This is a genomic window from Janthinobacterium sp. P210006 (assembly GCF_036231885.1).
Taxonomy (GTDB): Bacteria; Pseudomonadota; Gammaproteobacteria; order Burkholderiales; family Burkholderiaceae_D; genus Janthinobacterium; species Janthinobacterium violaceinigrum.
The window spans coordinates 896,853-953,362 of sequence record NZ_JAZARD010000002.1; the positions used below are offsets into that span (position 1 = coordinate 896,853).

At 65.3% G+C, this 56,510-nt stretch carries 51 protein-coding genes, 1 pseudogene and 1 riboswitch (2 of these 53 cut by a window edge); of the genes and pseudogenes, 19 read left to right on the forward strand and 33 right to left on the reverse strand.

Annotated elements, in window-relative coordinates; genetic code table 11:
- Window positions 1–353, forward strand: partial view of an SMI1/KNR4 family protein gene (locus VPH41_RS12455; protein WP_328570253.1) — the final stretch only. Its footprint begins 688 nt before the window's first position; only the last 353 of its 1,041 coding nucleotides appear in the window; its start codon lies beyond the left edge, outside the window; the stop codon is at window positions 351–353.
- A gap of 15 nt (window positions 354–368) precedes the next feature.
- Here VPH41_RS12455 and VPH41_RS12460 read toward each other — a convergent pair whose 3' ends face one another.
- The 4 genes from VPH41_RS12460 to VPH41_RS12475 form a co-directional block, all read right to left on the reverse strand.
- Window positions 369–2,636: an outer membrane beta-barrel family protein gene (locus tag VPH41_RS12460; protein WP_328570254.1), complete on the reverse strand. Its 2,268-nt coding sequence runs from the start codon at window positions 2,634–2,636 to the stop codon at window positions 369–371.
- A 185-nt stretch (window positions 2,637–2,821) separates the two neighbouring features.
- Window positions 2,822–4,165 carry a VWA domain-containing protein gene (locus VPH41_RS12465; RefSeq protein ID WP_328570255.1) on the reverse strand — a complete coding sequence of 448 codons (1,344 nt, stop codon included), beginning with the start codon at window positions 4,163–4,165 and terminating at the stop codon, window positions 2,822–2,824.
- 26 nt (window positions 4,166–4,191) lie between these two features.
- Window positions 4,192–5,445 (reverse strand): TerD family protein, encoded by a 1,254-nt coding sequence (locus VPH41_RS12470; protein ID WP_328570256.1) that lies wholly within the window; start codon window positions 5,443–5,445, stop codon window positions 4,192–4,194.
- 244 nt (window positions 5,446–5,689) lie between these two features.
- Window positions 5,690–6,265: a TerD family protein gene (locus tag VPH41_RS12475; RefSeq protein ID WP_076571516.1), complete on the reverse strand. Its 576-nt coding sequence runs from the start codon at window positions 6,263–6,265 to the stop codon at window positions 5,690–5,692.
- A gap of 176 nt (window positions 6,266–6,441) precedes the next feature.
- Here VPH41_RS12475 and VPH41_RS12480 point away from each other — a divergent pair, with 176 nt between their 5' ends.
- From VPH41_RS12480 to VPH41_RS12495, 4 genes are all read left to right on the forward strand, one after another.
- Window positions 6,442–7,266, forward strand: a complete 825-nt coding sequence (locus tag VPH41_RS12480) for an alpha/beta fold hydrolase (protein ID WP_328570257.1) — start codon at window positions 6,442–6,444, stop codon at window positions 7,264–7,266.
- The gene (locus VPH41_RS12485) at window positions 7,263–7,748 is read left to right on the forward strand and encodes a dihydrofolate reductase (RefSeq protein WP_328570258.1); all 486 of its coding nucleotides are present in this window, start codon (window positions 7,263–7,265) and stop codon (window positions 7,746–7,748) included. The genes VPH41_RS12480 and VPH41_RS12485 overlap by 4 nt, the downstream gene beginning before the upstream one ends.
- A 238-nt stretch (window positions 7,749–7,986) precedes the next feature.
- Window positions 7,987–10,251: an arginine/lysine/ornithine decarboxylase gene (locus VPH41_RS12490; protein ID WP_328570259.1), complete on the forward strand. Its 2,265-nt coding sequence runs from the start codon at window positions 7,987–7,989 to the stop codon at window positions 10,249–10,251.
- 257 nt (window positions 10,252–10,508) lie between these two features.
- Window positions 10,509–11,900, forward strand: a complete 1,392-nt coding sequence (locus tag VPH41_RS12495; RefSeq protein ID WP_328570260.1) for a sigma-54-dependent transcriptional regulator — start codon at window positions 10,509–10,511, stop codon at window positions 11,898–11,900.
- A 6-nt stretch (window positions 11,901–11,906) separates the two neighbouring features.
- Here VPH41_RS12495 and VPH41_RS12500 read toward each other — a convergent pair whose 3' ends face one another.
- The 8 genes from VPH41_RS12500 to VPH41_RS12535 all read right to left on the reverse strand — a co-directional run bounded on the left by VPH41_RS12500 (window position 11,907) and on the right by VPH41_RS12535 (window position 20,168).
- On the reverse strand, window positions 11,907–12,641 hold the full coding sequence (locus tag VPH41_RS12500; protein WP_328570261.1) for an amidohydrolase family protein: 735 nt from the start codon (window positions 12,639–12,641) through the stop codon (window positions 11,907–11,909).
- Between the two features lie 18 nt (window positions 12,642–12,659).
- Window positions 12,660–13,310: a hypothetical protein gene (locus VPH41_RS12505; RefSeq protein WP_328570262.1), complete on the reverse strand. Its 651-nt coding sequence runs from the start codon at window positions 13,308–13,310 to the stop codon at window positions 12,660–12,662.
- Window positions 13,311–13,356: 46 nt separating this feature from the next.
- Window positions 13,357–14,229 carry a hypothetical protein gene (locus VPH41_RS12510; protein ID WP_328570263.1) on the reverse strand — a complete coding sequence of 291 codons (873 nt, stop codon included), beginning with the start codon at window positions 14,227–14,229 and terminating at the stop codon, window positions 13,357–13,359.
- The gene (locus VPH41_RS12515; RefSeq protein ID WP_328570264.1) at window positions 14,213–15,259 is read right to left on the reverse strand and encodes a hypothetical protein; all 1,047 of its coding nucleotides are present in this window, start codon (window positions 15,257–15,259) and stop codon (window positions 14,213–14,215) included. The genes VPH41_RS12510 and VPH41_RS12515 overlap by 17 nt, the downstream gene beginning before the upstream one ends.
- Before the next feature lie 20 nt (window positions 15,260–15,279).
- Window positions 15,280–17,442 carry a hypothetical protein gene (locus tag VPH41_RS12520; RefSeq protein WP_328570265.1) on the reverse strand — a complete coding sequence of 721 codons (2,163 nt, stop codon included), beginning with the start codon at window positions 17,440–17,442 and terminating at the stop codon, window positions 15,280–15,282.
- 10 nt (window positions 17,443–17,452) lie between these two features.
- Window positions 17,453–18,805 carry a hypothetical protein gene (locus tag VPH41_RS12525; RefSeq protein WP_328570266.1) on the reverse strand — a complete coding sequence of 451 codons (1,353 nt, stop codon included), beginning with the start codon at window positions 18,803–18,805 and terminating at the stop codon, window positions 17,453–17,455.
- A gap of 4 nt (window positions 18,806–18,809) precedes the next feature.
- Window positions 18,810–19,538 carry a hypothetical protein gene (locus VPH41_RS12530; RefSeq protein ID WP_328570267.1) on the reverse strand — a complete coding sequence of 243 codons (729 nt, stop codon included), beginning with the start codon at window positions 19,536–19,538 and terminating at the stop codon, window positions 18,810–18,812.
- 63 nt (window positions 19,539–19,601) lie between these two features.
- Complete coding sequence (locus tag VPH41_RS12535) at window positions 19,602–20,168, reverse strand: hypothetical protein (protein WP_328570268.1); 567 nt, start codon at window positions 20,166–20,168, stop codon at window positions 19,602–19,604.
- On the opposite strand from VPH41_RS12535, the gene VPH41_RS12540 reads away from it, so the two are divergent.
- From VPH41_RS12540 to VPH41_RS12550, 3 genes are all read left to right on the forward strand, one after another.
- A complete protein-coding gene (locus VPH41_RS12540) occupies window positions 20,167–20,514 on the forward strand; it encodes a hypothetical protein (protein ID WP_328570269.1) in 348 nt (115 codons plus the stop codon). The genes VPH41_RS12535 and VPH41_RS12540 overlap by 2 nt on opposite strands.
- Window positions 20,515–20,589: 75 nt before the next feature.
- A complete protein-coding gene (locus VPH41_RS12545) occupies window positions 20,590–22,380 on the forward strand; it encodes a DUF1800 domain-containing protein (RefSeq protein WP_152284583.1) in 1,791 nt (596 codons plus the stop codon).
- A gap of 9 nt (window positions 22,381–22,389) precedes the next feature.
- The gene (locus VPH41_RS12550; RefSeq protein WP_328570270.1) at window positions 22,390–23,838 is read left to right on the forward strand and encodes a DUF1501 domain-containing protein; all 1,449 of its coding nucleotides are present in this window, start codon (window positions 22,390–22,392) and stop codon (window positions 23,836–23,838) included.
- Here the strand turns inward: VPH41_RS12550 and VPH41_RS12555 are convergent.
- From VPH41_RS12555 to VPH41_RS12570, 4 genes are read right to left on the reverse strand one after another with little or no spacing between them, the layout of a single operon-like run.
- Complete coding sequence (locus VPH41_RS12555) at window positions 23,835–24,701, reverse strand: dioxygenase family protein (RefSeq protein ID WP_328570271.1); 867 nt, start codon at window positions 24,699–24,701, stop codon at window positions 23,835–23,837. The two genes, VPH41_RS12550 and VPH41_RS12555, sit on opposite strands and share 4 nt — an antisense overlap.
- On the reverse strand, window positions 24,659–24,823 hold the full coding sequence (locus tag VPH41_RS12560) for a hypothetical protein (RefSeq protein WP_193317625.1): 165 nt from the start codon (window positions 24,821–24,823) through the stop codon (window positions 24,659–24,661). The genes VPH41_RS12555 and VPH41_RS12560 overlap by 43 nt, the downstream gene beginning before the upstream one ends.
- Before the next feature lie 3 nt (window positions 24,824–24,826).
- Complete coding sequence (locus tag VPH41_RS12565) at window positions 24,827–25,480, reverse strand: hypothetical protein (RefSeq protein WP_328570272.1); 654 nt, start codon at window positions 25,478–25,480, stop codon at window positions 24,827–24,829.
- A gap of 18 nt (window positions 25,481–25,498) precedes the next feature.
- Window positions 25,499–25,993, reverse strand: a complete 495-nt coding sequence (locus tag VPH41_RS12570) for a Spy/CpxP family protein refolding chaperone (protein ID WP_152284579.1) — start codon at window positions 25,991–25,993, stop codon at window positions 25,499–25,501.
- Window positions 25,994–26,186: 193 nt separating this feature from the next.
- On the opposite strand from VPH41_RS12570, the gene VPH41_RS12575 reads away from it, so the two are divergent.
- On the forward strand, window positions 26,187–26,876 hold the full coding sequence (locus tag VPH41_RS12575; RefSeq protein WP_287772314.1) for a response regulator transcription factor: 690 nt from the start codon (window positions 26,187–26,189) through the stop codon (window positions 26,874–26,876).
- A gap of 2 nt (window positions 26,877–26,878) precedes the next feature.
- On the forward strand, window positions 26,879–28,366 hold the full coding sequence (locus VPH41_RS12580; RefSeq protein WP_152284577.1) for a sensor histidine kinase: 1,488 nt from the start codon (window positions 26,879–26,881) through the stop codon (window positions 28,364–28,366).
- A 39-nt stretch (window positions 28,367–28,405) separates the two neighbouring features.
- Here the strand turns inward: VPH41_RS12580 and VPH41_RS12585 are convergent, their stop codons facing one another.
- The gene (locus tag VPH41_RS12585) at window positions 28,406–28,756 is read right to left on the reverse strand and encodes a FlxA-like family protein (protein WP_328570273.1); all 351 of its coding nucleotides are present in this window, start codon (window positions 28,754–28,756) and stop codon (window positions 28,406–28,408) included.
- Between the two features lie 167 nt (window positions 28,757–28,923).
- On the opposite strand from VPH41_RS12585, the gene VPH41_RS12590 reads away from it, so the two are divergent.
- Window positions 28,924–30,147 carry a PrpF domain-containing protein gene (locus VPH41_RS12590; protein ID WP_328570274.1) on the forward strand — a complete coding sequence of 408 codons (1,224 nt, stop codon included), beginning with the start codon at window positions 28,924–28,926 and terminating at the stop codon, window positions 30,145–30,147.
- 44 nt (window positions 30,148–30,191) lie between these two features.
- Here the strand turns inward: VPH41_RS12590 and dcd are convergent, their stop codons facing one another.
- The 4 genes from dcd to VPH41_RS12610 all read right to left on the reverse strand — a co-directional run bounded on the left by dcd (window position 30,192) and on the right by VPH41_RS12610 (window position 33,232).
- On the reverse strand, window positions 30,192–30,761 hold the full coding sequence (gene dcd, locus VPH41_RS12595) for a dCTP deaminase (RefSeq protein ID WP_034755486.1): 570 nt from the start codon (window positions 30,759–30,761) through the stop codon (window positions 30,192–30,194).
- 133 nt (window positions 30,762–30,894) lie between these two features.
- Window positions 30,895–31,695, reverse strand: a complete 801-nt coding sequence (locus VPH41_RS12600) for an alpha/beta fold hydrolase (RefSeq protein WP_328570275.1) — start codon at window positions 31,693–31,695, stop codon at window positions 30,895–30,897.
- Between the two features lie 58 nt (window positions 31,696–31,753).
- Entirely contained in the window at window positions 31,754–32,449 is a 696-nt protein-coding gene (locus VPH41_RS12605) for an HAD family hydrolase (RefSeq protein ID WP_328570276.1), read from the reverse strand.
- A gap of 21 nt (window positions 32,450–32,470) precedes the next feature.
- Entirely contained in the window at window positions 32,471–33,232 is a 762-nt protein-coding gene (locus VPH41_RS12610; protein ID WP_152258443.1) for a sulfite exporter TauE/SafE family protein, read from the reverse strand.
- Window positions 33,233–33,382: 150 nt separating this feature from the next.
- Between VPH41_RS12610 and VPH41_RS12615 the strand changes: the two genes are divergently transcribed.
- Window positions 33,383–34,306, forward strand: coding sequence for a LysR family transcriptional regulator (locus VPH41_RS12615; protein WP_328570277.1), 924 nt, complete (start codon window positions 33,383–33,385; stop codon window positions 34,304–34,306).
- 3 nt (window positions 34,307–34,309) lie between these two features.
- Here VPH41_RS12615 and VPH41_RS12620 read toward each other — a convergent pair whose 3' ends face one another.
- The 4 genes from VPH41_RS12620 to VPH41_RS12635 all read right to left on the reverse strand — a co-directional run bounded on the left by VPH41_RS12620 (window position 34,310) and on the right by VPH41_RS12635 (window position 38,932).
- Window positions 34,310–34,627, reverse strand: coding sequence for a hypothetical protein (locus tag VPH41_RS12620; protein ID WP_328570278.1), 318 nt, complete (start codon window positions 34,625–34,627; stop codon window positions 34,310–34,312).
- Window positions 34,628–34,875: 248 nt separating this feature from the next.
- The gene (locus VPH41_RS12625; RefSeq protein WP_328570522.1) at window positions 34,876–37,323 is read right to left on the reverse strand and encodes a DNA internalization-related competence protein ComEC/Rec2; all 2,448 of its coding nucleotides are present in this window, start codon (window positions 37,321–37,323) and stop codon (window positions 34,876–34,878) included.
- 446 nt (window positions 37,324–37,769) lie between these two features.
- The gene (locus VPH41_RS12630) at window positions 37,770–38,222 is read right to left on the reverse strand and encodes a GNAT family N-acetyltransferase (RefSeq protein ID WP_328570279.1); all 453 of its coding nucleotides are present in this window, start codon (window positions 38,220–38,222) and stop codon (window positions 37,770–37,772) included.
- Window positions 38,223–38,533: 311 nt separating this feature from the next.
- On the reverse strand, window positions 38,534–38,932 hold the full coding sequence (locus tag VPH41_RS12635) for a barstar family protein (RefSeq protein WP_328570280.1): 399 nt from the start codon (window positions 38,930–38,932) through the stop codon (window positions 38,534–38,536).
- A 111-nt stretch (window positions 38,933–39,043) separates the two neighbouring features.
- Here VPH41_RS12635 and VPH41_RS12640 point away from each other — a divergent pair, with 111 nt between their 5' ends.
- The gene (locus tag VPH41_RS12640) at window positions 39,044–39,877 is read left to right on the forward strand and encodes a class I SAM-dependent methyltransferase (RefSeq protein ID WP_328570281.1); all 834 of its coding nucleotides are present in this window, start codon (window positions 39,044–39,046) and stop codon (window positions 39,875–39,877) included.
- A 573-nt stretch (window positions 39,878–40,450) separates the two neighbouring features.
- Here VPH41_RS12640 and VPH41_RS12645 read toward each other — a convergent pair.
- Window positions 40,451–40,840 carry a hypothetical protein gene (locus VPH41_RS12645; protein ID WP_328570282.1) on the reverse strand — a complete coding sequence of 130 codons (390 nt, stop codon included), beginning with the start codon at window positions 40,838–40,840 and terminating at the stop codon, window positions 40,451–40,453.
- 184 nt (window positions 40,841–41,024) lie between these two features.
- Between VPH41_RS12645 and VPH41_RS12650 the strand changes: the two genes are divergently transcribed.
- Entirely contained in the window at window positions 41,025–43,010 is a 1,986-nt protein-coding gene (locus VPH41_RS12650) for a helicase-related protein (protein WP_328570283.1), read from the forward strand.
- 19 nt (window positions 43,011–43,029) lie between these two features.
- Here VPH41_RS12650 and VPH41_RS12655 read toward each other — a convergent pair whose 3' ends face one another.
- The 7 genes from VPH41_RS12655 to VPH41_RS12685 form a co-directional block, all read right to left on the reverse strand.
- The gene (locus tag VPH41_RS12655) at window positions 43,030–43,503 is read right to left on the reverse strand and encodes a T6SS effector amidase Tae4 family protein (RefSeq protein WP_328570284.1); all 474 of its coding nucleotides are present in this window, start codon (window positions 43,501–43,503) and stop codon (window positions 43,030–43,032) included.
- Between the two features lies 1 nt (window position 43,504).
- Window positions 43,505–43,894, reverse strand: a complete 390-nt coding sequence (locus tag VPH41_RS12660; protein WP_328570285.1) for a Rap1a/Tai family immunity protein — start codon at window positions 43,892–43,894, stop codon at window positions 43,505–43,507.
- 203 nt (window positions 43,895–44,097) lie between these two features.
- Complete coding sequence (locus VPH41_RS12665; RefSeq protein WP_328570286.1) at window positions 44,098–45,339, reverse strand: PQQ-dependent sugar dehydrogenase; 1,242 nt, start codon at window positions 45,337–45,339, stop codon at window positions 44,098–44,100.
- A complete protein-coding gene (locus VPH41_RS12670) occupies window positions 45,336–46,145 on the reverse strand; it encodes a TatD family hydrolase (RefSeq protein ID WP_328570287.1) in 810 nt (269 codons plus the stop codon). The genes VPH41_RS12665 and VPH41_RS12670 overlap by 4 nt, the downstream gene beginning before the upstream one ends.
- A gap of 9 nt (window positions 46,146–46,154) precedes the next feature.
- Window positions 46,155–46,880 carry a lipoprotein-releasing ABC transporter ATP-binding protein LolD gene (gene lolD / locus VPH41_RS12675; RefSeq protein WP_328570288.1) on the reverse strand — a complete coding sequence of 242 codons (726 nt, stop codon included), beginning with the start codon at window positions 46,878–46,880 and terminating at the stop codon, window positions 46,155–46,157.
- A 16-nt stretch (window positions 46,881–46,896) separates the two neighbouring features.
- Window positions 46,897–48,162: a lipoprotein-releasing ABC transporter permease subunit gene (locus tag VPH41_RS12680; RefSeq protein WP_152258453.1), complete on the reverse strand. Its 1,266-nt coding sequence runs from the start codon at window positions 48,160–48,162 to the stop codon at window positions 46,897–46,899.
- Window positions 48,163–48,292: 130 nt separating this feature from the next.
- Window positions 48,293–49,570, reverse strand: coding sequence for a lipoprotein-releasing ABC transporter permease subunit (locus VPH41_RS12685; protein ID WP_328570289.1), 1,278 nt, complete (start codon window positions 49,568–49,570; stop codon window positions 48,293–48,295).
- A 184-nt stretch (window positions 49,571–49,754) separates the two neighbouring features.
- On the opposite strand from VPH41_RS12685, the gene VPH41_RS12690 reads away from it, so the two are divergent.
- The 5 genes and pseudogenes from VPH41_RS12690 to VPH41_RS12710 form a co-directional block, all read left to right on the forward strand.
- Window positions 49,755–50,807 (forward strand): hypothetical protein, encoded by a 1,053-nt coding sequence (locus VPH41_RS12690; RefSeq protein WP_328570290.1) that lies wholly within the window; start codon window positions 49,755–49,757, stop codon window positions 50,805–50,807.
- A complete protein-coding gene (recJ, locus tag VPH41_RS12695; RefSeq protein WP_328570291.1) occupies window positions 50,804–52,504 on the forward strand; it encodes a single-stranded-DNA-specific exonuclease RecJ in 1,701 nt (566 codons plus the stop codon). The genes VPH41_RS12690 and recJ overlap by 4 nt, the downstream gene beginning before the upstream one ends.
- A 220-nt stretch (window positions 52,505–52,724) precedes the next feature.
- A pseudogene (gene fos / locus VPH41_RS12700) lies at window positions 52,725–53,135 on the forward strand (fosfomycin resistance glutathione transferase).
- Between the two features lie 275 nt (window positions 53,136–53,410).
- Window positions 53,411–53,497, forward strand: a riboswitch (cyclic di-GMP riboswitch).
- Window positions 53,498–53,578: 81 nt separating this feature from the next.
- Entirely contained in the window at window positions 53,579–56,200 is a 2,622-nt protein-coding gene (locus tag VPH41_RS12705; protein ID WP_328570292.1) for a S53 family peptidase, read from the forward strand.
- Window positions 56,201–56,342: 142 nt separating this feature from the next.
- A protein-coding gene (locus VPH41_RS12710; protein WP_328570293.1) for an MbcA/ParS/Xre antitoxin family protein crosses the window boundary here: on the forward strand, window positions 56,343–56,510 show its start. 270 nt of this gene lie beyond the right edge of the window; 168 of the gene's 438 nt are visible here — the first part of the coding sequence; the start codon lies at window positions 56,343–56,345; its stop codon lies off the right edge, out of view.

The following is a 56,510-nucleotide window of genomic DNA, read 5'->3' on the forward strand; positions in this document are numbered from 1 at the left end:
GGACTTTGCCGGAACAATACCGGCACTTCCTGGCCCGCTATTCGCCGCTGCGCGTGTATATCGACAGCAAGCGCTACTTCCAGGGTCTGCATCTGTACGGCGCGGCAGAGCTGATCAAGGGGCAGCACGGGTACGCTTGCAATCCTGTCAACCAGGAAGTCCTTGCCGGCTGGCCCGTCCACTACGTGGTGATTGCCGATGCGGGCGCCGATCCGTATTGCCTGGATTTGTCAGCCATCGCTGACGGCGACGCGCCCATCTACACGGCCGAGCACGGCGCAGGCGCATGGCGTTTTGAACGCCATGCGGACAGCTTTGTCGACTTCCTCAAGGAAATCGCCGCCGCTGCCTAGGCTGCCTGGCCGGGCTTAGCCCGGTCCCTCGCCGCCGGGGCCGGGACCGCCTGGTCCCCGTCCGCCCGGCGGACCGAAGCGAGGTTCGCGCTCGCCTTCTTTCGCCGCCGTCGTGGCGCCGCCCAGGCGGTACGACAAGCCCACATAAATCATGCGCCCGTCGAAGCGGCGCGTGCTCGTCTCGCGCAAAGACGCGCTGTTGATGACGGTTTCCATCTTGTTGGTGCTGAACACATCGGTCACGTTCATGACCAGGCTCAGCTGCGGCGTCACCGTGTGGCGCCAGCTCATATTCAAGGTATTGTTCGGCGAGCGGTAACCCTGTCCCGACAGCATCTTGCCTTGCATTTGCAGGGCCAGTTGCAGCTGGTTATCCGCATTGACCTGGTAATTGAGGCGCGCGCGGCCGCTCAGGGCATTTGCTGTGCGCGTGCTGAGGTTGCCCAGATCGTCGGAACTGGTCTGCTGGCTGCGCGCCAGGTTGCCGCTCGTGTTCAGGGTCAGAGACGGCGTCAGCTTGCCGCTGACGCTGAACTCCAGGCCGCTCGAATGGCTGCCTTCGCCATTTTGGCGCGTGGTCAGCAGCACGTTGTCGCTGATGAAGTAGCGGTAATCGACGATGGCGTCCGTATCGCGGCGGTGGTAGGCGCGCAAGCTGCTTTCCAGGCCCGCGATCTTCGTTTCATAGCCGATCTCGAACGAATCCGTCTGCGTGGGCTTGAGCTTGGGATTGCCGGCCGACACATTAAATTCGTCGCGGTACACCACGTAGGGGTTCAGGTCGCCCGCGTTCGGGCGGCGGATGCGGTGCGCATAGCTGAAGCGCAGATTGCTCTCGTCATTGACCTTGTAGGTGGCGAACAGGCTGGGGATGTAGTTGATGTAATTATTGCCGGCCTCGACGCCGCCCGTGATCTGGCGCACGTTCAAGTCCGTGTATTCGGCGCGCAAACCGGCCAGCGCGCCCCAGCGTTCATTCAGGCGCATCTGGTAGGAACCGTACAGGGCGATGGTGCGCTCGTCCATCTCGAAACGGTTGCTGCGCATGGGATTGACGGTTTCCGCCAGGCTGGCCGGATTGATGTCCGTGTACAGGGTGTCGAAGCTGCTCTTGTTGTCGGCCACCTTGTAGCCCAGCTTGGCCGTGCCGCCCGCCAGCGGACGTTCGTAGTCGCCGCTGAAGTCGACGATGCGGTTGCCCGTTTCGCTGTGCTGGCGCGCGCGGCTGTCGAAGGCGTTGACGGGCGCGATCGCATAGGCATTGGCGTAATCGCTGTCGCTCTCGTTGGTCGACGACGATACGCGCAAGTCGATTTTCAGGGTTTCGCCCGGCAATTCGCCCTTGTGATCGTAACGCCCGCCCCAGCTGTAATTGCGGCTGTCGCCGTTGCGCACGGTGCTGCGCACATAGTCGCCGATGGTGCTGCCCGTGCTGTCGCCATTGATGTAGCGGTCGAGCGAGCGCTGGTCGTTGCTGCGCCCGTTGTACGACACGCTGGCGGCCAGGGTGTCATTCGTGTTCAGGTTGTAATTGACGGTGCCGTGCAAGCCCAGCGAGTCGTTCAAGCCATTGCTGGTGGAGCTCTGGCTGCTGGGGGCAAAGGCACCCGTGCCGCGGTCCAGGCGCTCGCGGCTGACTTCGCCCACGGAATTGCGGCCGTCATGGCGCACATTGATGCCGCCCTGGTAGCCCCACGGCCCTTCGTTGTAGGTGCCGGACACGGAACTGTTGTAGCGTCCCGCGATGCCCGCATTCGCATTCACGGTGGCAAAGCCGCCCGGCTTGCGGTTGCGCCGCATCACCAGGTTCAAAATCGGACCGCCGCCGGCTTCGTTGCCGAACTGGGCGCCGGGATTGTTGATCACTTCCACCGACTCGATGTCGTCGGCCGCCATGGCGTTCAGGGTGGCGCCCCGCGAATCGCCCTGCAGCATGGCCGACGGCTTGCCATCGATCAATATCTGCACATTGCTACTGCCCCGCAAGGACACGCTGCCGTCAGGATCGACGGCCACGGACGGCACATTGTTCAAGGCGTCGGCCGCCGTGCCATTGGTGCTGCCCACGTCGGACTTGACGTCGTAGACTTGCCGGTCGATGCGGCCCGTGGGACGTTCGGCCGTCACGCTGACGGTCGCGGGAGCATCGACGGCGGGCGCCTTGGCCGGTGCCGGTGCGGCGGGCTTGACGGCGGCGTCGCCGCTGACGGTTTGCGCCTGGACGGCGGCGCCGGAGACCAGCAGGCTGCCGCCTGCCAGACAGTGGAAAAGAAGTTTATGCATTTGGCTAAAAAATAATGGAGACGCTACGGATGAGGCGCTACGCCGCAGCGTGAGAGCACGTTCAAAGCATGCCATGAGTCGCGGCAGCAAAGCAAATGCGAACCATTGTTATTTACTTCAATTTACAAATCTCTTCCACTTGTGGTCGTACAGCCTCATCCGATGTACTGTGCGCCACCTTTGCGCTAGCGCAGCAAGCCATGGCCGCGCGCCAGTTTCAGCCAGCCCGGATATTCCGTCATCAGCAAGTCATACAGTTCCGCATCGCTGTGCTCGTCAGGCGAGCCGACGGAAAAGTAGTTGGCGTTGTCGACCAGACGCCCCTGCAATTCGTCGAGCTTTTCCAGGAAGGGGAAGTCGGAATCGGCAAACGCGGCGAGGAACTTGCTTTTCGATTTGCGCCCCTTGCCGATGCCCATGAATTGCCAGAAGATGGGTTCATTGCTGGCCCAGCGCAATTGCTTCTCCGTCGTCGCCTGGTCGCTGGTGCCGCCGTCCGTGACGAACATCACGTACACGGGCAGCTCGGCCGCGACGGGCCGCGTGCGTTCGCCGCCGGCTACGTCGGGGAAATAGAACGCGCGGATCGCTTGCATGGCGGCGCCATAGCGCGTGTCGCCTTCCAGCGGGTGGCGCTGTATAGCCTGGCCCACGTAGGTATTGCAGTTGCTCAAGGCCATGGGCGCCGGATGATGAACGTTCTTGCCGAACAGGAAAACGTCGATCTCGCCATCGTCGTCGAACTTGCAGCCCAGGGCCAGGATGCGTTCGGCAAAGCGCTGCACCAGGCCCTCCTTGTACAGCCGTCCCATGGAACCGGAGATATCGAGGCACAGGCAGACCTTGGCACGGTGCTCCGACAGGCCCACTTTTTGCAAGGACACGCCAGCCTGCTTGACGAGGCTGACCAGTTGCGGCGCCTCGCGTTCCACCCGTTTTTCCAGGTTGAGCTTGGCTTGCACGACGGCAGACGCGGCTGCCGGGGCCGCAGCTGCTGCTGGCGCGGCCTGGTCGACTTCGCCGCCGAAGTGGCGCACCAGCGCGTCCAGCCCGCCATTGAAACCCTGGCCCACGGCCATGCAGCGCCAGCCGCCATCCTTGCGGTAGAGTTCAAGCAGCATCACGGCTTTTTCTTGCGCGAAATCATTGCCCGCAAAGGCGAAGCGGGCCAGTTCGCGCCCGCCTGCCTGCAGGCGCACGTGGCCGGATTGCAGCTGCGACATCACGCCCCCGCCATCGATGGAGGCCGTCACGACGAGGCGGTCTATGCCGGCCGGCAAGCGCGCCAGCTGCAAGGCAAACTCGGCCATGTCGCCGCCGCTGCCGGCGCGCGCTTCCACGCCGCCGCACGGCGTGCGCGGCTGGTTGAAAAAGGTCATGTAGCGCTCGTCGGACAGCTTGCCGCCGGCATCGAGGCCGAAGCAGGCCACGTCCAGCGCCAGCCCCTGTGCGGCGACGCCGATCTGCAGCACGCCATCGGGAACAAGATTGGCCAGCGGCAAGCGCTGGCCCTTGGCCAAGGTTTCCATCAATGTCTCCAGTTAGTATTCAGGTACTAGGCAATGTAGCGGCGCGGATTGTCCGCATTGAAATCGTCTTCATCATCCTTGTCCTCGCCCTTGAAGACGACGGGACCGTTGAAGGCCAGCTGCAGGTTCTCGCCCTGCCAGCTCAGCCACGGCGTCGCCTCGCTGCCTGGCTCCGACGTCTTGCCGGACGGCTCGAGGATGATGCTGTCCCCCGTGATGCGCGCCATGCCGATCACATAGGTGTAGACGGTGTCGTCCTCGGCCGCCTTGGACAGGCGGAAGTCGAACGCGCACTCGACGGTCTGCTCGCCGTATTGCATGACCATTTTCGGCCGCATGGACGCCACGGACACGGCGCCGTTGGCCAGCGCCGAATACACGCTGAAGACCAGGCCCACGGTGCCGCCGTAATGGTGCGCCAGCGCGGGATTGACTTCCACCGTTTCCGTGGCCGGCTCCTTGCCGGAGGCGCCAGCCACGTCGCCCAGGTGGCGCACATAGGGCATGGCGTCGAAGTTGCCAGCCGTATCCGGCGCCTGGATGAAGCGCATCTGGCCATTCGGCAAGAGGATGCCGACCCGCAAATCGAGATCGTCGTTATCGTCGTCGCCATCGCCGTTATCGACCCAGCTGGCCTTGACGATGAGTTTTTTCGGCGCGCCCGCGCCCTTATCCAGCGATACCTTGTGCGTCTGCCCCGCCTTGGTCAGCGAGATTTTCGACAGGGATATCTTGGGCGCCGGCGCGGGCGCGGCATCGGCCTGCGCCACTTCGCCGCCGAAATGCGCGACCAGAGAGTCCAGGCCGCCATTGAAACCCTGGCCCACGGCCATGAAGCGCCAGCCCCCGTCCTTGCGGTAGAACTCGCCCAGCATCACGGCTTTTTCCTGGGAAAAATCAGCGCCCCCATACGCGTAGCGCGCCAGCTCGCGGCCGCCGTCGAGCAGGCGCAGATAGCCGCTGCCCAGCTGCGCCATGGTCGCGTCGCCATCGATGGCGGCCGTGACGACCAGGCGTTCGATGGAGGCAGGCAAGCGCTCCAGCTGGCAGCTGAAACCGGCAAGGTCGCCGGCCGGCGCCGATGCTTCCACGCCGCCGCACGGCGTGCGCGGCTGGTTGAAGAAGGTCATGTAGCGGTCGTCGGACAGCTTGCCGGCGGCATCGAGGCCGAAACAGGCAAAGTCCAGCGCCACGCCCGCAGTGGCGAGGCCCAGTTGCACGACATTGCCCGTGACGAGGCCGGACAGCGCCAGGCGCTGCCCCTTGATCAGGTTTTCCATGGGACTATATACTCAGGTGTGAAAGCTTGGGACTACGGCTCAGGGCAAGGTCCGTCGTCCGAAGGCGGTACGAATGTACAGTCAGTCCCTGGCGGAGCAAAGCCGCCATGGACTGCCGTGCTGTATTCTTGAACAAGGCTAAAAGAGCTTCGGACAACGGTTCAGGGCAAGGCGCGTCACCGAAGACAGTACGCATAGTACGGCGAGGTGACGCAACGCCGCCATGGGCCGTTTTCCGGAGCTCTTAGGCGTTGATGCCGAACGAACGTGCCAGAGGCCCCAGGCCGCCCTTGAAACCCTGGCCGATGGCCTTGAATTTCCATTCGCTGCCGGCGCGGTAGATTTCGCCGAAGATCATGGCCGCTTCCGTCGAGCCGTCTTCGGACAGGTCGTAGCGGGCGATTTCCGCGCCATTGTCGCCGTTCAGGCAACGGATGTAGGCCTTGCCCACCATGCCGAAGTTCTGCTTGCGGTTTTCCGCATCGTGAATCGTGACGGCCACGGCGATCTTGTCGATGTCGGCAGGCACGTTGGCCAGGTCGACGGCGATTTTCTCGTCGTCGCCGTCGCCGCCGCCCGTCGTGTTGTCGCCCGCGTGGACGATGGAGCCATCGGCCGACTTCAGGTTGTTATAAAAAATGAAATCAGCATCGGAACGGGCCTTGCCATCCGTTTTCAGCAGGAAGGCGCTGCCGTCCAGGTCGAAAGCGGCGCCATCGGTGGCGCGCGGGTCCCAGCCCAGGCCGATCACGATTTTCTTCAAGCCAGGAGCTTCCTTGCTCAGGTTGACATTGCCGCCTTTTTGCAAACTGATCGCCATGGTAATTCCTCTTCAATTAGTGGGTTGCATTCGGTGTTTCAGGTCACTGGGCCGGCTCCCCGGCTTGATGAGCCATGAGCCTACCATAAAGTCCAGGCTTGCCAGCCGCGCACTATTGAAAATAATGCCATGCAGAAAAAATTGCGCCGCTGCCCTGCTGGCCGAAATGACGGATAATGCCGCTCGACAGAACTTTCACCATCATGAGCGATGCGATCCCCGGTTTGAACTTGCCTGAAAACACCACGCGACTCGTTTGCATCCCCGGCACCTTGTGCGACGCGCGCCTGTGGTCGCGCCTGGCGCCGGCCCTGGGCGATGCCATCCATGTGCACCACGTGCCCCTGCACGAGGCGCGCACGCGCGCGCAGATGCAGCAGATGATTGCCAGCCACAGCGACGGGCAGGCGCACCTGGTGGGCTTTTCGCTGGGCGCCTACCTGGCGCTCGAACATGCGCTGGTGCACCCGCAACGTGTCAAGTCCCTCACCTTGATCGCCAATTCGGCCAAAGGTTTGCTGCCGGCGGAAGTCGAAGCGCGCCAGCGCATCGTCACCATGCTCGAGCGCAATGCCTATGCGGGCATCACGCGCCAGCGCCTGCGCGAACTGCTGCACCCGTCGCATTTGCAGGACGCCGGCATCACGGGCCTGATCCAGCAGATGGGGCTGGACCTGGGCAAGGAGGTGTTGCTGGCGCAATTTCTCACCACCATCGACCGCCCCGACCTGATGGCGCGCTTGCCGGAACTCGATATTCCCGTGCTGATCGTGGGCGCCGTGGACGACAAGCTCGTCAACCCCGACGACCTGCGCGACATGGCGGCCCGCCTGCCGCAAGCCACCTTGCACTTACTAAAAGACAACACCGGCCACATGATTCCGCTGGAAGCGCCCCGTCCGCTGGCCGACGCCATGCGTGCGCATCTGGAGGCGGCAGGCAATTTCAACGATAATGACGGGCATCGGGCCATGCCCCCACCACTTTCACAGAACCAATGAGCACACTGACCATCATCGTGGCCACCGACCAGCAAGGCGGCATCGGCATAGCCAACACCCTGCCGTGGAAGCTGCCGGAAGACCTCGCGCACTTCAAGCGCCTGACGACGGGCCACCCCATCCTCATGGGCCGCAAGACCTTCGACTCCATCGGCCGGCCGCTGCCGAACCGCCGCAACATCGTCATCACGCGCAATCCGGACTGGCGCCACGAGGGCGTGGAAGCGGTGCCGTCGCTGGAAGCGGCCATCGCGCTGCTCGACGGCGCCGAAGGCTATGTCATCGGCGGCGCCGACATCTACAGGCAGTCGCTGGCCCTGGCGCAGCGCCTGATCATCACGGAAATCGGCCAGACTTTTGACTGCGACGCGTTTTTCCCTGCCGTGGATCATGCCGTATGGCAAGAAACCGCGCGCGAGGCGCATGTCTCGGAGAAATCCGGCCTGCCTTACGCCTTTGTCACCCTGCAACGCAAAGCCTGATAAGGTTGCTATTCATTGGACAGAATGTTGCTGTAATACCCCTGTCACACCTTTGCGTCACGCTAGCGCTTGCTCGTGACGCCTGGGGGCGATATTTTTTTCCCGCAGACGCTGCATTTCTGCGAGAATCCCGTTCTTATTTTTTTTCTGCGTCTGCCGGGTTGCTTTGCCGCCTGAAGTCGCGCCCTAGTCCGCCCCTCCATTACGTCAGGGGCGGCTTGCTTTTTTGGAGACATGCATGAAATTTCGTTTCCCTATCGTCATCATTGACGAGGATTTCCGTTCTGAAAATACGTCCGGCCTGGGCATTCGCGCCCTTGCCGCCGCAATGGAAAAAGAAGGCATGGAAGTGCTGGGCGTGACCAGCTACGGCGATTTGTCGCAATTTGCCCAGCAGCAATCGCGGGCGTCCGCCTTCGTGCTGTCGATCGACGACGAGGAATTCGGTGCCGGTTCCATCGAGGAAACGGACCACGCGCTCAAGTCCCTGCGCGCCTTCGTCGAGGAAATCCGCTACAAGAACGCGGACATCCCCATCTATCTGTACGGCGAAACGCGCACCTCGCGCCATATTCCCAACGATATCCTGCGCGAACTGCATGGTTTCATCCACATGTTCGAAGATACGCCGGAATTCGTCGCGCGCCACATCATCCGCGAAGCGAAGTCCTATCTGGACGGCCTGTCGCCGCCGTTCTTCCGCGCGCTGGTGCACTACGCCAACGATGGTTCCTACTCGTGGCATTGCCCCGGCCACTCGGGCGGCGTGGCCTTCCTGAAGTCGCCGATCGGCCAGATGTTCCACCAGTTCTTCGGTGAAAACATGCTGCGCGCCGACGTCTGCAACGCCGTCGAGGAACTGGGCCAGCTGCTCGACCATACGGGTCCTGTCGCCGCGTCCGAACGCAATGCGGCGCGCATCTTCAATGCCGATCATTGCTATTTCGTCACCAACGGTACGTCGACCTCGAACAAGATGGTGTGGCACTCGACCGTGGCGCCAGGCGACATCGTCGTCGTCGACCGCAACTGCCACAAGTCGATCTTGCATTCGATCATCATGTGCGGCGCGATTCCCGTGTTCCTGATGCCGACGCGCAATCACCTGGGCATCATCGGCCCCATCCCCCTGCACGAATTCACGCCGGAAAGCATTGCCCGCAAGATCGAGGCGAATCCGTTCGCGCGCGAAGCAAAGAACAAGAAGCCGCGCATTCTCACCATCACGCAATCGACCTACGACGGCGTGATCTACAACGTGGAAACCCTGCGCGAAATGCTGGACGGCAAGATCGACACCCTGCACTTCGATGAAGCATGGCTGCCGCACGCCACCTTCCACGATTTCTACAAGAATATGCACGCCATCGGCAAGGACCGTCCGCGCGCCAAGGAATCGATGATCTTCTCGACCCAGTCCACGCACAAATTGCTGGCCGGCCTGTCGCAGGCCTCGCAAATCCTCGTGCGCGAATCGGACACGGTCAAGCTGGACCAGGACGCCTTCAACGAGGCTTACCTGATGCACACCTCGACCTCGCCGCAATACTCGATCATCGCTTCGTGCGACGTGGCTGCGGCCATGATGGAAGCGCCGGGCGGCACGGCCCTGGTGGAAGAATCGATCATGGAAGCGCTCGATTTCCGCCGCGCCATGAAGAAGATCGACCAGGAATGGGGCCAGGACTGGTGGTTCCAGGTGTGGGGTCCGTCCAGCTTCAACGACGAAGGCATGGGCCAGCAGGAAGACTGGATGATACGCGCCGAGGATGACTGGCACGGCTTCGGCGACCTGGCTCCCGGCTTCAACATGCTCGACCCGATCAAGGCGACCATCGTCAATCCGGGCCTGTCGCTGGACGGCCAGTTCGGCGACACGGGCATCCCCGCGTCCATCGTCACCAAGTACCTGGCCGAGCACGGCGTCATCATTGAAAAATGCGGCCTGTACTCGTTCTTCATCATGTTTACCATCGGCATCACCAAGGGCCGCTGGAATACCCTGCTGACGGCCTTGCAGCAATTCAAGGACGACTACGACAAGAACCAGCCGATGTGGCGCATCCTGCCGGAATTTGCGGCGACCAACCCGCGCTACGAAAAAATGGGCTTGCGCGACCTGTGCCAGCAAATCCACGATTTCTACAAGGCTTACGACGTGGCGCGCCTGACGACGGAAATGTACCTGTCGGACATGATCCCGGCCATGAAGCCGTCGGACGCGTTCGCCAAGATGGCGCACCGCGAAATCGAGCGCGTGGCCATCGACGAACTGGAAGGCCGCATCACGTCCATCCTGCTGACGCCGTACCCACCGGGCATTCCGCTGCTGATCCCGGGCGAGCGCTTCAACAAGACCATCGTCGACTACCTGCGCTTCGCGCGCGACTTCAACGAGCGCTTCCCCGGCTTCGAGACGGATGTGCATGGTCTCGTGAAACGCGAGGTCGATGGCAAGCGCGGCTACTTCGTCGACTGCGTCAAGATGGATGAGAACGCCTAAAAATCGTCCATGGCGGCGTTGCATTGCCTAGCCGTACTATTCGTACTGTCTTCGGCAATGCGCCTTGCCCTGAACGTTTTTAGTCATTCTCGTGACGTTGCTTGATGACGTTGCTGGAACGGTAGTCATTAACGCCGCCTGATGCAGATCAGGCGGCGTTTTTCATTTCCGGCTACCGCGCACGCTTGTGCCAGATCAAACGGCCGGGGTGGCGGGCTTCTAAGATGGGCGACTCGTGGCCTCGTGATGGCTGGCATATGGCGCTCAAGGTGTGGCTGGAAATCGTGCAGCAGGCGGCGGCTGGCAGTGGCGCGCTGCTGCTGGCGGCCTTGCAGCAGGCTCAGGTAACTGTCGCCCGGCGGCACGATGGCGACGGAGACGGGGACGAAGCGGGCATCGTGCTGTTTGCCGAAGCCGATGCGGCGCTGCTGCACGCGCTGCCGGCGCTGTGCCGGCACGCCTCCGTACTGGCCATTGCCGCTTGCGGCCAGGCCCTGAGCTGCGCGCAGCAGCGGGCCGTGCTGGCGGCCGGCGCCCTCGATGTCCTGCTGTGGCCGGCCGGTAGCGCCGATGCGGGCCAGGTGCTGGCACGGCTGCAGCGCTGGCAGGCCGTGGCGCAGCTGCTGGCGTCAAACGCCGTGCGCGGGGCCCTCGTGGGCGGCAGCGCCGTGTGGACCGCCTTGCTGCATCAAGTGGTGGAAATGGCCGCCTTCAGCCAGGCCTCGATACTGATTACGGGAGAGACGGGCACGGGCAAGGATTTATTGGCGCAACTGGTCCACCGCCTCGGCAACTGCAGCGGCGACTTCACTATCCTCGACTGCACCACCCTGTCGCCGGAACTGGCAGGCAGCGAACTGTTCGGCCACGAACGGGGCGCCTTTACGGGTGCGGCGGGCGCGCGCGACGGCGCTTTTGCCCTGGCCGACGGCGGCGTGCTGTTTCTCGACGAAGTGGGCGAACTGCCCCTACCCCTGCAGGCGCAGCTGTTGCGCGCCATCCAGGAACGCAAGTACAAGCGCGTGGGGGGCAACACGTGGCAGCCGACGCAGTTCCGGCTCGTGTGCGCCACCAACCGCGAACTGGAGCGCGAAGTGGCGCGCGGCGCCTTTCGCGCCGACCTGTATTACCGCATCGCCGGCTGCCGTTGCCGGACGCCGCCCCTTCGCGAGCGCCAGGACGATATCCTGCCCCTGGCCCGGCATTTCCTGGCCGAACTGGCCCAGCAAGCGCCGCCCCCGCTGGACGCGGCCGTGCGCGAATACCTGCTGCTGCGCGACTATCCGGGCAATGTGCGCGAGCTGCGCCAGACCGTCACGCGCATCTGGCACCGCCATTGCGGCCCCGGCCCCATCACCATCGGCGCCCTGCCTCCCGAAGAACGGCTGCAGGCGCCGCCCTGGCCCGACCAGCACTTCGAAGCGGCCGTGCGGCGTGCCCTGGCCCAGGGTTGCAAGCTGTCGCACATCACGCGCTGCGCCGCCGACATGGCCATCCGACTGGTGCTGGCCGAGGAGCACGGCAACAACCAGCGCGCCGCCGCCCGCCTGGGCGTGACGGACCGCGCCCTGCAGATACGCCGCAAGACGGCGGCCTGCGCGACGCAAGCGCCCGCAGCTCCGATGCCGGCCGCGCCGAGGCCGCGGTGATCCGCCTCACGCCAGTCCCGCCAGCCGCAAAAAATTGCCGCCCGTGATCAACGCTGCGTCCGGCGCCGGCAAGCCCAGCAAATGAATCTTGTGCAATTCCAGCCCCGGATGCAGCCAGGGGCCATCCGAGCCGAACAAGACCTTGTGCGGCCCCGCGCGCTGCACGGCCTGTTGCAGCAGGTCAAAGCGGCGCACGCCGGAACTGTCCGTATGGATGTTGCGGTGGCGGGCCAGATGGTCGATCAGCGCCAGCTGCGCCGCCCAGTCGTCGCCGAAGCTGCCCAGATGGGGCAGGATGAAATTGACATCGGGATACTGCTGCGCCAGCAACTGGGCCACGGCCACCTCGCCGGCCGGGTCGTACAGCACGGGCAAGCCGAAGAAGCGCGCCGCATCGCACACTTCGCCGCTGATGCGCGCGTCCAGGCGGTGCGCCTTGATGCCGACAAAACCGTAGCGCTCGACGGCCGTGCGCACCAGGTCCATGACGCGGCCCCGGTCGCGCCGTGCATGCACGAAGGCAAAGCCATAAAAACGCTGCGGATCGGACGCGACCAGGCGCGCCACGGCGTGGTTGGCAATCGCGTAATCGGAGTGGAAAGTGGCGAACAGCACGCTGCGGCCTATGCCGGCCGTCCGTGCGCGGCGCAGGTAGGCGTGCAGCGGCGCATCGCTGTCCCACGGCCCGCTCAAGCCGTCGCCCGGTCCCGCATGGCAATGGCAATCGATGACGGGCGCCATACCTGTCGCCTGCGCCGTTCAGTTCCAGTCGCCCATCACGACGATGCGGTTGCCGCGCCGGCGCCAGCGCCCGCTCTCTTCCTCGGTCTGCGGCGCGGGCGAGCGGAAGTGCGGCAGTTGCTGGTGCAAGGCCCGCGTCAGCGCGCTTTCCACGGCGCGCGCGCTGCCGTCGCTGTCGGCCGCCAGGCGCGCCGCCTGCCCCGCGATGCGCACGAAGCGGCGCGCCAGTTCCAGTTCGCGGTCGGCCGGCGCTTCGGCGGCCATTTCCAGCTCGAGCGCACTGCTGGCGGCGCGTCCCAGGGCCGAGCCCAGCGCCGTGCCCACGCCCGGTATCGGGATCATCGACCCGAGGGCGCCGCCGACAAAGGGCAAGGCCGTCTTGGCCACGGCCTTCAAGGCGCCGCCCAGGGGCTTGGCCACCTTGGCAATCGTCGAACCCACTTTTTTGACACCCTTCCACACGCTCTTGAAGACGTTGCCCAGAAACTGGTCGAGTTCTTCTTCGCTGGCCACTTCCAGCAATTCCATGGCCAGCTGCAGTTCTTCCTCTTCGCCAAACACGGCCCGCGCACTGCCCTTGCCGGGCCAGTCCTGGCCGAATTCCAGCACTTCAAACGCGGCGCCGGCCCGCTGCCGGCATTGCGCGCACGCGCATTCGAGTTGGTGCATGATGCTCTCCTTCGCAATGTTCAAGACCTGGCTGCCAGGCCTCCATTCAGGTCCACATTTCACCGAGCACGGCCAGTTCCAGTTCGCGCCGCTGATTGGTCAGCACGCCGCGCTGGTTGGCAAACATGTCGTCATGGATGCGCTGCTCGATACGGCGCCGCTGCGCCGCCGAGGCCAGGGGCGCCACATACACCTGGTGCGTGCTCAAGTCGACGGCCAGCATCTGGCCGCACAGGCGGTGCTGCAGCAGGCGCCGGTGCAAATCGTCCGTCTGGCCGCTGTAGGCGCGACGCCGCCCGCCCGCGTCGAATTCGATCACATACAGGCCAGGCCCCCGGCCATTCGGATCGCGCAAGGCATTGGCCAGCGGCCCCAGCGCCTGGTAGGTCAAAGCGGCAGCTTCCGGCACCCGGCCCATGGTGCCGGCCAGGGTCGGCGGGATCTCGCCCTGCATCTGGCCATCGTCCTGCCCCTGGTCTTGTCCGACATCCTGCCCCTGATCCTGGCCCCCGTCCGGTTCCGGTTCCTGCTGGCCGCCGAAAGCGGGTTCGGCCAAGGGATACGGCGCTGGATAGATGGTCGGATAGATAGGTGCATAGCCGCCCCAGCCACGGTAGCGCGGCGGCAGATATGGCAGGGGATGCCCGGCATGGCGGGGCGGCCGGCGGCCCTGTCCCTGGTAGCGGGGCGGGATGGGACGGCGCTGTCCGCGCAAGGGCGGCCGCGCGCGCAGCCCGCCGCCGCGCATGCCGCCGCGGCCTTCGCCGGGCCGCCAGCGCTCGCCCTCCCATTCGGCTTCGGCCTCGTCCTCGCCTTGCCATTCCTGCGACCACTCCTGCGACCATTCCCCCAGCCATTCCTGCTCCCCGGCCGCTGCCGGCTGCCCCGCAAAGGGCAGCACTTCAAACGCGTCGTTCATATCGCCTCCTGATGTGATGTTCAAGCAAATCCATCGCCTGTTGCACTTGCCCTGGTGTCTGGTCGGCCCGCAGCAGGAAAGTCAGCGCGCCGGCGCCGCCGCCCGCCTGCGCCAGCGCCAGCACGCCCGCTGCGCGCAAGGCCGGCTGCAAATGGGCACGGCCGGGCAGGCGCTGCACGGGGAAGCTGCCGCCCCGGCAGGCGATGCCGGCGGCCGCCATCCCGGTCCGCCATTGCGCCACCCTGTCCGCCAGCCTGGCCCGCAGGGCGTCGCCGTGGTGCGCATTCAGGGCCAGCGCGTGCCGCGCCGCCGCCAGCAAGGCCACCGAAGGGGGACTGGCATGCACGCGCGTCTGGCTGTGCGCCTCGAAACGCCGCAGCAGGGCGCCGCAGCCGGCCAGCACGGCCAGCGGCACGCCCAGGCCCTTGGCCAGCGAGGCGCCCACGATCAGGTGGCCGCCGGCCTTGTCGTAACCGCCCGGCAAGCCGTGCAGCCGCGCCGAGCCGCCACCGGATGCGCCCGCCACACCCAGCACTTGCGTGTCGTCCAGCAGCAGATAGCCGCCGCCCTGGCGCGCCAGGGCGGCATAGGCGGCCAGCGGCAAGACTTGCTCGCTGCCCGGCACATAGCCATCGGCCAGGATCAAGGGACGCCGCCCTTGCCTGCCCCAGGCCGCCGCCAGCCGCCGCAGCACCGCCACCTCGCCGCTGGGAAAGACGCGCAAGGGCAGTCCCAGCGCCTGCGCCCGCTCCGCGCCCCAGCGCGCGATGGCGTAGCTGCCGCCATCGACGAGGATCACCAGCTTCTCGGCGGCCAGCATGCCGAACAGGTCCCAGAACAGGTGCAGGGTCGACGGCAGCACGCAGGCCGCCTCGCAGCCTTGCAGCGCCGCCAGGCTGGCTGCCAGGGCTGGCGCGCCCGGCGGCTCGCGCAGGGCTGCCGGCTGGCCCAGGGTCAGGCTGCGCCACGGCGCCAGCTGGGCCGACGGATGACGCATGCCCAGGTAGAGGGCACTGGTAAAGTCGAGCATGCACGCGCCCCGCCCCCGCCCTAGACGCTGCGCAGCTGCTGGCTCAGGCGCTGGCGCAGCAACACCGAGGGCATCGTCGCTTCGACCACCGGGTCGCTGCTGTCGACGGACAAATCCACCCCCGTGGCAGCGCGGTAGCCGTGGATGTAGCCCTGCACCTGGGGGCGCCAGAAACGCGCCCAGTTGAATGCCTGGGTCGGCTCATAGATGTCGCTCCAGTTGCCATAGCGCACGGAGAGCAGCAATTGCTCGCCAAAGATGGCCAGGTTACGGAAATGCATCACGCTCGTATCCGTCCAGCCCTGCAGTTTCTTCATGGCGTCGACCCTGTCCATCCACGGTTCCGGATACGCCACCATCACGCGCGTGGGCAGGAATTCGCGGAACTCGGGCCGCGCCAGCATCCATTGCTGCATCAGCATCTCGATGCGCGCCGTCGACGGCAAGTCGCCAAACTGGTTGTGCGCGCCCTGCGACAGGATCAGGTGGATTTCCTTCAAGGCATTCAGCACGGGGAAGGCGTCCGCCTTGACGGTGGTGTCGTCGTCCTGCTTGTAGAACGAGGTGAGCAGGCGCAGCAAATGGTGGAACGCTTCGAGGAATTTCGAGCGGCTGTCGGCCGGCCGGAAGTGCTGTACCGCCTTGCCGTCGAGGCGCACGCCGTAATGGTGGTCGTACTCGTAATTGCGGCGCACCACGGTCAGCCGGTGCTGCTCATCCTGGGTGTATCCCCACAGCAAGTTGTTCAGGGGACGCAGCATGTCGATTTCCGTGTTCGACAGGGGATCGAGGCCGCTGCCCGGCGCGCGCAGGTTCTGGAAGCGCTGCGTGATGGCGTTCATGGTCTGCACCAGCATGCCTTCTTCGTGCCAGTACGACCAGATCAGTTCCAGCAGGCAAGGGTTCGCCAGCTTTTCCTGGATGATGCCAAAACACAGGTCCACCTCGCCTTCCTGGCCGCGCGGGATGCTGATGGGGATGTCGGGCAGCTTGCGGCGGATCACGGCCAGATAGGGCAAGGTCTGGAAGCCGTCGATATTTTCCAGGTAATCGTTGCGCAGCACGGTTTCCAGGTCGCGCCCCTGGGGAATGTCGCGCCGGTCCAGGTAGGCGTTGTCCTCGGCCGGATTGAAGGCCAGCGGCTGGTTCAGCACGCCGCAATTGACCATCACGAACGCTTCCGTCGCCACTTTCAGCACGCGGTAGGAATCGGAATCGGAAAACGGCAGCGCGCGGCGCTGCTTGAGCTGCTGGAACATGTCGGCTTTTTTCACGAAGCGTTCCTGTTCGAAGCCGCGCACATTGGCCAGGTCGCCGCAAAACAGGCTGTCCATGAAATGCAGGTAATTCGTAAACGACATCGCTTCGGTGCTGTTGCGTATCAGGGTCCACAGCGGCAAGTCTTCCGTCGGCTCCGTTTCCGTGCGCGTCAGCGACACGCCCACATTGCCGGAGATGGGCGTGGGCTGGCGCTCTTCCGTCTCGTACTCCGCATCCAGCGCCAGCATGGCGTTCGGACTCAGCCCTTCCGGCACAGGCAGGATACTGCGCAGGTCGGACCGCTGCGACAGCATCATCTGCGCCATGAAACGGTGCATGCCGACGCGCCGCACGGGTGTGGAAAAGGCGTTCGGCGTGCCGCGCATGGGCACCCATGGCGCGGCGGCCAGCACCTGTACCTGGTCGCGCCCGTCGGCGCTCTGATCGCCGTCAAACGAGACGGTGGCCACGGCGCGGTCGCCCACCCTGCCGAACTGGCAGTCGCTGGGTTGGCAGTCCGGCGTTTCAAACGCCAGCGCCACCTGCGGATTGAGCTGCGGCTTGAAGCACAGCACGGCGCTGCAGCCCGCTTGCACCGTCACGCACTGGGGCGCCGTGCTGGGAAAATTGCCATACACGCCCACGTAGCTGCCCGTCGCCAGCTCGGAAAATACGGTGCTGCCACGCCCATCCGTCCAGCGCACGCCCACCAGCATGGCGGGGTCGGCTTGCCAGGCGGCGGCATTGAAATCATGGCAGTCGGCCTGGGCGCCCCGGTACAGGCTGATGGCGGCATTGACGACCATGGCCCCGCTGTTCTGTTCGTGCACGGTGACGGCGATGCTGCCGCCCTGCTGTTGCGGGCCCGCCCGCCCCGCCGCCCCGCCCCTGCTGCTCATCTTGTTGCTCATCTTGCTGCTCATGTCATTCTCCTCAATGGATAATCAAACGGGATGCCAGGGGCGGCAGCCTGCCGGACTGGCGGCCATGCCGCACGACATCGGCGCACAGCTCCGACGTGTCCAGGGTGCTGCGCAGGGCCCAGTGGGTCAGCAAGCGCCCCAGCAGCTCGCTTTCGTCTTCCGGGCTCAAGGTGCCGCTGGCGCGCGCCTGGCCCAGCACGGCAAACACCAGGGTCGGCGTGGCCTGGTACATCTGCGCCGGCGCCAGCGTCCAGCTGCGAAACAGCTGGGCCAGCATGGCCGGCTGGCGCGCCTGCACGGCCATGGCTTCGGCCAGCGAGCTGCCGCGCAAGGCGGGCGGCCGGTGCTGCACCAGCACGCCGACCAGGGCCGCCATGCTGGCCTGCAGCTGCTCCAGCAGGCGCTGCCGGGCCGGCGGCAAGTCCGTCAGCGGGTAGTACGACAGCCACAGCTGCTCCAGCCGGTTCCATTGCGGATGCGGATACAATGCCCGCCCCATGGCGCAGCTCAGGCGCACGCGCAGCCATGGCACCGGGTGGGGGTCGTCGACATTGAGGCGGAACACAAACACGCGCGGCAGGCTGACCACGCCGATCAGGCCCAGGGTGGCGGCCACGCCCACGCGCGCCAGCGACCAGAAATCGGCCACGATCTCGGATATCCACCGTTCCCACAGCTGCCACACGTGCACGGGGCCGCTGCCGCCGTGCTGCATGGCTTGCAGCACGGGGCGCAGGGACGCCACCAGGTCCAGCAGCGCCGCGCCCTGGTGTCCGACCTCGTGCACCAGCGACGAGGCGATGCTGCTGCCGATCATGCGTTCGCGCGGCAGGCGGATGATGGCGACGGGATTGTCGCCGCCGCCCGGCAGGCGCGTGCGCGCACGGCGGATGGCCGCACCCGGCCCCCGGTCCAGGTAGCAGATGACGGGCGGCGCCTGGTACACCTCGCCGGGCAGCGCCAGGGCATCGGCGGCAACGATGTCGAGGCCGGCCAGCCACACGCCCGTCTTGTGCTCGCTGCGCTGCGTGATGACTTCGTTGAACAGGTCGAACTGGGTCAGCGCGGCATTGAATTTCAGGCGCAGGAAAGTGAAGCGGCGCTGCGCCTCGGCCGCCGTGGCCATGCTGGCGCCGTCGGCCTGCTCGCGCCGCAGCCACCACTGGAACTGGGCCACCATGCGCCGCAACTCGCGCCGGCCCTGCACCAGCTGGCTTTCGATGGCCGACTGGGCGCTGGGCATCAGGGCGGCCGCCAGCACCGTCGGCTCGATCAGCGCGAACGGTTCCAGCCGCGCCAGCCGCGTCAGCAGCGAGCGCGCCTCCTGCGCCAGCATCCAGGCAGCGTAAGCGCCGATGGCCATGATGTCAGACGCCGTACAGGACGATCTTGTGGCCCTGGCGCGCCCAGCGCCCGCTGGCGGGACGCATGCCGGCCTGGCTGCGCACGCCGGCCGGCGCCATGCCGCCCCCCGCACCGGCGCCGCTGCCGTTCTGCGTGGCGACCGGGCCGCCCGGCCGGCCCAGCAGGCCGGGCGCGAACTGGCGCGCCGCCGCGCTGGCCGCCGCCTGGGCGATGGCACGGGGGTCGCCCGCGCCGCGCGCCTGGGCGGCGCGGTTGACGGTGTCGGCGGCCAGGCGCACGAACTGCCTGGCGCCCTCGAATTCGCGGTCCTCGTTCGACGACGCTTCCGCTTCCAGCCCTAGCGCGCTGCCCGCTGCCGAGGCCAGGCCGCTGCCGATCTTGGCCCCCAGCGGGCCGCCGAAATAGCCGCCGATGGCGCCGCCCGCCAGCGGGATGGCCTTCTTCGCCACGCCCTTGAGCACGCCGCCGATCGCCTGGCCCACGGGCGACTTGATGATGCCGCCCGCCACCGAGGCGGCCTTGCGCAGGAAATTGCCGAGAAACTGTTCCAGTTCCGCTTCATTGCTGACCGACAGCAGCTCATTGGCCAGTTCCATCTCCTCGGCCTCGGAAAACATGGCGTTCGACCCGCCCTCGCCGCTCCACTCGCCCTGGCCAGACTCGAACTGTTCCGCCTCAAATCCGGACATTTCCTGCCCGTATTCCAGGGTCGTACGATCTATGTCATGCATGATGAACTCCTCAAAGTTAACACCTCGGTTGACACCACAGCGCCGGACCAGCTGGCCGCCCGGCTAACAATCGAGCACGACGATGTGCCCGCCCTCGCGGCGCCAGCGGCCAGCGTCCCGCCCTGGCGTGTGCGCCGCCTGTCTGAGCAAGCCTGGCGCCGCGCTGCGTGCCACTTGCAGCAGGGCCGCCTGCACGCGTGCCCCGGGTGCGCGCGTGCCCGCGGCGCCGTCCTGCGCCAGCGCCGTATTGACGGCATCGATCAGATGCACGACCTGACGCGCCAGTTCGAATTCCTTGTCTTCCGGGCTCAGGCCTTCCAGCTCCATGCCGAAGATGCGCGCAGCGCGCCGCTTGAGCACCTGCGGCGCGCCCCCATGCAGGGGCAGCAGGGGCGCCACCACCTTGCCCAGCAGCTGGCGCAGCGGCCCTTCCAGCGGCGTGCCGCGCACCTGCTGGCCCGCCGCCGTGGCATCGAGCTGGCGCGCCAGATAGGCGTCGAACTGGGCCGGCGCCTGCAGCTCCAGCAAGTGCGCGGCCAGCGCCAGTTCATCCTCCTGCTGCAGCGCCAGCATGCCCTGCACTTGAGGCAATTCCATTTCGGGACGATAGGCGAGCAGGCGGCTGGTCATGGCGGGCTCCGGTGAAAGGCGGCGAGTGGTCCATGCCTACCTGACGCAAGGGGCATGCCAGCAATTGCGGCAAGGGGCAGCAGGGAAAGGCGGGACGAACGGCGAATGGCATTTCGCCGATGACGTAAAAACCATCGTTTCCAGCGAAGCGAGTTTCGTTGTCAAGATGAGCTTTCAAACAAGCTTAATCGGCAGGAATGATTACGTCGCCTATCCGCCACAGTGCCTGGAATCGGCAAAAAATATTTTTCATTTTCAAAAAATAAAGTTCGCTCTATACCGGCGAAAACAGCACGAACACCACGGCAACGTCAGTCAAAAGCAAACGTGGCCAACACGTAAATAGTTAATTGCAAACAGAATTTTGGTAGGCAAGCCCTACAATTAACGGGCCAGAATTTGATTGCCTGAAAGAAACTAAATGACCGACCCTACTTTGCGCCGTTTGCTGGCCCTCACCTTGTTCAGCCTGCTTGCCGCCTGCGGCGGCGGCGGTGGCGGCGACAGCAAGACCGGCACCACCCAGCCCCCCGACGTATCGGTGGTGCCGCCAACGACCACCGCCCCCGGCACCTCGCCCGGCGATACCATACCGCCGCCGCCCCTGACCACGCCGCCGGCCAATCAGGCGGCCACCTTCACGCGCGCGGAAGCATCGCGCTTCCTGGGCCGCGCCACGTTCGGCCCGGACATCGCAGCCATCGACGCGCTGGCTGCCAGCGATAGCGATGCCTGGTTCCGCGCGCAGTTTTCCAAGCCGCAAACCTTGCACCGCAAATACATCGACGCCAAGTATGCGGCCGCAGGCACGGCGGCCACCAAGGCCGTGCCAAACGACTTTTATGAATCGTTCTGGCAGCAAGCCGTGCGCGGCGATGACCAGTTGCGCCAGCGCGTGGCCTTTGCCCTGTCGGAAATCTTCGTCGTCTCCACGCAAAACGAGGCCGTGTGGCCGCAGACGCGGGGCGTGGCCAGCTATTACGACATGCTGGGCCAGTACGCGTTCGGCAACTTCCGCACCCTGCTGCAAGGCGTGGCCACCCATCCGATGATGGGCTTGTATCTGTCGCACCTGCGCAACCAGAAGGAATCGGCCACGCGCACGCCCGATGAAAATTTCGCACGCGAAGTGATGCAGTTATTTACCATCGGCCTGTACCAGCTGAACGCGGATGGCTCATTGAAAATGTCCGGCGGCAAGCCCATCGACACCTATACGCGCGACGACGTGGGCGGCCTGGCAAAGGTGTTTACGGGCTGGAGCTGGGCGGGCCCGGACCAGGCCGCAAACCGTTTTTATGGCAGCGTGGCCGATCCGGACCGCGACTGGAAACCGATGCAGAACTATGCGGCGTTCCACTCCACCAGCGAAAAACGCTTTCTCGGCGTGAGCGCGGCCGCTGCCGGCGGCGGCGAGGCGGACATGGCGCTGGCCCTCGACACCCTGTTCAACCACCCGAATGTGGGCCCCTTCTTTGGCCGCCAGCTGATCCAGCGGCTCGTCACCAGCAACCCAAGCCCCGCCTATGTGGGCCGGGTCGCGGCCGCCTTTGCCAACAATGGCTCGGGCGTGCGCGGCGACATGCAGGCCGTGATCCGCGCCGTGCTGCTGGACCCCGAAGCGCTGGCGCCGGCCGGCAGCACCCTGCGCACAGGCAAGCTGCGCGAGCCGCTTGTGCGTCTGGGCAACTGGATGCGCGCGTTCAACGCCAAGGATGCGGCCTTGCAGTACCGCATCTATTACCTCAGCGATCCGCTGGCGGGACTGGGCCAGAACCCCATGAACGCGCCGTCCGTCTTCAACTACTTCCGTCCCTCGTACGTGCCGCCCAACTCGGCGCTGGCAACGGCGGGCCTGGTGGCGCCGGAAATGCAGATCACGTCGGAACCGTCCGTGACCGGCTACCTGAACTTCATGCAGGACGCCATCCGCGGCGGCGTGGGCGAAAGCCTTGCCGTGCGGGCCGACTACTCGGCCGAACTGGCCCTGGCCGACCAGCCGGCCGCCTTGCTTGACCGGGTCAACTTGCTGTTGATGTCCGGCAATATGTCGTCCAGGCTGCGCACGAAAATCCTCTCGGCCGTCACGAGCATCGCGATTCCCGCCGCCAGCGGCAGCAATGCCGCGCAAGTGACGACGGCCAAGACCTACCGCGTGCAGCTGGCCATTTTCCTGGCCATGGCCTCGCCTGAATACCTGGTTCAAAAATAAGGAAGCAGCATGACTATCACCTCCCATTTCTCGCGCCGCCGCTTCCTCGGTTCCATGCTGGGCCTGGCCGGCAGCACGGCCGCGCCATTCGCCCTCAACCTGGCCGCCATGGGCCAGGCCGCGGCCCAGTCCGCTGACGACTACAAGGCCCTCGTGTGCCTGTTCATGGCTGGCGGCAACGATACCTTCAACACGGTGCTGGCCACGGACACGCCGTCCTGGAGCGAATACCTGCGCTTGCGCAACACGGGCGGCAATGACTCGATCCACCTGCCCGGCGTGGGCGAAACGGGCGGCGTGCTGCCCATCGTGCCCGCCACGGCGCAGGCTGGCCGCAGCTTTGCCCTGCATCCCTCGCTCGCCCCCGTGAAAGACCTGTTCGACGGCGGCCGTGCCGCCATCGTCGCCAATGTGGGCACCCTGATCCAGCCCGTGACCCTGGCGCAATACAAGGCAGGCAACGTGGCGCTGCCGCCAAAACTGTTTTCGCATAACGACCAGCAATCGACCTGGCAATCGGGCTTGCCCGAAGGCGCCAGCGTGGGCTGGGGCGGCCGCCTGGGCGACCTGCTCGGCACGGGCAACGCCAATGCCACGTTTACGGCCATCTCGGCCGCATCGAACGCCCTGTTCCTCAGCGGGCGCCAGGTGCGCCAGTTCCAGGTGGGACAGGCGGGCGCCGTGCCGATCCGCAATATCGGCGGCAGCGGCTATCTGTTCGGCACCACCCAGGGCGAGACGGCCTTGCGCGACATCATCAGCACGGCGGGCGACGACATGATGGAACAGGAACACGTGGCGACGGTGCAGCGCGCCATTTCCAGCCAGAGCGTGCTGAGCGGCGCCATGCTGGCAGCCGGCGCAGGCGGCGTGCCCAATCCGCCGCCCTACGTCAACCCGAACACGGGCGCGTCCAGTGTCAACCAGCTGGCCGTGCAATTGCAGACCGTGGCGCGCATCATCGGCGGACGCGGCGCCCTGGGGGCGAAACGGCAAGTGTTTTATGTGACACTGGGCAGTTTCGACACGCACGACCGCCAGAAGGAGCTGCATGGCGACCTGATGGCCCGCCTGGCGCACGCGCTCGCGTATTTCGACGCGACCCTGGCTACCCTGCAGGGCGCCGACGTGCGGCCCCAGGTGACGACGTTTACGGCGTCGGACTTCGGCCGCACCTTCAGCAGCAACGGCGACGGCACGGATCACGGCTGGGGCGCCCACCACTTTGTCGTGGGCGGCGCCGTGAAGGGCCGCGACATCTACGGCGCCTTCCCCGTCACGGGCCTGGGCCATGCGCTGGACGTGGGTTCCGGCGCCCTGCTGCCGACCACGTCCGTCGACCAGTACGGCGCCACCCTGGCCAAATGGTTCGGCGTGGCCGACAGCCAGCTGGCCGACGTATTCCCGAACATCGGCAACTTCAGCCAGCGCGACCTGGGTTTCATGACGGCAACTTAACCATTCACGGCGATGAGCAGGGTGACGACGTAGCCATCCGCGGCGTTGCCCGTCACCGTGGCCATCTGCAGGCTGGTGCCGTCGCTGAACACATTGTCGGTGGCGTAGCTGACCTGCGCCAGGTTGCGCACGCTGGCCGTGTAGCCGCTGGCCGTGTAGGCCTCGTTTAACGTTGCCATCGGGAACGTGAACTGCGAGGTCTTGATGCGGTTCGCGGCGCTGGCTGCCTTGGCCAGGCTGGGATAGACCTCGAAATGCACGTGCGGCATGCGCCCCGCGTAGCAGCCGGGAAAGATGGTCGTAAACGCCAGGTTGCCGGCGCTGTCCGTTTCCTGCACCCCGCGCAGGTAATTCTGCGCCGTCACGCCGCTCGAATACAGCGAATACAAGCCTTCGCGGTCGCAATGCCACAGGTAGACGGCATAGCCGGCCAGGCTGGCGCAACTGCCGCTGGCGTTGAGCAACTGCAACTTGATCGTCAGCGGCACGCCTGCCGCCACGCCCGTGGCGCCATTGAAACTGGCACGGATATCGCTGCGCACCACGCCCGACTGGTTCAGCACGTTGATGATGCTGCCGCCATTCGTATTCGTGCCATCGGCCGGATACGGTCCCCCTGTTTCCTCGGGAATCACCGTGCAGGCGCCCGCTACCGGCTGCGTGACGGCGCCCGAGGTGCCGGAGCTGCCCGTGCCGGCGGCGCTGCCTGCGGCCGTGGCGCCGGCGTCCGTGCCGCCACCGCAGCTGGCCAGGGGCACGGCGGCGGCGCCCGCCAGCAGCCAGCGCAGCACTTGCCGCCGCTCGGCCGCCTGACGTCCCATCATTTCGAGGTCGGATGCCAGACCGTGATCATGTAATTCCATAAATACTCCATCAAGTGGGGCAAGCCCGCCAATGCGGGGCTCAGGCTGGCGCACAGGAACAGTGCCTGCGTGGCCCGTTGCGCGAGCGCCTTCCTGACGGCAAGGGCGAGCTTGCGTTCCATGGTTCAGGCCGTTGTATTGACCAGGTTGCCGCTGGCGGACAGGCCGCCGCCCGCACTCGCCGCGCCCAGGCTGCCCGACAGCGCCTGCAGGAAACTGCTCAGTTTGCTACTGCTGCCCGTGCCCGTGCTGCCCTCATTGCCGCCCAGCGCGCCAAGCAGGCTGGCAAAGCTGGACTGCAAGTCCGTCACGCTGCTGTCTGTGCTGTCGCTGCCATCGCTGCTGGACGACGAAAGTTTTTGCAGCAGGCTTTGCAAATCGGATTCGATATTGCCGGGACCGCCTCCGCGCGCGCCACTGCCGGGTGGCGGTCCCGACGGGGGCGCGCCGCCCTCCTCTTGCCCGCCGTTACTGCCACCGCCTTGCGCATGCAGGCTGCCCATCAGCTGATGCAGGAAGGCGCCCAGCGCCTGGCCCACGTCGCCGCTGCTACCCGTGCTGCCGGTGCTGTCCGTGGCACCGTCGCTACCGCTGGCGTCGACCGATACGCCGATCGACGACAAGGCGCTGGAAATGGCGTCGAGAAACGCGCCATCGTCGGGCTTTTGCGGCCGCGTGCCGCCGGTACTGCTGGTGCTGCCGGTGCTGCTGCCGCCCAGGCGGCTGAACGCGCTCAGCTGGCTGGCGGCGCTGTTCGAATTCAAGGCACTGATGCTCATGCTCGCTCTCCTTGTCGCTTATTGGGGATGGCGCGGGCCGGGACGGCTGTCGCGCCGCTGCTGCGCCTGCTTGCGCTGTTCCGGCGTCAGCACGGCCAGCAATTGCTGCTCCAGCCGCGCCTGCTGCAAGCTGATCGCCGCCATGGCTTGCGCCGCCGTGCTTGCCAACGCGCTGGCCTTCGCATCGTCGTACGCGCCGGACGCGGCCAGTTCGCGCAGTTGCGCATGGGCCTTGTAGGCGATCTTTTCCTGCTCCCGCAGCAAGGGCGCCTGGGCGTAGGTGGCGGCGAAGACCTTGTCCTGCTGCGCCTCGCTCAGCTCGATGCCGCGCAGGAAGGGCGGCAAGCCTTGCGGGCCGGGTCCGCCCGGGCCGTGGCCGAAGGCGGGCGGCGGCCCTTCCATGGCGCGTGGCGGCGGGCCGTCCGGCGCCGGGGTCTGCTGGGCCAGTGCGACCAGCGGCATGCTGCAGGCGGACAGCAGCAACAGCGATACGGCGATACTCAGGTATTTCATCGGGCTTTCCTTTCGTGGCGATCAGCCCTGATTGTCGGCGTCTGGCGTGTAAAGCAACGTTAGGGCCGCGTAAAAGCGTGTAAAGGAAGGGGCGCGAATGTAAGCAGACGTATGTAAAAGCGGGTAAAACCGTCCTGAACAGCCCCCTTTGGCTGCTATCATCGGGCGATATTCACCCGAAAAAAGCACAGGCATGAGCAAGGTTTTGTTAATCGATGACGACGTGGAGCTGGTCGGCATGTTCCAGGAATACCTGACGCAGGAAGGTTTCGACGCGCGCGCCGTGCATGACGGCGAAAGCGGCGCGGCCGAAGCGCTGACGGGCCTGTACGCCATCGCCGTCCTCGACGTCATGATGCCGCGCATGAATGGCCTGGAAACCCTGCGCCGCATCCGCGCCGGCAGCAACCTGCCCATCCTGATGCTGACGGCGCGCGGCGACGACACGGACCGCATCGTGGGCCTGGAGCTGGGCGCCGACGATTACGTCACCAAGCCCTGTACGCCGCGCGAGCTGACGGCCCGCATCCGCGCCATCCTGCGCCGCGCCCAAGCGGCACCGCACGACGGCGCAGGCCCGGCGCCGCTGACCGTGGGCCAGCTGACGATGTGGCCCGAGCAACGCCGCGTTTCCTGGGCCGGCGCCCACCTGGAGCTGACAAGCACGGAATTCAACCTGCTGGAAGTGCTGGTGCGCCATGCGGGCAAGCCCGTGAGCAAGAATCAATTGTCCGAACTGGGCCTGGGCCGGCCCATGGCACGCTTCGACCGCAATATCGACGTGCACCTGAGCAGCCTGCGCCGCAAGCTGGGCAGCCTGGCCGACGGCCGTTCCTGCCTGCAGACCGTCTACCGTCTCGGCTATCAGTTGATCAAGGAGTAAGCGTGGGCCGTCTGTTCTGGAAGTTTTTTCTGTGCATCATGCTCGCGCAAGTGACGGCCACCATCGGCATCGGCGGCACCTTCTGGCTGAAAAACCGCGCCGCGCAGCAGGAGCGTGCCCTCGACATCGACACCAGCCCGCCCGCCCAGATGGCCATCGAAGCGGCCAGCGCTACCCTGGAAGCGGGCGGCAGCAAGGCCTTGCAGCAATTTCTCGGCAAGATGGAGCGCATGCGCGTGTTTGCCGTCGATGCCCAAGGACAAGAACTGATGGGCCGTACTGTCCATCCGGCGATACTGGCCAAGGCGCGCGCCCTGCTGGCGCAAGGCTTGCCCCACGCCGTGGTGCGCGAGGTGGGCGGCAGCGACGGCGTGCGCTATCTGCTGTTCCTGCCCTCGTCCGTCCGCTTTCGCACTGCCGAGGCAGGCGCCGCGCGCGATACGCTCAATGCCGTCACCCTGAGCGGTCCCCGCGCCATGAGCGGCCCCCGTGCCGATGCGTCCGGCATGCCGCCGCCCCGCCCCGATTTCCAGCGGGGCCCGCCGCCCGGTCCCCGCATGGACAGCCCCTACCGTACTTTCATTCCCCTGGCCGCCGCCATCGCCGCCAGCCTGCTGTTCTCCTTCCTGCTGGCCTGGTATTTTGCGCGTCCCATCCGCGACTTGCGGCAAGCGTTCGAAGCCGCTTCGCACGGCGACCTGGCGCCCCGCTTTCACGCCAGCGGCAAGCGCGGCGATGAATTGACGGACCTGGGACGCGATTTCGACCGCATGACCAGCCGTTTGCGCAACCTCATGGATAGCCAGACGCGCTTGCTGCACGATGTGTCGCACGAACTGCGCTCGCCGCTGGCGCGCTTGCAGGCCGCCATCGGCCTGGCGCACCAGCAGCCGGACAAGATGGACGCCTCGATGCAGCGCATCGAGCGCGAAAGCGAACGCATGGACAAGCTGATCGGCGAACTGCTGACCCTGTCGCGGCTGGAAGCGGGCGCCAGCTCCCCCCTCAGCGAAGACGTCGGCATCGCCGACCTGTTGCACGACATTATGGAAGACGCCCGCTACGAAGCGAAGGCGCGCCAGGTGGACATCGCCCTGGCGGGCGACGCAGCCATCGCCGACGCCGCCGTCACGGGCAGGCCGGAACTGCTGGCGCGCGCCGTGGAAAACGTGGTGCGCAATGCCGTCAAGCACAGCCCCGATGGCGGTACCGTGGAAGTAAATCTGTCGCGCCTGCATGACGGCAAGCAGGATCTGCTGCGCATCGCCGTGCTGGACCGGGGGCCCGGCGTGGCCAGCGCCGACCTGGCCCGCATCTTCCAACCGTTCTTCCGCGCCAGCAATACCCAGCACAGCACGGACGGCCATGGCCTGGGCCTGGCCATCGCCCAGCACGTGATCAGCGCCCATGGCGGGCGCATCGGCGCCAGCTTGCGCAGCGGTGGCGGGCTGTGCGTGGAAATGCTGTTGCCCGTCAAGACGCCAGGCTGAGCTATCGTCAGCCCGGCGGCAGGCAGGTCCCGGACCGCGTCAGGCCTGCGTGTCGATGATGCTGCCCAGAGTGGACGAGCTTGATTTGGCCGGACTCGTCGCCGTATCGGCGCTGCTGGCCGCAGGCGTGTCTTGCTGCGCCGCCTGTTGCGCGGCCGCCGCTTGCAACTGAGCAATTTGCGCCTGCAAGGCCTGGATCTGCTGCGCCAGCTGCTGCTGCAGCTTTTGCGACGCCTCCGTCTGCTCGCCCTTCTGCGATTCCGTCAACTGCTTTTGCGCCGCCGTGATCTGCTTTTGCAGCGCCGCGATTTGCGAACTGCTGCCCGAACTGGCGCTCCCCGCCGCGCTGGCCGTGCCGACCGCGCTGCCTGAACCGATTGCCGCTACCATGATGCCTCCTGAATGTTTCGATACCAAGGTTAACGGCAGGCATGGACGCCGATGTAGTGCCGCGGGTGTAAAGGCAGGTAAAGAGCGCTGCCGGTACGCACTCTTGCTCCTCGGCACAAAAAACTGGCACACTGGCGCTTCCCCAGCCACGCCTCGATCGGATCGCCATGCCCCTGCTGCCCGCCCTGCCCGACCTCGTGCCCCGCCAGCGCTGCGGCGTGATCGAGTTTCCCGTCCACCACATGCGCGGCGGCACGTCGACGGGCCTGGTCCTGCATGCATCGTCCGTGCCGGCCGACCTGGCCCTGCGCGAGGAATTGCTGCGCCACCTGATGGGCGTGCCCCAGTCCGGCCGCCAGGCGGGCAACCGGCAGATCACGGGCCTGGGACGGGGCGCGCCCACCAGCAACAAAGTCTTCCTGGCCGAAGTGGAACGGCACGCGGGCCAGCCGCGCCTGGTCAGCACCCTGGCGCAGCTGGCCGGCGAGCATGGAAATATCGATTGGAACGTGAACTGCGGCAATATGTCGTCCGCCCTGCAACTGTGGGGACTGGACAGCGGCGTGATCGAGGCACTGGCCATCGGCGCGCACGACATCGATATCCGCAACACCAACACGGGCGTCATCACCACCTCGCGCATGGTGCGCGAACTGGACGGCAGCTTTACGGCCACCGGCATTCCCGGCGTGCCCGGCAGCTTCCCCCGCGTGGACCTGTTCCTGCAGCAACCCGCAGGCGCCAAGACGGGCAAATTACTACCGACAGGCAAGGCGCAAGACCAGGTGCACGGCTATGACGTCTCGTGCGTGGACGTGGCCGTGCCCATGGTCATCGCACTGGCCAGCCAGTTCGGCAAGACGGCGCAGGAAACGGTACAGGAACTGGAGGCGGATCCCGCTTTCATGCAGGCCATCCGCCAGGTGTGGAGCGGGGCGGGACTGTTGATGGGCTTGCGGCGGCGCGATGGCGAACCGATGACATTGGAAGAACTGGAACGCAGCGAAACCATCCCCAAGTTCTGCATCGTGGGCGCGGCTACGGGAGAGGGAAATATTGCGGTACGGTACTTTACACCCCAGGCGGGCCATGCTTCGCTGGCCGTCTCGGGCGGCTGCTGCCTGGCGGCGGCCTGCCTGATACCGGGCACGGTGGCGCATGCGCTGGCGCGCGGCGTACCGCCCGTCGGGCAGGCGGATACGGAGATCGAGATCGGCATAGCAAACCCGGCCGGCATCCTGGACACCACCATCGTGGCGCGCCAGGCAGGAAACGCCATCGCCATCCACGGCGCGGCTTACCGGCGCAGCACGCAAATCTTGCTGCGCGGCCATGTTCCCCTGTACCAGCCGTCAGCCGCGCTGAAAGCATGGCTGCTGAAACAGCTGTGAGGTGAGGCTGGGGGCTGGGGGCTGGCGCCCCACCCTTCAATCCATCAGGTCTTCGGCAGGGTCACGCCCACCTGGCCCTGGTACTTGCCGCCGCGGTCCTTGTACGACGTTTCGCACACTTCATCGGATTCGAAGAACAGCACTTGCGCCACGCCTTCGTTGGCGTAGATTTTCGCCGGCAGCGGTGTCGTGTTCGAAAACTCCAGGGTCACATAGCCTTCCCATTCCGGTTCGAACGGGGTGACGTTGACGATGATGCCGCAGCGCGCATAGGTGCTCTTGCCCAGGCAAATGGTCAGCACATTGCGGGGAATGCGGAAATATTCCACGGTACGGGCCAGCGCGAACGAGTTCGGCGGGATGATGCAATAGCCCTTGCCGGACACGTCGACGAAGTTGTTCGCGTCAAAATCCTTGGGATCGACGATGGTGGTGTTGATGTTGGTGAACAACTTGAACTCGTCGGCGCAACGGATGTCATAGCCATAGCTGGACGTACCGTAGGACACGATGCGGTTGCCGTCGCGTTCCTTGACCTGGCCCGGTTCGAACGGCTCGATCATGCCCGTTGTTTCCGCCATGCGGCGTATCCATTTATCGCTTTTAATCGTCATCGCAGGGGTATCTTTCTAGAATATCGGAATGGCGGGGGCAGCGCGCCTGGTGCAGGCGCGGCCCGAATGGCAGGATTTTACGCGAAAAACCGCCACTTTTGGCCCTTGCCCGCTGAAAATCCTTGCCAGTCGGCTAGTGTCTAGCCAACAGCGAGGTGATCATCTCGCGCACCACTTGCGCCGTCAGTTCCGGGTTTTCCATGGGAAACAGATGACCGCCCGGCACCTGGCGGAAAAACTTGCCGACCAGCTTGCGCGTGGCCGTCAAGCCCGCCTGGCGGCATTCCACCGATTCCGTGCCGCCGATAAAGCCGATGGGCACAGGAAAGCCATCCTTGACGAGGTCGCCGATATGGTGCGGCAGGCTGCGGTACACGTCCGTTTCCACCTCGCGCGTAAAGCGCAGCTGCACCCCTTCCGGATGCGGCGCAAGGCCGCTGTCTATGTAGTCGCGCAACACCTGCGGCGCCCAGATGGCGAACATGTCCTTGGCGGCAAAATGCTCATACGCGGCTTGCGCATCGGGCCACAGCTTGCGCCGCCGGGCGGAAAAGCGCGAAGGGGAAAACCGCTCGCCCAGCGCCGTGTTGCGCGCCAGACGCACCAGCATGGCGCGCCAGCCCGCCACCACGGGCGAATCGAGCAAGACCACGCAGCGCACCAGGTCGGGCCGCTGCTTGGCCACCATCACGCTGAGCATGCCGCCCAGCGAATGGCCGACGAGGATCACGGGCGCCGTATAACGGCGCTCCAGCTCGTCGATATACTCGCGCACCAGCTCGGGCCAGCCCGTGCTGACGGGGTATTCGGGGTCGTGCGCATGCATGTCGAGCGCCTGCACGTCGTAGTGCTGGCCCAGCAAGCCGAACAGCCTGCGGTAGGTGCCGGCAGGATAACTGTTAGCGTGGGCAAAGTGCAGTTGCGGGAGTGTCATCGTGGGACGGTGCCGGTGAATGCGATAGGCAATTGTAATGGCATGCCGGCAAGACGTATCAGAGGAAGGCCTCTAATTGCCCGCCCACGGGCGCCATGCCGGGCACGAACGAGGCCAGCACCTCGCCCAGCTCGGCCATCGACTCCACCACGCAAAAAGCCTCGTCAAACGCATGGTGCCGGTTCATGGGATTGCGCAAGACGATGCATTCCAGCCCCGCCGCATTGGCGGCGCGCAAGCCGCGCGGCGAGTCTTCCACGGCCACGCAATGGGCGGCGGCCAGGCCCAGGCGCTGCAAGCCCAGCTGGTAGCCGTCGGGCGCCGGCTTGCTTTCGCCATACATTTCACGCGTCAGCACGAAGTCGAAGTGCGGCAGCAAGCCCGTAGACGCATGGCTGATGCGGAAATGCTGCTCATACGCACTGGTGACGACGCCCATGGCCACATGCGGGCGCAGCGCCGCCAGCACGTGGCCAATGCCGGGCATGGCCAGCTGGCGCGCCTGGCGCAAGCGCTGCGCAAACAGCGCGGTACGCTCGGCGCGCAGGCGGTCGACCAGTTCAATCGCATGGCCCTGCCCCAGCAAGACATGCCAGGCGCCATAGTTATTGTCCAAAAACCAGTCAAAGAATTGCTTCGGCGTCAGGTCTATGCCGTAGGGCAAGAGCAAGTCGCGGTTGCTTTCGTAAAACAGCTGCTCGGTGTTGACCAGCACGCCATCGTTGTCCCACAGCACGCCCTGGATGGTTTTCATGGCTTGTTGTCGTTCAAAAACTTACTTGAAGAAGATGTCGTAGGACAATTTCACGATCAATAGCACCAGCAGCACGAGGAACAAAATGCGCACGAAGGCGGCGCCGCGGCGCACGGCGATCCAGGTGCCCGTCAGGGCGCCCAGGATGTTGCACACGGCCATGGGCGCGGCCACGGCATAGACCACGTGGCCGGCGGGAATGAAGAAGGCCAGCGCGGCGATGTTGGTGGCGATATTCACCAGCTTCGAGCAGGCCGAAGCGAGGATGAAATCGAAGCCGAATACGCGGATGAACAGGAAGATCAGGAAACTGCCCGTGCCCGGACCGAACAGGCCGTCATAAAAGCCGATGGCGCCGCCGATGGCGATGGCGAGGATGCGTTCGCGGGGGCCGATGGGCCGCGACTCGCGCATGCTGCCGAAGTCCTTCTTGATGAAGGTGTAGATGGCCATGATGATGATCAGCACGAGCACCATGGGGCGCACCACCTGCTGCGGCACGTAGGACACGGCAGCCGCGCCGATGAACGACATCACGAAGGCGCTGGCCACGGCCGGCAGCACCAGCAGCCAGGGGATGTGCACCTTGCCCACGAAAGAGCGGGCGGCAAACGTGGTGCCGCAGGCGGAAGCGAATTTGTTAGTACCCAGCAAGGACGTCGACGCCATGTTCGGCATCAGGTTGAACAGGGCCGGCAGCTGTATCAGCCCGCCCCCGCCCACGGCTGCATCGATGAGGCCGGCAAAGAAGGCGAATAAACACAGCAGCGAGATGGTCAGCATGATAGGCAACAAGGAATGGGCGACAGCGGCAGTATAGGCGCCGTAGATTTTTCCGGATGCAACTTCAAATTGCGGAAAACGCAATCAGGCGTAACGCTTGACGGAATGCGCCCCGTGCGGTCTACTGGCCTCTTTTACCGGGAGCGCGCAATGTCGATGAAACTGATGTGGGAAATCCGCGCCTTCTGCACCGTGGTGGAAAAACGCAGCTTCATCCACGCGGCGCGCATGCTGGGACGCTCGCCGTCGGCCGTCACGCGCGCCATCCAGTTCCTCGAAGACGCCATCGGCGCCGAGCTGATCCTGCGCACGCAAAAACAGTTCACCCTGACGACGGCCGGCGAAACGTATTACGCGTCGGCCAAGCACTTGCTGGAAACGCAGGCCGAGGCAGAAGATCAGTTGGCCGAGCTGAGCAACTCACCGCAAGGCTGGGTGCGCCTATCGGCGCCGGAAATCCTGTCGCTGGGCTTTCTGCCGAAAGTGGTGGCGCAATTTTCGCGCGATTACCCGAACGTGTCGATGGACATCCATTTCTCGGACAAATCCATCGATCCCATCCAGGAAAAGCTCGATTTCGCCATCCGCGGCGCCTTTCCCCAGTCCAGTGAACTGATCGGCTATCCCCTGTGGAATTACCGCCGCTACATGTACGCTTCGCCCGGCTATATCGCCCGCATGGGCGCGCCCGAAGAGCCGGAAGAGCTGGCCGGCCACGACATCATCATGCACTCGGCTCCCCGCATCCTGCGCGACTGGCATTTTGTTTCCAGCGAGCGCAACGTGCGCTACCAGGTGCAACCGCGTTTCCGCTTCACCTCGGGCATCGCCACCTTCCAGGCGGCACTGGAAGGCGCCGGCATCGTGCGCCTGGCCAGCTGGCTGGCCGAGCCCGCCGTGGCCGCCGGCACCCTGCTCAGGGTCTGTACGGCGTACCGGCTGACGTCGTCGAAAGAGCTCGATCCCAGCATCCATGCCGTCTACGGCAGCTCGCGCATGGCCAAGGGGGCGCGGCTGTTTCTCGAATATGTGCGGCAAAAAGGGATGGAAATACCGGATGAACGGGGAAGCTAGCGCCTATTGCGCCACGATGGCATCGCTATACACGGCGAAGTCGGCGCCGTCGAAGACAAAGGCGGCCACCTCGCGCATGCCCAGCCGTTCATGCGCGCGCAGCGAGCCGATATTGTCGCGCCGGATGAACAGCACCGCCTCCGCACCCCCATGCTGGGCGCGCATGGCCGCGTACAGCAGCGCCAGCAAGCCCTGCCCCCGTTCCGAGTCCGCAATGCAGACGGGACCGTAAACATAGGCGCGCTTTCCTCCCGCATACGCCGCCAGCATGGCCAGCACCACAGGCGCTTGCGCGGTGGCCGTCGCTGCACTGAACAGCACGCCAACGACAGGCCCGTCGCCACGCGCCGCGCCACGATGACGGGCGATGCGCCGTCCGCCATACTCGTCACCTTGTCGCGCGAAAACTCGCCCGTCAGGCTGCCGCCCTGCGAGGGGGAGTTGGCTTGCAGCAAAGCCGTGATGGGAGCGATGTCGGCGGCCTGGGCCGTGCCGAGAAGATAAGCGTGGCGGGAATGGCGCAATCGGGACTCCTTGGACGATGGTCAGGGAAGAGTAGCATGAAAGCGCTAGCGACCATGCCAGTAGCGCGGCCGGCTGGCCCGGTACTGCGTCACATCAATATCGTCCCCGAACGCCAGCACCACCGCCCCCGTCACATCCGTGCGCAGCCGGGCAATGCCCATGTCGCCATAACGCGCATACACCTGCGCCTTCGGATGTTTATAGCGGTTGCGGTGTCCCACCTGGAAAATCGCCAGGGCCGGATGCACGGCGCTCAAAAACGCCGGCGTGGACGAGGTGCCGCTGCCGTGGTGCGGCGCCAGCAGCACGTCGGCCGCCAGTTCGCCGTCGGCAGAGCGCGCCAACAATTGCGCTTCCTGCGCCGCCTCGATGTCGCCGGCCAGCAAGATGGCATGCTTGCCTGCCGTGATTTTCACGGTACAGCTGCGGGCGTTTGGTTTCAGGGAAATGTCTGTGTGGCTGGCGGGCAATGGATGCAGCATGGCAAAGCGCACGCCGTCCCAGGTCCAGCTATGGCCCGCCATGCAGTGCAGATATGGCAGGCGGGCTTGCCGCCGGGCCTCGACGGCCGGGTGGCCGTCGAACAGGGACGAGGCCAGCCAGCCTACGCTGATATTTTCCAGCAAGGATACGGCGCCGCCCGCGTGATCGAGGTCGCTGTGGGAAATGATCACGCCGTCGAGCCTAGCGATGCCGCGCGCGCGCAGATAGGGCACGATGACTCTGCTGGCGCCATCGGAATCGAGGCTGTAGGCGGGCCCCGTGTCATACAGCAGGCGGTGCTTGTGTGTTTCTATCAGCACGGCCATGCCCTGCCCCACGTCAAAGGCCGTCACCCACAGCTGGCCCGGTGGCGGGCTGGACGGCAAGGCCGTCAGCAGCGGCAGCCAGCCCAGCATGCCGGCCCAGCGATAGGGCCATCCCCGTGGCGCCAGCAGCCATGCCGTGCCGAACAGTGCCCAGCAAAAACTCCACCATGGCGGCGCAGGCGCCGTCCATACGGCAAAGCGGCGCGCGCCCAGCCAGTCCAGCACCTGCGCCAGTATCTGCACGATGGCGTGTGCCAGCAGCAACAGCCAGTCGCACAGGGGTGCGGGCAGCAGGCTGCCCGCCAGCGACAATGGCGTGACGACCAGGCTGATGACGGGAATGGCCAGCGCATTGGCGACGGGAGACACCAGCGAGACTTGCGAAAACAGCAGCATCGTCAACGGTACCAGTCCCACCGTCACCACATACTGCGTGTGCGCGCCCAGCGCCACGGTGGCGCGCAGGCGCCGCCAGCGGCTGGCGCTCTCCGGCAACGGCGCCGTGGTGCGGCCTGCCGTCGCGTACAGCATGGTGGCGACTGCGCCGAACGACAGCCAGAAGCCGGGCCACAGCACGGCCCACGGGTCGAGCAGCACGACCACGCCCAGCGCCAGGCACAGCACGTGGCCTATGCTGGTGATGCGTCCCAGCCACAAGGCCAGCGCCACCACCAGCAACATGTACAAGGTACGCTGCGCCGGCACGCCGAAGCCGGCCAGCAGCACATACAGGAACGCGGCCAGCGCGCCGGCCAGCGCCGCCACCTTTTGCGCGGGCAGCAGCAAGGGCAGTTGCCGCTCCGTAAAAAAAGAGCGCCGCCACAGCGCGCCCGCACCGAGCGCAAAGAGGCCCGCGATCATCGTGATGTGCAGGCCGGAAATGGAAATCAAGTGGCTGACGCCCGTGCGGTTGAACACCTGCCAATCCGACTGGGGGATGGCGCGCTGGTCGCCCACCACCAGCGCCACGATCACGCCCGCATACTGTTTGCCGTACAGGCTGCGCAAGATGCGTGCGCGCAAGGCCGCGCGGCTGGCTTCCACCACATTGCCGAAGGACGGCACGAAGGCCGCCAGGCGCACGTTCGGCGTGTCCGCGCGCGGCTGCGGCCGCACATAGCCCGTGGCGCGCACACCCTGCTCCAGCAGCCAAGCCTCGTAGTCGAAGCCCAGGGGATTCGCGTTGCCGTGCGGGCGCTGCAGCCGCACCGTGAGGCGCCAGCGCTCGCCCGGCTGCACATCGCCCACCTCGTTCGTCACTTCATCGCGAAAGCCCGCATACCAGGACAGGGCAATCAGGGGCGGCACCTGCACGCCAACGGCGTTTTCCACGGCAAAATTGAAGCGCACGCCCTGCTCGAAGCGGTACGGCAGGCTGGCCACCGTGCCGGTGACGGTGACGTCCTGCCCCTCGTCGGCCAGCGCCAGCTGCGGCGCCAGGGCGGCCTGGGCCAGCCAGGCAGCCCAATAAAAACCCAGACCCACGCCAGCGGCAAGCGCAGCAATGGAACGCCAGCCGGTATGCCAGCCAAAACGCCAGTACGCATGGCGGCGCAGCAGCAGTGCCGTCAGCAGCGATACGCCAGCGATGGCCGCCAGCGCCGCGCCAGCGTGCGGCGGCAAAGTGGCCTGCGTCTGCAGCCAGGCGGCGCCAGCGGCAAAGCCGAGTATCAGGGTGCGCATGGGAGCGGGATGGTCGCCAGGTGCGAAGATAAGCATCACACTATAGGGCCAGCGCGGGAGGCCGGGCTGCTTTTCTGCCCCCCATCTGATCCAGCGCAACGGGCTAATGAGCGGGCTATTTAAATGTCAGCACTTGTCGCGGCAGGCAGCAGGAGCACGCATCGTTCTGGCTTGCCAGCGAACGGTGGCCACCTGTGCGACTCTTGCGAAAACGGAATATGACGTCAAAGGTAGTCGGCTGGAATATTCTTCAGCCGTTCTCCCAGCATCCAGTTAACTGGCATCAACGCGCTATTTTCCCAACGGATTCCGGATTGCCCCCGCTCTTCTTGAAATTTCCTGGCAGCCGAGCGCAGACCATCCTGATAGCCAGGCTCCACGCCACAACCGGGACAACAATCAAACGGTGTTTCCTTCGCCCAGACCAAACGATTGATCGTTGGCGGCTATTCCGCGGCGCCGGCAGGCGTCCATAGGCCTGGGGCTGTCGTCAGCGCCCCGCTGTACTGCATGCCAGGTGCATCGTCCGGGCGCCTGGAGAATCCATTTTTCAGATAGAAGTCCGCTTTTCCCTCCGCACAAAAAAGCTGGATGTCATTTACTCCCAAAAAATGGCACCGGTCAACAAGCAGCTTCAGTAGCTGCTCGCCCAGACTGCGCCGCTGGTATTCAGGATCCACGATCATTTCTGTAATGAATGCATGCAGCTTCCCATCTGAAATTGCGCGGGCGAATGCTACCAGCCTATCGTCATCATAGGCCGAAACCGAAGCCCACGAACCGCGTAGCGCGTCGGCATAAAAGCCAACATCGCGTTCAATAGGGCCCCAATTCGTAGTGTCGTAAAGGTTCTTGAACGATTGGGCAGCTGGTGCTTCCAAAGAGAAGATAATGTTCATATATCAAAGTCCGATGAGCCAGTAGAAACCACCATTTTGAACGTGCATTTTCAGCTACACTTTGGGCATGCGCGCGGTGCGCTCCACAAGGTTGTTCGTGAACGAGGACGACATGCTCGGTTATGAACCGTAGAACGGCGTCGGCATGGAGCCGCAAACGTCTAGCAACTTGAAGGCAAGCGGCTGTTTGACGGCCCATTGCCTCCGGAGATCTTTAACACTTCGGCATCGATTTGCCCGCTGTCGTACATGATCGCGCCACAGAGCGTACGGAAGGCGGAGACATCGCCGACGCTGCATGCAACTGTCGATCACACCACCTGCAGCACCAGCAATTTCTTGGGCTGATTCACCGTCAACGCGACGTCGGCCAGCGCGCCAGGCAAGTCATGCAAAATATCAAGGGCGATGGCGAAATCCTCCTCGGCCTGCATCTGCATGTGCCTAGAGTCGCGCCATACGATCACGATATCCTCTTCCTGCAATCCCTCCAGTCCGGACCACAGGGAGTCGGCCAGCGCGTCCCAGCTGTGATATCCATGCAATGGGGGATCGAGTGGAAACGCAGCGCGTACGCCATCAAAGAACTGGGCTTTGGATGAAATATGCCTGGGAAAACAAAAGACACGCTTGCCATCGCTTTGCGCATCGAGCATGACTTTCGCCGCAGTGAGCTCATCTACAGCGAAAAAACCCGGGCTGCCCAACATGTCTACCCTCCTGTCATGACGTCCGCCGGGCGAAGGCACGGCGCGGATATTGCAAGCCTGCCATGCTAGCATGCCCGTCCGCGCCCTGGGGCGCCCTCTATCGGACCTCGCATGAACACGCCTTCAACTGCCGAAAAATACCTGCAAGACTTTCATCAAAGGCAAGTCGGCGTGACCAGCGCCGCGTTTGCGCACTTGCCCGCGCGCTCCGCCCGCGGCACTTACGCCTCTTCCTATGCCGCGCTGACCAGCCTGGTGCCGGCCGTGGATACGCCGTTGACCGTGCTCGACCTGGCTTGCGGCGATGGCCACCTGCTGGGTTTGCTGGCGGCGCGGCAACAGGCGCAGCTGCAGCTGCTCGGCGTCGACATGAGCGAGGCCGAACTGGCCGCCGCGCGCGCCGCCCTGCCCGCCTCCGTGCGGCTGCTGCCGGGCCGCGGACAGGCGCTGGACCTGCCATCGGCCAGCGTCGATTATCTTGTCTCGCACATGGCGCTGATGCTGATGGACGACATCGAACAAGTGGTGCGGGAAATGCGCCGCGTACTGCGTCCCGGCGGCCAGTTCGCGGCCATCGTCGGCAGGACTTTCTTGCTGGGCGAAGTCAACGATGTTTTCATGCGCGTGTTCAAGCCCATCGCCAGCGACGCGCTGCCGCCGCTACGCTTCGGCGACAGGCGCACGGGATCGGAAGCCGGCTGGCGCGAGCTGCTCGATGCCGGTTTCACGGAAGTTGAATTCGACGACATCGACGTACCGTGGACAACCACGCCGGGCGACCTGTGGGCGGCCCTGCGCGACACCTACGATATCGACCGCCTGGACGATGACGCCAGGCAGCGCCTGCGCGGCGCGTTCATGGACGCCGTGGCGCCGCTGCACGCCGGTGACGGATTGATCGCCACCGGCTGGGGGTTGCGCGCCGTGCGCGCACGGGCAGCCTGAACTGCCATCGACGCCATGGCTTGCTGGCGTCAGCGGCAAGCAGCTACGATAGTGGCTGCCGCGGCGCGCTGTACTCCTCCTGTCAGTTGCAGGTTTGCTGGCAGGCGGACCGCTCGGCGTTGCACTCTGCTTGGGCGGTACCGGCAGCAACGCAAGCCCGCCATTCGGCAGCGCAGGCGCTAGCGCAGCTTGCCAAGGCTGGCGTCGCAGTCACCGCCAAACCGAGGCCTGACGCAAAAAGAAATGCAGCGAGCTTTTTATTCATGGTGTTCTCCCAAAGTCGGATGGCTGATGAATTCCTGCGCGCGCCATCCGCTGGCGCAGGATCACATACACAGGTATGTCGGGTGTCATCGCAAGCTGGCTATGCGCCAGCGCGATTTAAAAATCATGCGGCCGCCAGCGCATCCTGGAGCACAGCCACATCAAATCCGTACATATCCGTACATATAAACGCGGCACGCCCCAGCCGATAGCCAGAATAATGTCGTACCTCGCCTTCAATTTCAGATATGTTGAAACCGTGCCAGAATTTCCTCGTAAAAACCTGAAGCCATGATCAGCTCGCCATTATTAATTGTCAAGATAATTCAATTCATTTCCCGCCATCGGATAATTGCTCATGCAATGAAAACTGCAGGCGCGATACGGAAACTGTCCACCTTGCTTCATTTGAAATCGACGGCGTGGCAAGGCGCGTTCAGCCATGCAGGCTGCTGCTGGCGCAACAGGATCGCGGCGACAATCATTCATTCCTGCACGCGATGCGAATATCATCACGGCGAGCATCAATAAAAACATACTCTTTGTTACCATCGATGCCACGGCAATTAAAATTTCACAATTAAATTCAACAAATCGAACACAATTAATAAAAATATATTTGTCAAATTCCAGTCGAATAAAAATTCGGCAGGATAATTCGATCAGCGCAAGGCACCGGATATCGCCTGTCCATTCCACGCTCCAGCAGTGTCATTCGCCAGAATGCATGCGCTGCCCTCACTACTTGCCAGGTGCTCATCCGGCGCAGGAAATCTTCCATTCAACGATCAGCGCTCCTGCGGCAGCGGCACCGCGCCCGGGAAAAATCTTTCCCCGGCGCACGGTATAATCGGCCTCGCTTACTTCGACACCCAGGCACGACATGACTTCCTCCGCACTTCCTCCCGATACTTCCACCGACATTTCCGACAGCACCGAAGACAATAACGACGCCACCCTGGTCGCGGAACTGGGGGAACTGGCCGAGCATATCCGCCTGGTCAAGATGGAAGGCCGCGTCTTCGTGCGCTTTTCCGGCGTGGTCAAGGCAGGCCACCTGGTGGTGCCGTATGCACTGGTGCCGGCACAGGGCGTGCTGGCGCGGCCGGCCAAGTGGCGCAAGATGGACCGCGAAACCAAGCTGGCCCTCGTGCGCGAACGGGCCAGCGCGGCCGTCTTCGAAGAGCTGCGCCAGCACGTGATGGATTTCGTCGCCGATATCGCGGGGTTGAGCGAAGACGTGGACACGGACCCGATGGTCTTCCTGCATACGCTGGCCGACATGCAGACGTCGGAGCCGGCCGGCATGGTGTTCGACCGCATCCGCCAGCGCTTCAATCACGCCATCGAGCGCCAGCAGGAAGAGCAGCATGCGGCGCGCACGCGCCAGAGCATCAACCTGGCCGAATATCCGGCCTCGTTCGAGATGGCGCGCCGCCTGCCGCGCCGCTTCGTCGCCCTGCTGGGTCCCACGAATTCCGGCAAGACGCACCGCGCCATGGAAGCGCTGGTGAAAGCAAAGAGCGGCATCTACCTGGCGCCCCTGCGCCTGCTGGCCCTGGAAAACTACGAACGCCTGCAGGAAGCGGCGCCGCACGGCAAACCGCTGGCCGTGAGCCTGATCACGGGCGAGGAGCGCCGCGTCGTTGACGGCGCCACGCACGTGGCCAGCACGGTAGAAATGCTGGACACGAAAACCGTCGTCGAAGTGGCCGTCATCGATGAAATCCAGATGCTGGCCGACCCGGACCGGGGCGCCGCGTGGACGGCGGCCGTCTGCGGCGCACCCGCCCATACCGTGTACCTGGTGGGGGCGCCCGAAGCGCGGCGCGCCATCGAGGCGCTGGCCGAACGCCTGGACTGCCCGCTGGAAGTGCACGTACTCAAACGCATGGCGCCCCTGTCGATGGAGCCGACGGCCGTGCGCAAGGTGCGCAATCTGCGCCGCGGCGACGCCGTCATCGCCTTTTCGCGCCGCGAAGTGCTGATGTGGCGCGACATGATCACGGAAACGGGGCTGTCGGTGGCCACCGTGTACGGCAATCTGTCGCCCGAAGTGCGGCGCGCGCAGGCGCAGCGCTTCCGCGACGGCACGGCCGATATCGTCGTCGGCACGGATGCGCTGGCGATGGGCCTGAACATGCCGATCGCGCGCATCGTCATGACCACCTGCGTCAAATACAATGGCCGCGAAGAGGAAGAGATTTCGGCCGCGCTGGCGCGCCAGATCGCCGGGCGCGCGGGCCGCTACGGCGTGCATGAAGAAGGCCTCGTGGCCGGCTACGACAACGAAACGCATGAAGTGATGCGCGCGCTGCTGAAGGAAAAACTGCATCTGCTGAACACCAGCGGCTTTGCCGTGGCGCCCTCGCTCGAACATCTGCACCGCATTTCGTCGGTGACGGGCGAGCTGTCGCTGTCGAAACTGCTGCGCCGCTTCATCCACAATATCGACGTGCCGGACGGCTTTTTCTTCCCCCGCATCACGGAAGACCAGAAGGAGCGGGCCGTCTGGCTCGACACCCTGCCCCTGTCCGTGGCCGACAAGTTCACCCTGTCGCTGGTGCCGATTTCCAGCAAGGTGCCGTCCCTGCAAACGGCGTGGGAACACTGGGCGAAGAATCTGTCGCAGGGCAAGACGTCCACCTTGCGCCAGCACGCGTATGGCGGCGGCACGCAGAATCTGCAGCAGGTGGAAGACACTTGCCGCTACTACTCCGCGTATGCGTGGCTCAGCTACCGCCTGCCCGAATTCTTCCCCGATATCGCCGTGGCGCAAAACCTGTCGCGCGATGCCTCGGAACGCGTCGATTCCATCCTGCGCGCGCACAATGCGGCGTCGCGCGGACGCGCGAAGAAGTTCAGATAGACCTCGGCTCAAACAAGCGTTAGCGCAGTTCCCAGAACCACACTTCGGCGCAGGTCCAGTAGCATTCGCTGCCGCAGACCTTCACGCCGATCGATGGCAGCAGGATATCGATATGCCCGCCCGCGCCGCCCAGGTAGCCGGGAATGCGAAAAAAGGCGACCAGGCCCTTGCGCTGGCCGATACCGGCGATGGCCGCATCGCGGCTGAATTTTTCGGGCGCACCCAGCATCGAGGGGCTGGCCAGCTTGTGCGCCAGCTTGGCCTGCCCCGGCTCGATCAGCGCGCCCTTGAACGGTCCCTTGCGGATGGCCATGCGGCCTTTCAGCTCGATGCCCGCCTTGATCAGCGCCAGGCTGACGCGGATGGCGCAGGTATTGGCAAAGCTGTCCTTGCCGATCAGGTCTTCCCAGCCGATTTCGCCGAACAGGGTGGCCTGGTCGACGGCCGCCACGCTCGAATAATTTTCACGCAGCTTGATGAATGCAGGTTTCACGTCAGCCTCCCGTTGATGGTGGAGTGGAACAGGGAAAACGCCGCGCCAGGATGGCCACGATCAGGGCCGCCGCATCGCCCTGCCGGACGGGGGCCGGCAACCGTTTCAGCCCCGCGACAACCAGCGCATCGATTTCCACCGTTTTCCAGCGGCCCGTATCGCACCACTGCCTGCCCTGCGCCGCATCGGCCACGCCGGCCAGATAGCCTTTCGCATAACGCTGGCCGAGCAGGAAAGCAAGATCCTGCGCCTCCCCCGCCGGCGGCCCCTCCTGGTAAGCCGCGATCAGCTGGTCGGCGCTCAGGCGTGGCACCGACGCGTAGATGCCGCCCTGCGCACGCGCGCTCGGCAGGCACAGGCACAGCGCAACGACAAGCAAGGGGAGATACATGGCCAACCCGGGTCGGTGGGAACGTCTGGCCGATTGTAGGAGCATGCGGCAGCCCCGCACTGAGCGAGGTCAAGCACAGCTCGGGTAGGTCGGATCAGCGCGTCCGAAGGCGCGCGTAATCCGACGACATTGTTGGCGCTACGGGTATTGTCGGGTTACGGCTTTTGGCCTGACCCGGTCGACACGTGCGAGGGCGGTGAACGTCAGGGCTTGCCTGGCGCCGCATAGTGCAGCTTGAGCACCAGGCCATTGTGGTCGTCGGCCATGTAGATATCGCCATCCTGGCCCTGCTTCACGTCCACGGGCGCACCCCGGCCCTGCTTGCCCTTGCGCTCCCAGTTGCCGATCAGCTCGACGGACTTGCCCAGCGGCGCGCCGGCCTTGTCGGGCAGCAGCGCCACCAGGCGGTGGCCGTTGCTGCGGTAGCCGTGGTAGCCGATGATCAGGCTGTTCTTGTACAGTTCCGGGAAGCGACTGGCCGTATAGAACGTCATGCCCAGCGGCGCGGCGTGGCCCGGCAGCAGGCGCTGGGGCGCCGCATATTGGGCCGAGCACGCCGTCTTCGGATATTCGGGGCTGGCGACGTTGTCGTCGTAGCAGTACGGCCAGCCGTAGTGGCGGTCGGCCTTGATCAGGTTCAGCTCTTCATGCGGCAGGTTTTCGTCGCTTTTCAGCTGCGGCATGGCGGCCTGGATGGCGTCGCGCGCGTTTTCCGCCTGCCACAGTTCGCCCGTGGCCGGGTGGAAGGCCAGCGCCATCGAATTGCGCAAGCCGCGCGCATGCGTGCGCCAGCTCGTCACCGTGCCAGCCGGCCAGGCCATCGTGTATTCGCGGATGGCGCCCAGCGCTTCCGGGCCTTCCGCCGAAGCGCAAGCCTTGGTTGGATCGGGCGCCTTGCCATCGTTCTCGCAATGGTCGGTGCTGGAACCCACGTTCACGTACAGGTCGCCCTTGGGGCTGAAGCGCATGTTCGTCAACAGGTGCAAGCCCAGGCCAGGCAGGCGCGGCGTCTTGGCCGTGCCGCCAATCACGTCGGTGATGGCGCGGGCCGGATCGCGCAAGTCGAAACGGAAGATGCGCCCCACCTCGCCCACATAGACCATGCCGTCCGGTCCCTGCACGATGCCGTTCGGGCGGTCGAGCTTGTCGAGCAGCAGCTTGCGCTCATAGCCGCCACCGGCCGCCTTGGGCTGCAGCAGCCACAATTTCCCCTGTTTCGGCGCCCATCCCGTCATGTCCGTGACGACGATGTCGCCATTCGTCAGCGGCAGCACGCCGCGGGGGAATTTCAGGCCATCGGCCAGCACGGCCACGCAAAAGCCGGCCGGCGTGGCGACGTCGAGGCGCGGCATGCCGTCGCACTGGGCGCCCGGCGCCGCCAGGGCCGGCGCAAATGCGCCGCCCAAACAGGCCGCCAGGGCGCCGGCGGTGATCTTCTTGTTCATTCTGGTCTCTCCATCAAGGGTAGTCGGGGCATCACGGCGCGCGCGTTGGCGCTGGTAACAGCGGCCACCTGCGCGATGTCGAGGCCGCGCAGCTCGGCAAGCACGGCGCCGATGCGCGGCAATTCTTCGGGGCTGTTGCGGCCCGGGTGGATCCAGCTGGGGGAGATGTCGGGCGCATCCGTCTCCAGCACGATGGCCTCCAGAGGCAGGTCCGTGGCCATGCGGCGTATCTGCAAGGCGCGCGTAAACGTCATGGCGCCGCCGAAACCGAGCTTGAAACCGAGGTCGATATAGCCCTGTGCCTGCTGGAAGCTGCCGTTGAACGCATGCGCGATGCCGCCGTTCGGACGGATCTGGCGCGCATGCTTGAGGACGATGTCCTGCGAGCGGCGCACGTGGGCCAGCACGGGCAGGTCGAAGTCGCGGGCGATTCTCAGCTGCTCGCGCAAAAAATGCTCCTGCTTGGCGCGCATGGCCGGCTCGCACAGCATGGGAATGAAGAAATCGAGGCCGATCTCGCCGATGGCGACAAAGCGCGGGTCGTTCATGGCCAGTTCCACGGCGCCGCGCAGGGCGGTCAAGTCGTCGTCGGTGGCGTGCGGCACGTAGATCGGGTGGATGCCCAGCGCGTAGCAGGCGTTGGGCGCCGCTGCCGCCAGCTCGCGCACGATGGCGAAATTGGCCCGTTCGACGGCGGGAATGACGATCATCGCCACGCCCTGCTGCTGCGCGCGCGCCGCCACCTGCAGCGATTCGCTGCCGAATTCATGCGCGTCCAGGTGGCAATGCGTGTCGATCCACTGCATGGCGGCTCCTTAGTATTGGTACGGCTGCAGCCCTTCATCCGTCAGGCGCAGCACGCGGTCGCAGCGCTTGGCCAGTTCGATATCGTGCGTGACGATGACGAAGGCCGTGCCCAGGGTGCGCGACAATTCCAGCATCAGGTCGAAAATCTGTTCGGCCGTGGCGTGATCGAGGTTGCCCGTCGGTTCATCGGCCAGCACGCAGGCCGGCTGCGTGACGAGGGCGCGGGCCAGCGCCACGCGCTGGCGCTCACCGCCCGACAATTCGCCCGGCGTGTGCGTGACGCGCTTGGCCAGGTTCACGCGCGTGAGGATCTGCTGCGCCAGCTCGGTGGCGGGCGCGCGCTTCATGCGCCGTATCATCAGGGGCATGGCGACGTTGTCCAGCGCGGAAAACTCGGGCAGCAGGTGGTGGAACTGGTAGACGAAACCCAGCGAGGCGTTGCGCAGATTGCCGCGCGCCTTTTCGCTGAGGGTGGCGAAATCCTTGCCCAGCAGGGTGACCTTGCCGCTGGTGGGCGTATCGAGGCCGCCCAGCAGGTGCAGCAGGGTCGACTTGCCGGAGCCGGACGCGCCCACGATGGCGACCCGCTCGCCCCGGTGGATGTCGATGTCGATGCCGGCCAGCACCTGCACCTTGTAGCTGCCCTGCGTGAAGGTCTTGCCCAGGCCGCGGCAGGAAAGCACGGCGGAATCGGCGGAAGCGCCGTTGGAAGCAGGTTTGTTCAGATCGGTCATGGTCATAGTCAGTGGTTTATTCATAGCGCAGGGCTTCCGCAGGCTTCACGCGGGCAGCCCACCAGCTTGGGTACAGGGTCGCCAGGAAGGCGAGGATCACGGCCAGCACGCCGATCTTGGTGACGTCGGGCCAGCGCAGGTCGGACGGCACGGTGCTGATGAAATAGATGTCCTTGGAGAGGAACTGCACGCCCAGCAGGTGCTCGATGAAGGGCACAATGACGTCGATGTTCATGGCCACCAGCACGCCGCCGCCCACGCCCAGGATGGTGCCCAGGATGCCCACCAGCGCGCCCTGGATCATGAAGATCTTCATGATGGAACGGGGCGATGCGCCCAGGGTGCGCAAAATCGCGATATCGGCCTGCTTGTCCGTCACCGTCATCACCAGGGTGGAGACGAGATTGAAGGCGGCCACCGCGATGATCAGGGTCAGGATGATGAACATCATGCGCTTTTCCGTCTGCACGGCAGCGAACCAGTTGGCGTTCAGTTTGGACCAGTCGCGCAGCCACAGGTCGCCCGGCATGGTTTTTTTCAGTTCCGCGGCCACTTGCGGCGCCTGGTTCATGTCGGCCAGGCGCAGGCGCAGGCCGGACGGGCCGTCGAGGCGCAGCAAACGCTGGCCGTCTTCGATATTGATGAAGGCCAGGCCCGCATCGAATTCATTGTGGCCCGCCTGGAAGATGCCGCTGACGGTGAAGCTGCGCATGCGCGGCAGCACGCCGGCCGGCGTGACCTGGCCCTGCGCCAGCATCAGCGTGACTTTTTCGCCGAGGTTGACGCGCAGCGCGCGCGCCAGTTCGATGCCCAGCACGATATTGAAGGTGCCAGGCTGCAGGGCCTTGAAGCTGCCCATGCGCGTCTGGCCGGCCACGTCGGAGACGTTCGGCTCTTCCTCGGGCAGCACGCCGCGCACGATGGCGGGACGCAGCGCGTCGTCGCGCAGCAGCATGCCCTGCGTTTCCACAAACGGCGCGGCGCCTTTCACGGCCGGATTCTTGAACGCCTGCGCCGCTTCCGCGCGCCAGTCGGGCATGCTGCCGCTGTTGTCGAACACTTCCACGTGCGCCAGCACGGACAGCATGCGGTCCGTCACCTCCTTCTGGAAGCCGTTCATCACGGACAGCACGACGATCAGCGCCGCCACGCCCAGGCCGATGCCGGCCATGGAAATGAGGGAAATGAAGGAGATAAAACTGTTGCGGCCACTGCGCTTGCCGGCCCGCGTGTAGCGCAAGCCGACCAGCCATTCGTAGGGAATATTTTTTAACATGCTCATTAATTCATTAATTCTCAGGGGTCAGACCCGATGGGTCTGACCCCAGCAGTTTGTTGATCAGCCAATGACTCATACCGCAGCAAAAGGCTGGGGTCAGACCCGACGGGTCCGACCCCGGTACACAAGCCAACTATTCATACCGCAGCGCCTCGGCCGGCTTCACGCGCGCGGCGCGCCAGCTCGGGTAGATGGTCGCCACCAGCGCCAGGCCAAAGGCGATCAGGCCGATCTGCGCCACGTCCAGCCAATGCACGTCGGACGGCACGGCGCTGATCTGGTAGATTTCCTTGGAAATGAAGTGCAGACCGAAGATGCCTTCGATGAAGGGCACGATGACGCCCACGTTCAGCGCCAGCAGCACGCCGCCTGCCACGCCCAGGGCGCTCCCCAGCAAGCCCACGAGCGCGCCCTGGATCATGAAGATCTTCATGATGGAAAACGGCGAGGCGCCCAGGGTGCGCAGGATCGCGATATCGGCCTGCTTGTCGGTGACCGACATCACGAGGGTCGAGACGAGGTTGAACGCAGCCACGGCGATGATCATGCTGAGGATGATGAACATCATGTTCTTCTGGCTTTGCACCAGCGCATACCAGCTGGCACTGGCGCGCGACCAGTCGCGCATCCACAATTGGCCCGGCATCGACGCCTTCAGTTCGCGCGCCACCTGCGGCGCCTTGTTCATGTCGTGCAGGCGCAAACGCAGGCCGGACGGGCCGTCGAGCTGCAGCAGCTGCTCCGCGTCCTGCATGTTGACGAAGGCCAGGCTGCCATCGAGTTCATTATGGCCGGCCTCGAAGATGCCCGCCACCTTGAGCGCGCGCATGCGCGGCATGACGATGCCATTGGCCGGATCGCCCGCCTTCGGCTCGCGTTCCAGCATCAGGGTCACGTTCTGGCCCACTTTCACGTCGAGCGCCTTGGCCAGGTCGATGCCCAGCACGATGTTGTACGAACCGGGCGTGAGATTCTTGAAACTGCCCTGCTTCATCTGGCTGGCCACGCTGGAGACGGTGGCTTCCTGCTGCGGCAGCACGCCGCGCACGACGGACGGGCGCATGGTTTCGTCGTTGAGCAGCATGCCCTGGGTTTCCACGAACGGCGACACGGCCTTCACTTGCGGATTGGCGTAGGCGGCCCGTTCCTGCGCCTGCCAGTTGGGCATGGAGCCGCTGGTATCGAACACTTCGACGTGGGCCAGCACCGACATCAAGCGGTCGGTGACTTCCTTCTGGAAGCCGTTCATGACGGAGAGGACGACGATCAGGGCGGCCACGCCCAGGCCGATGCCGGCCACGGAAATGAGGGAAATGAAGGAGATGAAGCTGTTGCGGCCACTGCGCTTCCCGGCGCGCGTATAGCGCACGCCGACTTGCCACTCGAAAGGAAATTGTTTGATGATGCTCATGCGCTCCCGCGACAACGATGATATGCGAGCGCGCAGTGTGCCACACAAATGGCATTTCATGCGTGAAACACATCACCGTGGCGCCATTTTTGCTGCGCCCCCGTGCTCCCGGCATGCTGGCGGCGGCCGGGCAGAAAACGACGGGGACTACGCCCCCACCGCCACAATCGCCTACAATCTCGGGATGAATCAACTTACCCTCGTCCTGCCCTGCGCCTTGCCCAATGCCGAACTGGCTGCCGACCTGCTCAAGGTCTTGCAGGCGCCCGCCCTGGCGGCACTGCTGTCGCGCTCCTCCACTTGCAATTTAGAAACTTTTGACAACGCCAACCGCCTGCTGCCGCACGAAGCGTGGCTGGCGCACGCGCTGGGCCTGGCGCCCGCGCCCAACGGCGAGGCGGCGCAGGCGGCGTTTGCCGCCCAGGCCATGCGCGGCTACGGCCTGGCGCCGGAACCGGGCGGCCGCTATTTCCTGCTGCACCCTGCCCACCTGGCCATCGCCCGCAGCCATATCAGCCTGGAAGACTTGCGCCAGCTCAATCTGAGCGAGGCCGACGGGCGCGCCCTGTTCGACATTGCCGCCCCGTATTTCGACGAGATCGGCCAGCCCCTGGCGTATGGCGACGCGGGCACCTGGTTCATGCGCGCCGATGGCTGGAGCGATTTGCAGTGCGCCTCGCCGGACGGCGCCACGACGCAGGACCTGTCCGTGTGGATGCCGGAAGGCGAGCACGCGCGCGCCGCGCGCCGCCTGCAAAACGAAGTGCAGATGCTGTGGCATGAACATCCCGTCAATGCGGCGCGCGAAGAGCGGGGTTTGAAAGCCATCAATTCCTTCTGGCTCTGGGGCGCCAGCCAGGCCACGGCGCAAGCGCCCGCCTGCGCCGCCCGCCTGCATACCGGCGATGCGCCGGGCTGGCTGGCCGCGCTGGCGACACCGGCGCAGCGCCATGCCAGTCCAGACAGCGTGCTGGCCGACAAGCAGGACGCGATCGTCGTGCTGGGCGGCCTGATCGAAGCGGCACAGGGCCAGGAATGGGGCATGTGGCTGCAGCAGTTGCAAGCGCTGGAAGCGGACTGGTTCGCGCCCCTGCTGGCGGCCCTGAAAGATGGCCGCCTGGGCCAGCTGCGCCTGGTGCTGAGCCACCGCGACGCCTGGCTAGCTTGCACCACCAGCAAGAACGCGCAGCGCAAATTCTGGCGCGCGATTACCCTGAACAAGTTGAAAGCATCATGACCCGTACCCGCATCGCCACCCGCCCCTGCCCTTACCGCGAATCCGAACTGCTGCGCCAGGGCGGCATCCACCCCGTGCTGGCCCGCTTGTATGCGTCGCGCGGCCTGTCCGACACGAAAGAACTGTCGAGCGAACTGGCGGCCCTGATGCCGCCGTCCGGCTTGCTGCACATCGGCGCGGCCGGCGTCTTCCTGGCCGACGCCATTGCCGCCAAGAAGCGCATGGTCATCGTGGCCGACTACGATTGCGACGGCGCCACCGCCTGCGCCGTGGCCCTGCGCGGCTTGCGCGCCATGGGCGCCGACGTCGATTTCATCGTGCCCAACCGTTTCGAGTACGGCTACGGCCTGACGCCGGAAATCGTCGCACTGACGGCCCGCGAAAAGTCGCCCGACATCATCATCACCGTCGACAACGGCATCGCCAGCATCGACGGCGTGGCCGAGGCCAACCGGCGCGGCATCCAGGTGGTCGTCACCGACCACCATTTGCCGGCCGATACCCTGCCCGACGCGGCCGTCATCGTCAACCCGAACCAGCCCGCCTGCGGTTTCCCGTCGAAGCACCTGGCGGGCGTGGGCGTGGTGTTCTACGTGCTGCTGGCCCTGCGCGCGGAATTGCGCCGGCGCGGCATCTTCGATGCGCAAACCCAGCCCAAGCTGGACAACCTGCTGGACCTGGTGGCGCTGGGCACGGTGGCCGACGTGGTGCGCCTCGATACGAACAACCGCATCCTCGTCGCGCAAGGCTTGAAACGCATGCGCAAGGGCAATATGCACGCGGGCGTGGCCGCCCTGTTCCGCGTGGCAGGCCGCGAAGCGCGCAGCGCCACGCCGTTCGACCTGGGCTTTGCCCTGGGCCCGCGCCTGAATGCGGCGGGCCGCCTGCAGGACATGTCGCTCGGCATCGAATGCCTGATCACGGACGACGAAGGCCGCGCCTGGGCGCTGGCCCAGCAACTGAACGACATCAACCTGAAGCGGCGCGAGATCGAGGCGGAAATGCAGGATACGGCCCTGCTGCACCTCGACGATTTCGAACCGGCCAACAGCAGCACCATCAGCGTGTTCGACGAATCGTGGCACCAGGGCGTGATCGGCATCGTCGCTTCGCGCCTGAAGGAAAAATTCTACCGCCCCACCATCACGTTTGCGCCGGGCGCGGACGGCTGGATCAAGGGCTCCGGACGTTCGATCCCCGGCTTCCACCTGCGCGACGCGCTCGACCTCGTGTCGAAACGGGCACCCAGCCTGATCGACAAGTTCGGCGGCCACGCCATGGCGGCCGGCTTGACCATCCGCGCCGACGCCTTCGACGCCTTTTCCCAGGCCTTCGAAGCCGTGGGCCAGGCCTGGCTCAGCGCCCAGCAGCTGGAACGGGTGGTGGAAACGGACGGCCCGCTGGAAGACGCGTATTACACGACGGCCTTCATCGAGCTGATGGATGGCCAGGTGTGGGGCCAGGGCTTCGCCCCGCCCGTCTTCTGCGACGAATTCCGCGTCGTCAGCCAGCGCATATTAAAAGAGCGCCATTTGAAACTGCTGCTGGAAAAGAACGGCGTGCGCTTCGACGCCATCTGGTTCGGCCACACGGACGCCCTGGGCGAACGCACGCGCGTCGCCTTCCGCCTCGACGCGAATGAATACAATGGCACGACCAAGGTGCAGTTGATGGTGGAGCACGCCGAGCCTGTCTGATGGCGCCAGCCCAAACCTACTGCGCGTCGCGCTTTGCGGCCGGCGATGCTCACCGTGCCCTGGCACGGTTGCGCTTCTCGGCCGCAAATCACTGCCGCTCGCTACGGTTTGGTCAGGCGCCGTGAGGTTTGTGGTCTTATTGCTGTACCTGGAATACTGTCGCCAGAAACCGCTGCGGAGGCTGGAACCCGCCTCCCCCACCTGAGAGGTATCCAGCACCATGTTGACCGGCCTGAACCACCTCACCTTGTCCGTGCGCGAGCTGGCGCGCAGCGTTGCTTTTTACCGCGACACCCTGGGCCTGCGCCTGCATGCGCGCTGGGACAGGGGCGCGTACCTGTCGGCCGGTGAACTCTAGCTGTGCCTGTCGCTGGATGCGGGGGCGGCCAGCGGTGCGGGCGGCAGCTACACGCACTATGCGTTTTCCATCTCGCAGCAGGACTTCCCCGCCTTTGCCGCCCGCCTGCGCGCCGCGGGCGTGTCCGAGTGGCAGCAGAACCGCAGCGCCGGCGATTCCCTGTATTTTCTCGACCCGGACGGCCATCAACTGGAAGCCCATGCGGGCAGCCTGGCGCAGCGGCTGGCGGCCTGCCGCGCAGCGCCATATCCGGGCATGGTGTTCGAGGATTGATGGCTGGAAGGTGAAAAATTCGGCAAATTCGTTATATTCATTAAAACCAGAAAAATGCACTCGCCGTTACAACGGAAAAACGCCGTTACGCCCCGATACAGCCCTGACAACCTTGTTTTTTAGGCTTAACCAAGCTGACAAGATTGCATCGGATAATGGCGGAATATACGACAAATTCATGCATAAATGAAAATGTTGATTGAAAATAGTTAACACTTATTTGGCGAATTCACTAGAATTGATAACGCATCAGGAAATACGTCGCGATGCATGATCAGTTCTGAGGGCAAACCCGTCGAAAGGCGGGGACGCAAAGCCACCGGCCTACCGCGCGCAAGCGCCACGGCAGCGGGGCTGCCAATGCAAGGCCGGGACCGCCAGCGCGCGGCGCCAGCCCCCGCATTGTCGAGATGTGGCCCTCGCCCAACTCGGAGAGTTTCGCCATGAAAAAAAGTATCCCCCTGCATTCCCGTCACGGGCGCCTGCTGCTGGGCGCCACTGCCGCCATCCTGCTGGGCGCTTGCGGCCCCGGCCAGGAGAGTCCGGCGTCGGCGCCGCCCGCCGCCATCGCCACGGCGGCCACGCAATTCAGCGTCGAAGTGCCCGTCATCCCCGCCGCCGTCGGCGCGCTGGTGGCGCAGCCGATGTTCCACGCCGCCCCCGCCCTGCTCGATGCGCCTGACGGGCGCGACAGCAGCAACAGCAGCGGCTCGGCCCACTGGCGCCCCCACTTGCAGAACGTGCACGGCGCCATGACGGAAATGCGCACGCGCCGCCTGACGCCGCAAAAGATCGCCGCCGCGGAACAAATGGCGCAGGACATCGCACCCCTGCAAGCGGGCGGCACGGCCGACACCGTCGCCCCCATGGCCGGCAGCAGCGTGGTGGCCACCTACTCTCCCGCGCAAATCCGCGCCGCCTACGACCTGCCCGCCCTGCCGGCGGCGGGCACGGCGCTGACGCCGGCCCAGGCGGCCCAGCTGGGCGCGGGACAGACGATCTACATCGTCGACGCCATGCACAACCCGAACGCGGCGGCCGAACTGGCCATCTTCAACCAGAAATTCGGCTTGCCCGGCTGCACCACCAAGGGCATCGCCACCAACGCCGCCCTGCCCTTGCCGGCCGCCCCGGCCAGCGGCTGCGAACTGTCCATCGTGTACAGCACACCGTCGAACACCATGACGGCCACGGCGCCCGCCTATAACTCGGGCTGGGCAATGGAAATCGCCCTCGACGTGCAGTGGGCGCATGCGACGGCGCCGCTGGCGCGCATCGTGCTGATCGAGGCGCCCGACGCTTCCATCAACAGCCTGCTGGGCGCCGTGCGCCTGGCCAACCTGATGGGGCCTGGCGTCGTGTCGATGAGCTTTGGCGCCGCCGAAGGCAACTGGACGGCTTCCGTCGACAGCGCCTTCACGGGCAAGAACATGAGCTACCTGGCCGCCACGGGCGACTCGGGCAGCGGCGTGTCCTGGCCATCCGTCTCGCCCAATGTGCTGGCCGTGGGCGGCACCACGCTCAGCTACAGCGGCAGCGGCGCGCGCAGTGAAGCGGCCTGGTCCGGCACGGGCGGCGGCATCAGTGCCTACACGGCACTGCCTATCTACCAGACGGTCAACGTGCCGGGCCTGACCAACCTGCTGCGGCGCAACGTGGCCGACGTGGCCTTCAATGCCGACCCCGCCACGGGGCAGTACACGGCCGTCATGGCGCAGGGCAGCAGCACCGCCAGCTGGCTCAGCATCGGCGGCACCAGCCTGTCCACGCCCCAATGGGCGGGCCTGGTCGCCATCGCCAACGCCAGCCGAGCACTGCAGGCCAAGACGGCGCTGGGCTTGCCGCACGGCATACTCTACGGCCAGATCGCCAGCGTGCCCGGCACCTTTGCCAGCAGCTTTGCCGACATCACGCGGGGCAGCAACGGCACGTGCAGCGTATGCACGGCCAAGGTCGGCTACGACCCGCTGGGCGGCCTGGGTACGCCGAACGTGAAAAGCCTGCTGGCCAGCCTGTCGGGCACGCAGATCGCCCCCGCCGCGCCCGTCGTGGCGCCGGCCAGCATCAGCGGCGCGGCCGGCAAGCCGCTGTCGTTTACCGTCTCGGCCAGCGCCGCCAATCCGCTCAGCTTCACCATGCTGGGCGCGCCGGCCGGCATGGGCATCGCCGCCACGGGCGTGGTCAGCTGGGCCGCCCCCGTGGCCGGCACGTATGCCGTGACCATGGTAGCCAAGGATACCGTCAGCGGCTTGAGCGGCCAGGGCGTGTACACCATCGCCATCGCTCCCGTCGCGCCGCCCGTCGTTGCGGCCGGCGCCATCACGGGCAAGGTCGGCACGGCGCTGGCATTCAATGTCAGCGTCAGCGCCGCCAATCCCGTCAGCTACGCGCTCGCCGGCGCGCCGGCAGGCATGGCCATCAGCAGCGCCGGCCTGGTCAGCTGGGCCGCGCCCGTGGCCGGCACCTACGCCGTCACCGTGACGGCCACGGACAGCAAGACGGGCCTGAGCGGCAAAGGCGTCTATACGGTGGCCATCGCCGCCCCGCTGCCGCCCGTGGTCACGGTGGCCAGCGTCAGCGGCAAGCCGGGCGTGGCCCTGTCATTTACCGCCACCACGGTGGCGCCCAACCCCGTCACCTACAGCCTGGCGGGCGCGCCATCGGGCATGAGCGTCAATGCCGCCGGCGTCGTCAGCTGGGCCAACCCCGTGCTGGGCAGCTACAGCGTGACCGTCATCGCCAGGGATAGCAAGACGGGCTTGACGGGCCAGGCCGTGGCCACGGTGAAAATCGCCGCCGGTCCCACGATCAGCGCCGCCGCCATGACGGGCGTGGCGGGCAAGGCCATGAGCGGCAGCATCGTGCTGACGGCCCCCGGCGCAAACGCGCTGTGGATCTCGATCATCGGCGCGCCGCTGGGCATGCAGTTCTCCATGAGCGGCATGACCATCACGGCCAGCTGGCCCCAGCCGGTGGCCGGCAGCTATGCGCTGAAGGTGGTGGCGCTGGACAATAACGGCTTGACGGCGCAGCTCAGCGTGCCCATTACCGTCACGGCACGATAAGCCGGCGCGGCCGGCGGGCCGACGGGGCGCAGCGGGACAGATGTCCTGCTGCGCCCCGTTTTTTCATGCGTGCGGCCGTTGCAGCGAATCCTAAAAAGGAGTATAAATAGTCCACAAACAGAGTCTCATACAAGGATACGCCATGAATCTCGCCTATGCCTACCCGAAAAGCCGCTTCGAGCCGGCCGTGCTTGTCGACCTGAACGCCAAAGCCGAGCGCGAGCGCCTGTCGCAGGCGGCCCTGAAAGGGTTTTTCAAGCTGGCCGCCGCCTGGAAGCTGCGCGACGACGATGCGCGCGAATTGCTGGGC

Bases quoted from the DNA above. Each gene is read 5' to 3' on its own strand.
- VPH41_RS12490 (WP_328570259.1), top strand. From the start codon at position 7,987: ATGAAATTTCGTTTCCCTATCGTCATCATTGACGAGGATTTCCGTTCT.
- VPH41_RS12515 (WP_328570264.1), bottom strand. From the start codon at position 15,259: ATGCTCGACTTTACCAGTGCCCTCTACCTGGGCATGCGTCATCCGTCG.
- lolD (WP_328570288.1), bottom strand. From the start codon at position 46,880: ATGACCGATCTGAACAAACCTGCTTCCAACGGCGCTTCCGCCGATTCC.
- VPH41_RS12500 (WP_328570261.1), bottom strand. From the start codon at position 12,641: ATGGCGCCCGTCATCGATTGCCATTGCCATGCGGGACCGGGCGACGGC.
- VPH41_RS12550 (WP_328570270.1), top strand. From the start codon at position 22,390: ATGACTATCACCTCCCATTTCTCGCGCCGCCGCTTCCTCGGTTCCATG.
- VPH41_RS12460 (WP_328570254.1), bottom strand. From the start codon at position 2,636: ATGCATAAACTTCTTTTCCACTGTCTGGCAGGCGGCAGCCTGCTGGTC.
- VPH41_RS12640 (WP_328570281.1), top strand. From the start codon at position 39,044: ATGAACACGCCTTCAACTGCCGAAAAATACCTGCAAGACTTTCATCAA.
- VPH41_RS12535 (WP_328570268.1), bottom strand. From the start codon at position 20,168: ATGACCAGCCGCCTGCTCGCCTATCGTCCCGAAATGGAATTGCCTCAA.
- VPH41_RS12510 (WP_328570263.1), bottom strand. From the start codon at position 14,229: ATGAACGACGCGTTTGAAGTGCTGCCCTTTGCGGGGCAGCCGGCAGCG.
- VPH41_RS12690 (WP_328570290.1), top strand. From the start codon at position 49,755: ATGAATCAACTTACCCTCGTCCTGCCCTGCGCCTTGCCCAATGCCGAA.
- VPH41_RS12660 (WP_328570285.1), bottom strand. From the start codon at position 43,894: ATGTATCTCCCCTTGCTTGTCGTTGCGCTGTGCCTGTGCCTGCCGAGC.
- VPH41_RS12615 (WP_328570277.1), top strand. From the start codon at position 33,383: ATGTCGATGAAACTGATGTGGGAAATCCGCGCCTTCTGCACCGTGGTG.
- VPH41_RS12505 (WP_328570262.1), bottom strand. From the start codon at position 13,310: ATGCACCAACTCGAATGCGCGTGCGCGCAATGCCGGCAGCGGGCCGGC.
- VPH41_RS12680 (WP_152258453.1), bottom strand. From the start codon at position 48,162: ATGAGCATGTTAAAAAATATTCCCTACGAATGGCTGGTCGGCTTGCGC.
- VPH41_RS12575 (WP_287772314.1), top strand. From the start codon at position 26,187: ATGAGCAAGGTTTTGTTAATCGATGACGACGTGGAGCTGGTCGGCATG.
- VPH41_RS12570 (WP_152284579.1), bottom strand. From the start codon at position 25,993: ATGAAATACCTGAGTATCGCCGTATCGCTGTTGCTGCTGTCCGCCTGC.
- VPH41_RS12555 (WP_328570271.1), bottom strand. From the start codon at position 24,701: ATGGAATTACATGATCACGGTCTGGCATCCGACCTCGAAATGATGGGA.
- dcd (WP_034755486.1), bottom strand. From the start codon at position 30,761: ATGACGATTAAAAGCGATAAATGGATACGCCGCATGGCGGAAACAACG.
- VPH41_RS12520 (WP_328570265.1), bottom strand. From the start codon at position 17,442: ATGAGCAGCAAGATGAGCAACAAGATGAGCAGCAGGGGCGGGGCGGCG.
- VPH41_RS12485 (WP_328570258.1), top strand. From the start codon at position 7,263: ATGAGCACACTGACCATCATCGTGGCCACCGACCAGCAAGGCGGCATC.
- VPH41_RS12565 (WP_328570272.1), bottom strand. From the start codon at position 25,480: ATGAGCATCAGTGCCTTGAATTCGAACAGCGCCGCCAGCCAGCTGAGC.
- VPH41_RS12705 (WP_328570292.1), top strand. From the start codon at position 53,579: ATGAAAAAAAGTATCCCCCTGCATTCCCGTCACGGGCGCCTGCTGCTG.
- VPH41_RS12685 (WP_328570289.1), bottom strand. From the start codon at position 49,570: ATGAGCATCATCAAACAATTTCCTTTCGAGTGGCAAGTCGGCGTGCGC.
- VPH41_RS12625 (WP_328570522.1), bottom strand. From the start codon at position 37,323: ATGCGCACCCTGATACTCGGCTTTGCCGCTGGCGCCGCCTGGCTGCAG.
- VPH41_RS12590 (WP_328570274.1), top strand. From the start codon at position 28,924: ATGCCCCTGCTGCCCGCCCTGCCCGACCTCGTGCCCCGCCAGCGCTGC.
- VPH41_RS12665 (WP_328570286.1), bottom strand. From the start codon at position 45,339: ATGAACAAGAAGATCACCGCCGGCGCCCTGGCGGCCTGTTTGGGCGGC.
- VPH41_RS12670 (WP_328570287.1), bottom strand. From the start codon at position 46,145: ATGCAGTGGATCGACACGCATTGCCACCTGGACGCGCATGAATTCGGC.
- VPH41_RS12605 (WP_328570276.1), bottom strand. From the start codon at position 32,449: ATGAAAACCATCCAGGGCGTGCTGTGGGACAACGATGGCGTGCTGGTC.
- VPH41_RS12650 (WP_328570283.1), top strand. From the start codon at position 41,025: ATGACTTCCTCCGCACTTCCTCCCGATACTTCCACCGACATTTCCGAC.
- VPH41_RS12560 (WP_193317625.1), bottom strand. From the start codon at position 24,823: ATGGAACGCAAGCTCGCCCTTGCCGTCAGGAAGGCGCTCGCGCAACGG.
- VPH41_RS12585 (WP_328570273.1), bottom strand. From the start codon at position 28,756: ATGGTAGCGGCAATCGGTTCAGGCAGCGCGGTCGGCACGGCCAGCGCG.
- VPH41_RS12495 (WP_328570260.1), top strand. From the start codon at position 10,509: ATGGCGCTCAAGGTGTGGCTGGAAATCGTGCAGCAGGCGGCGGCTGGC.
- VPH41_RS12470 (WP_328570256.1), bottom strand. From the start codon at position 5,445: ATGGAAAACCTGATCAAGGGGCAGCGCCTGGCGCTGTCCGGCCTCGTC.
- VPH41_RS12525 (WP_328570266.1), bottom strand. From the start codon at position 18,805: ATGGCCATCGGCGCTTACGCTGCCTGGATGCTGGCGCAGGAGGCGCGC.
- VPH41_RS12480 (WP_328570257.1), top strand. From the start codon at position 6,442: ATGCCGCTCGACAGAACTTTCACCATCATGAGCGATGCGATCCCCGGT.
- VPH41_RS12610 (WP_152258443.1), bottom strand. From the start codon at position 33,232: ATGCTGACCATCTCGCTGCTGTGTTTATTCGCCTTCTTTGCCGGCCTC.
- VPH41_RS12530 (WP_328570267.1), bottom strand. From the start codon at position 19,538: ATGCATGACATAGATCGTACGACCCTGGAATACGGGCAGGAAATGTCC.
- VPH41_RS12545 (WP_152284583.1), top strand. From the start codon at position 20,590: ATGACCGACCCTACTTTGCGCCGTTTGCTGGCCCTCACCTTGTTCAGC.
- VPH41_RS12475 (WP_076571516.1), bottom strand. From the start codon at position 6,265: ATGGCGATCAGTTTGCAAAAAGGCGGCAATGTCAACCTGAGCAAGGAA.
- recJ (WP_328570291.1), top strand. From the start codon at position 50,804: ATGACCCGTACCCGCATCGCCACCCGCCCCTGCCCTTACCGCGAATCC.
- VPH41_RS12540 (WP_328570269.1), top strand. From the start codon at position 20,167: ATGGCGGGCTCCGGTGAAAGGCGGCGAGTGGTCCATGCCTACCTGACG.
- VPH41_RS12600 (WP_328570275.1), bottom strand. From the start codon at position 31,695: ATGACACTCCCGCAACTGCACTTTGCCCACGCTAACAGTTATCCTGCC.
- VPH41_RS12635 (WP_328570280.1), bottom strand. From the start codon at position 38,932: ATGTTGGGCAGCCCGGGTTTTTTCGCTGTAGATGAGCTCACTGCGGCG.
- VPH41_RS12630 (WP_328570279.1), bottom strand. From the start codon at position 38,222: ATGAACATTATCTTCTCTTTGGAAGCACCAGCTGCCCAATCGTTCAAG.
- VPH41_RS12465 (WP_328570255.1), bottom strand. From the start codon at position 4,165: ATGGAAACCTTGGCCAAGGGCCAGCGCTTGCCGCTGGCCAATCTTGTT.